Genomic DNA, 55,913 nt, shown 5'->3' with positions numbered 1-55,913 from the left:
GGCGTTGGCTGGCCTCGGCACAACGTGCGATCTGGCGTTGCTGTGCGGCGCTGTCGAGCAGGCAGCTCTGGCCGAGGATGCGGGTCGGTCCGCTGACGGTCCACGGGCCCAGCAGCTCGGCCAGGCGTTGCAACAGCTCGGCTTCGGCCAGGACAAACCCCAGGCGCACGCCGGCCAGGCCAAAGAACTTGCCGAACGAGCGCAGCACGATCAGCCCCGGTTGGCCTGCCTGGGCGCCAATGCTGAACTGCGGGGTGTTGTCCATGAACGCTTCGTCCACCAGCAACCAGGCGCCGCGCCGGGCCAACCGGGCATGCCAGCCCAACAACTGGTCTGCCTTGAGCAGGCTACCCGTAGGGTTGTTGGGGTTGACCACCACGAGTGCATCAAGGCTGTCGAGAAGCCCTTCGACCTGATCAGGGTTCAGTTCCAGCACCCGGTGCCCGGCACGCCGCCAGCCTTCGGCGTGCTCGGCATAACAGGGTGAAAGTACCCCCACCGTGCCGCGCGCGCGCAATTGCGGCAAGGCCTGGATCGCCGCCTGCGAACCGGCCACCGGCAACACCTGCCGTGCCTGGTAATACTGGACGGCGGCCTGCTCCAGGCCGTCGTCGGTTTCGGGCAAGCGCGCCCAGGCCTGCTCCGGAATGGGCGGAATGGCAAACGACCAGGGCGCTATGCCACTGGACAGGTCCAGCCACTGCGCCCTGGGGATAGCGTACTGCTGCACTGCGCGCTGCAGGCGTCCACCGTGCTCAAGCATAAAGTTCAGCCCCCAAACACAACAGCAGCAACCATAGCCACACGCCTTGGCAGACCAGGCGCCAGCCGCGCTCGATGGACTGGGCATCCGCCGCCGGGCCTTTGCCCAGTTGCGGTCGTTCGTGCAGCTCGCCGTGATACACCGCTGCGCCGCCCAGTTCCACACCCAGGGCACCGGCGCCGGCGGCCATGACCGGACCGGCATTGGGGCTGTCCCACAGGGGGGCCTGACGGCGCCAGCAATTCAGCGCCAGGCGGGTTTTGCCAAGCAACGCATAGGTCAACGCCACCAGCCGCGCAGGCAGGTAATTGAGCACATCATCGATACGCGCAGCGGCCCAGCCGAAACGCTCGAAACGTTCGTTGCGATAGCCCCACATGGCATCCAGGGTGTTGCTCAGTCGATAAAGCACCACCCCCGGCGCCCCGGCCACGACAAACCAGAACAGTGCGGCAAACACGGCATCGCTGCCGTTTTCCAGCACCGACTCGGTCGCTGCCCGGGCCACGGCCGTTTCGTCCAGCTCGCGGGTTTCGCGGCTGACCAGAAAGCCCACGCGACGACGGGCTTCGTCCAGATCGCCCTGGCGCAGCGCATCTGCCACTGGCGTCACGTGTTCACCCAGGCTGCGCAGGCCCAACGCGCAGTACAAGGCCAATACTTCGACCAACCAACCAATATAGGGCAGCCACGACAGCAACGTCGCCAGCAAGGTCAGCGGGATCACTGCGAGGAACCAGGCTGTCACGCCGTGGCTGCGCCAGCCGCGACCGCCGGCGTTGAAACGCTGCTCCAGACGCCCGGCCAGACGGCCAAAGGCGACCAGCGGGTGCCGACGCTGGGGCTCGCCCCACAACGCATCGAGCGCTACGCCAGCCACAGTCAGCAACGCCACACTCATCAGGACTCTCCCCACTGGTTTTCAAACAGCATGTCGCTCAACGGACGCTCGCTGGCCCAGCCTTCCAGGGCCAGCATCGGCGCCGGATAAAATGCCTCGACCGGGCCCAGGCAGAGGATCGCCAGCGGCTTGGCACCGGTCGGCATACCCAAAAGGTCCGCCAGTGCCTGGGGATCGAAAAGCGAGACCCAGCCCATGCCCAGGCCTTCGGCGCGGGCCGCCAGCCAGAGGTTCTGAATGGCGCAGGACAACGACGCCAGATCCATCTCCGGCAAGGTGCGGCGGCCGAAAATGTGCTTTTCGCGATCGTCCATCAAGGCCGCCACCAGCACTTCGGCGCAGTCATTGATGCCTTCGACCTTGAGCTTCATGAAATCGTCCGAACGCTCGCCCAAGGCGTGCGCAGTACGCAGCCGCTCGGCCTCAACCAGCGCCTGGATATGGCCGCGCAGCTTGAAGTCGGTAATACGGATAAAGCGCCAGGGCTGCATCAAACCGACGCTGGGCGCCTGATGTGCAGCGCCCAGCAAGCGCGCGAGCAGTTCGGGGGCCACCTCGCCCTTGACGAAATGGCGCATGTCGCGACGTTCGCCAATCGCCCGGTAAACCGCCGCGCGCTCGGCGTCAGTGAAAGCCAGCTCGCTCATGGTGCCAATAGCGCCGCCGCCGCGTGGGGGTTGGAAGCAAAATAGAAATGCACGTAAGACGCCGTCAGTCGGCCACAGCGATAGACTGCTTCGGCGCCCCGCCCGCCATTGGGGCTGTGCCCCCGGGCAATCGGCTCAAGGGCTGTCTGGGTCAAGGAGTGGTGGTAGGTGTGCCCGCGCAAGGTGCCTTCTGGCAGGTCAACCGCTTGCAGGGCCAACGCCGCCAGGCGTTTCTGCATCACTGCCTCGCCTTCAAGCAGGCCCAGCAACTCGGCTCGCTCACCGGCGACATCGGTCAGGGCATCAAGCAGATAAAGCATACCGCCACACTCGGCGAGCAATGGCTTGCCGGCCTGGTGATGGACACGGATCGCACTGAGCATCGGCGCGTTGGCTGCAAGTGCCTGATGGTGCAGCTCCGGATACCCTCCGGGCAGATACAGGCTGTCAGCCTGCGGCAATTCGCGGTCGTGCAGCGGCGAAAAGAACGCAAGCTCCGCGCCCATGCTGCGCAACAGGTCAAGGTTGGCGCCATAGGTAAAGGCAAAGGCTTCATCCCGGGCCACGGCGATTTTCACGCCGTCGAGAATGGGCTCGATGGCCTGCGCCGTCGGCGCCGCAAAGGCCACCGCAGGCGGTAAGGAAGACTCGCAGCTGGCGCCCAGCGCAGCTGCAGCCGCATCCAGGCGAACATCCAGGTCGTTGAGTTCGCTGGCCTGCACCAGGCCCAGGTGCCGGCTGGGCAATTCGATGCCGGTTTCCCGCGACAGGCCGCCATACCAGCGCAGCCCTTCGGTCAGGCTACCTTCAAGCAGCTGGGCGTGGCGCAGGGTGCCAACGCGGTTGGCCAGTACCCCGGCAAAGGGCAGATCGGGCTGATAGCGAGCCAACCCCAGCGCCAGGGCGCCGAAGGTCTGGGCCATGGCCGTGCCGTCGATCACGGCCAGCACCGGTACATTGAAGTGACGGGCCAGGTCGGCACTCGACGGCGTACCGTCGAACAACCCCATCACCCCTTCAATCAGGATAAGGTCGGCCTCACCCGCCGCCTCCCAGAGCAGCCGCCGGCTTTCCTGCTCGCCGACCATCCACAAGTCCAGCTGGTACACCGGCGCACCGCTGGCGCGCTCAAGGATCATCGGATCAAGAAAGTCCGGGCCACACTTGAAGACCCTGACTTTGCGCCCGAGGTTACGGTGCAAACGCGCCAACGCCGCCGTTACCGTGGTCTTGCCCTGCCCTGAAGCCGGGGCGGCAATCAGGACTGCCGGGCAGTGCCGCGTAGCGGTCATAGCTCAACGCCCTTCTGGGCGCGGATGCCGGCCTGGAACGCGTGCTTGATCATGCCCATTTCCGTGACGGTGTCGGCCAGCTCGATCATTTCATCCTTGGCGCCGCGGCCAGTGACAATCACGTGCTGCATTGGCGGGCGGGCCTGCAGGTCGCTGAGCACTTGTTCGAGGTCTAGGTAGCCATGCTTGAGGGCAATGTTCAGCTCATCGAGCACCACGAAGGTGATCGCCGGGTCTTGCAGCAACTGGCGGGACACCGCCCAGGCTGCCTCGGCCGCGGCGATATCGCGTTGGCGGTCCTGGGTTTCCCAGGTAAAGCCTTCGCCCATCACGTGATAGCGCACCTGCTCGGGAAAGCGCCGGAAAAACAGCTCTTCGCCGGTGCTGTTGCGCCCCTTGATGAACTGCACCACGCCGCACTGCATACCGTGGCCCATGGCCCGGGCAAGCATGCCGAACGCGGAGCTGCTCTTGCCTTTGCCGTTACCGCTGAGCACCAGCAGCAAGCCGCACTCGTTGGGCGCGTTGGCAATACGTTCGTCGATTACTGCTTTTTTGCGCAGCATACGTGCCAGGTGACGTTCGTCACGCTCGGTGGATTCAGTCATCGCAGTCTCCGCACAGCACTGTCGGCCACTCCGCAACGAGCGTAGCAGCGCCGGGCTGCACAGGGTTCGCGGCAAAAAGTGGGCAACAGATGAATGGATTAGGCAGACGGAGAAACGCGCAGGGCTGCGGCACAGGCCGAAGTAACCGCGCATCACCCTCCGTGATGCCGTTGGCTGATTCAGGCCGGTCTCCGGGCTTGTGAGCGGGGCCATCAACACCCGGGTCGCGCGCCTTCCCGGGAGTTGCTTCCCAGTGGCCATGCGCGACCTTGACTCACCTACCGTTGCGGGGGCAGCGCCGGATTTACGTACCATTGCACGTTCACCGGCTTCCCTGTTTCACCCTGCCAGACCATCGTCCACAGAGCACCTGAAACAAGTCGCGAAGGTTAGAGGGTTGCACCCGGAGCGTCAATGAAAGGCGCAGTGCTGGCCTGGATCAATGGCGTGTTTGTCATCTTGTGTCACCTTGGCATCGGTGATATCAAATAGCCATAACCCGGCTATTCTCGATTACAACGATAAAGGAGAGAGCGGCATGCAAGGTCTGATCATCAATAACGCACGCCTGGAGTTTCTACGCCCGGCCCTGGAGCGCTGGGTCGAATGCATCGACCGCTTCAACCAGACCCTGGGCGATGGCGAGGCACCTTATTGGCACGGCGCCCAGGCCAATCTGAGCCTGTTATCTGCCGCGGCCTGGCAAGCGGAACTGGTGACCCTGCAACACCATCAAAGCAGCAAGCAGCGTGAAGAAGGCGACCGAGAAGGCCGCTGCGACCTCTACATCGCCAACCGCGAAGAAGCCGCCTACCTGCAAGCCAGCCAGCGCTGGCCACGCATCGCCCGCCTGGACCTGAGCAATGCCCTGCAGGAAACCGCCCTCGCCGCCCGTCAGGTCGCCGCCGCCAGCCAGCTCAAGGTTGCTGCCCTGTTCGCCAGCCCGTGGAAGGCCGGGCAGCACGCCAGCCCCGAGGAGCTCCAGGATCTGGTGGACGACCTGCAGAAGCACACGGCCTGTGCCATTGCCTGGTACTTCCCCTATGCCTACCGCAAGCTGCATAACGAGGCCGGTCAATACCACCCCGGCGTCGCCCTGCTACTCAAACAGGCCTGAACGAGGGAACCTCTCGTGCACCGCGCCTCTCTACGCTAAACAGTGGTCAGGGTTGCAAGGGGTACGATATGGGCAGGAACCGGTTTGCCTTATTGATGGCGCTCGTCGCCGGACTGAGCGGTTGCGGTGAAAATGCCCGGCTGGAGGTCAGCGACGGCTACGGCCCGACGCCACAATTGCCGGAGCCCAACCCGACGCTGATCCCCACCGTAAATATCGCCCAGGCCATCGGCTGGCCTCAGGGCTCCAAGCCGGTGGCTGCATCCGGCACTCAGGTAGCGGCGTTTGCCCAAGGCCTGGACCACCCGCGTTGGCTCTATGTACTGCCCAATGGCGATGTACTGGTTGCTGAAACCAACGCACCACCGAAACCGGAAGATGGCAAAGGCATCCGTGGCTGGGTCATGGGCAAGGCCATGAACCGCGCCGGTGCAGCGGTGCCCAGTGCCAACCGCATCAGCCTGCTGCGCGACAGTGACCATGACGGCGTGGCCGAAACCCGCACCACCTTTATCGAACACCTCAACTCGCCATTCGGCATGGCCCTGGTCGGCAACGACTTTTATGTTGCCGACACCGATCGCCTGCTGCGCTTTCGCTACCAGCCAGGTGCAACCTCAATCCGGGGGCCCGGCACTGTGGTGGCTGAACTGCCCGGCGGCCCGCTGAACCATCATTGGACCAAGAACGTGATTGCCAGCCGTGACGGCAAGAAGCTCTACGTTACCGTGGGCTCAAACAGTAACGTTGGCGAAAACGGCATGGAACAGGAAAAAGGCCGCGCGGCGATCTGGGAAATCGATGCCGCCAGCGGCCAGCAGCGCCTTTTCGCTTCAGGCTTGCGCAACCCCAACGGTATGGCCTGGGAACCGCATACCGGGCAGCTATGGACTGCCGTGAACGAACGTGACGAAATCGGTAGTGATCTGGTGCCCGACTACATTACCTCGGTCAGGGACGGTGGCTTTTATGGCTGGCCCTACAGCTATTTTGGCCAGCATGTCGACCAACGCGTCAGCCCGCAGGACCCGCAACGGGTCGCCAAGGCGATTTCCCCCGACTACGCGGTGGGGCCGCATACCGCGTCTCTGGGCCTGACCTTTGCCGAGCCCGGGGTGTTGCCGCCACCCTTTGAGCAAGGTGCACTCATTGGCCAGCACGGTTCCTGGAACCGCAAGCCACACAGCGGCTACAAAGTGATCTTCGTGCCGTTCAGTACGGCCGGAAAACCCGCTGGCAAGCCCATTGACCTGCTGACCGGTTTTCTCGACGACGAGGGTAAAGCCAGGGGCCGGCCGGTGGGCGTGATCAACGATCAGCGTGGTGGCTTGCTGGTGGCCGATGATGTCGGCAATACGATCTGGCGGGTCACCAAGGCGAAATAGCCCCGGTACATCCCTACAGCTTGCGACAAAGCGTCAAACCATCGCCAATGGGCAACATCGACAGATCCACCCGCGGGTCGTCCTTGAGCTTCAGGTTCAGCGCCTGGATCGCTCGCGTGTCGTCACTGTCAGGCTGCACTTGCAACACCCGCCCGCTCCACAGGGTATTGTCGAACAGCAGCAGCCCGCCCGTGCGCAACAAGCGCAGCGATTCTTCCAGGTACTGTGGATAGTTGGCCTTGTCAGCGTCAATGAAGATCAGGTCGTAGCGCGCTGACGGCAACGTCGCCAAGGTCTGCAAGGCCGGCGCCAGGCGCAGTTCGATGCGCTCTGCCACCCCGGCCTCGCGCCAGTAGCGCCAGGCAACGGCGTTATAGCTTCCTTCCAGGTCACAACACAGCACCTGCCCGCGCTCCATGGCTTGCGCCATGCACAGTGCGCTGTAACCGGTGAACGTGCCGACTTCGATCACCCGTTGCGCACCGATCAGGCGCACCAACAGGGCCAATAGCTGCCCCTGCTCCGGCGCTACCTGCCAGCGCGCCTCGGGCAATGCCTGGGTTTCGGCGCGCAAACGGGCCAGCAACGGTGACTCACGTAGAGACACCGCCTGCAGGTAGTGGTAGAGCGCATCGTCGAGGTAGAGCGTTTGTGCCGTCATCGCCTACCTCGCAAGGTCAGGGGTTACGCGCCAGGTGCGTCGGCGCCAGCACGCGCTTGGCGTTCAGGTAGGTTTTGTTCCAGTAGCTGTTGGACAGGTAGTCCAGACGCACGGTTCCACCTGCAGACGGCGCATGCACAAAGCGCCCCTCGCCCACGTAGATGCCTGCATGGCTGACCTGCGAACCGCCATTGGTCGCGAAGAACACCAGATCACCCGATTGCAGGGCGTTGCGGTCGATGCTCGGGGTACGCAGCGTGATCATTTCACGGGTGGTACGCGGCAGCGAAATACCTGCCGAGTCGCGATAGACATAGCCGATCAAGCCGCTGCAATCAAAGCCCGAGTCCGGCGTGTTGCCGCCCCAGCGATAAGGCGTACCCACCAGGCCCAGGGCGCGAAACAGCACATCTTCAGCAACGGGATTGAAATACACCTGAGGCGCCATGACCACCGGCTCGACCACCTTCGGTGGTGTCGGGGCATGACTTGAGCAGGCACCGAGCAGTGCCAGCAGGGAAAATAGAGCGAAGCGCGCCTTCATCGCCATGGTCAGAACATCCTGTCTGAGGCCGTCCGGCGGTTGGGCCGGAAATAGTTGAGAATTTAGATTAGACGCTTTCTGTAAACACGCACGGCGACGAGCTTTTCAGCTACGTCGCCGTGGTACCGCAAAGGGCAAGATCAGTTACGCGAAATGGTGGTCGCGGTCGGTGCCATGGCCAATGCGCGTTTGGCTTCGATAAAGGTCTTGCTCCAGTAGCGATCACCGAGCTTGTCGATGCGCACGCCACCGCTGCGGCGGCTGCTGGAGTGAATGAACTGATCGTCGCCCAGGTAGATACCGGCGTGACTGACACGACCGCGACCGTTGGTGCTGAAGAACAGCAGGTCGCCCGGTTTGAGGTTGTTTCGTGCAACCAGCGGGGCATCCACGTTGATCATTTCGCGGGTCGAGCGCGGCAGGTTCATGCCCGCCTCTTCACGGAACAGGTAACCGATGAAACCGCTGCAGTCAAAGCCGGACTTCTCGGAGGTACCACCAAAACGGTAACGGGTACCGATCAGCGACATGCCACGTTCGAGAATGTTGTCAGCCAGGGCTGGGAGTTGGTAAGGCTTGCTGCTGGCAAAGGCCTGCAGGTCGTCTTCGGTGGCCATTTCTTCCTCAAACACCAGATGGGTGGAGGACGATGCCGATGCCTGGGAGGCAACCGAATGTGGGTCCTGCTGTTGCGATACAGGGCTATGAGCCGCGCAGCCAAAAAGCAGGGTAACCAGTGCGAGGGGCACGAGGGGTGCGAAGCGCTTTAGCATGGGCACGACCGTGTCTGGAATTTATTGAGTGGGAAACTATGCCTTCTATCGGTTCGATTTGCAAATTCAATCGAAAAAAATGTGACTTTTATGTGCCGAGGCTCTAGTACCTGCGTTACCAGCCCAACGTTTCTTTCAAAAACGGGATGGTGAGCTTGCGTTGAGCCTGCAACGAAGCCTGATCGAGACGCTCGAGCAAATCGAACAGTGCGCTCATGCTGCGCGTGCCGCGAGTGAGGATGAAGTGCCCGACCTCGTCAGTCAGGTGCAAGCCACGGCGCGAGGCGCGCAATTGCAGGGCGCGCAGCTTGTCTTCGTCGGACAGAGCGCGCATCTGGAAAATCAGCGCCAGGGTCAGGCGCGACTTGAGGTCAGCCAGTTTGATCGGCAGCTCGCGGGGTGAACTGGAGGCGGCCAGGAGCAAGCGACGGCCGCTGTCGCGCAGGCGGTTGAACAGATGGAACATCGCCTCTTCCCACTCGGGCTTGCCGGCAATCACATGCAAGTCATCGAGGCAGACCAGTTCGTACTGTTCCAGGTTGTCCAGCAACTCGACGCCGCGGTCGAGCAACTGCGCCAGCGGCAGGTAAACGGCAGGCTCGCCCAATTGCTCGAAACGCAGGCACGCGGCCTGCAGCAGGTGGGTCCGGCCGACGCCCTGCTTGCCCCACAGGTAAATCAGGCTTTCGGTCCAGCCGGCGTCGGCTTCGCAGAGTCGCTCGACGTAGCCCAAAGCGGCGGCGTTGGCACCCGGGTAGTAGTTGATGAAGGTGGCGTCGTCACGCAGACGCACACCCAAGGGCAACTGGATCGGTTTCATGCTGGCTGGGCAGTTCCGAAGAACCGCAAGGGGCCTTTAGTGAAAAGTCTGCAAAGTTTATACCCGTGGCGCCGGTCGCACAATCGGCGCGGACCACAAGTAAAATCAAAGGCTTGCATCGGGGTGTCGGAAACGATGCAAGCCTTTGGCCATTAACCTAGAGATCGGGGTCGATCTCTCCGGCATACATGTCCGACTCTTTATAGAGGTCATGGACATGGCGCAGCAACACCATGATCACCGCTGCCACAGGCAGCGCCAGCAACACGCCGGTAAACCCGAACAGTTCACCACCGGCAAGAATCGCGAAAATCACCGCCACCGGGTGCAGACCGATGCGATCCCCCACCAGCAACGGTGTGAGCACCATGCCCTCCAGAGCCTGGCCAACCATGAACACCGCCGCGATACCCAACAGCGGATACGGATCGCCGCCAAACTGGAACAGCCCGGCAATCATTGCTGCGCCAATACCAATGATGAAGCCCATGTACGGCACGATCGCCGCCAGGCCCGCCAACAGGCCGATCAGCAAGCCGAGCTCAAGGCCCACCAGCATCAGGCCCGAGGCATAGATCACGCCCAGCGCCAGCATCACCAGCAATTGCCCGCGCACGAAGGCACCGAGCACCTCATGGCATTCACCGGCCAGCGCCACCACCCGCTCCTCGCGCTGACGCGGCAACAGGCCACGGATCTTGGCCATCATCAGGTCCCAGTCACGCAGCAGATAGAAGCTCACCACCGGAATCAGCACCAGATTGGCCAACCAGCCCAGCAGGGCCAGGCCGGAAGCCGTGGCCTGCGACAGGATCACGCCAACGATATCGGTGGTCTGGCCCATGTGGGCGCTGATGCCCGCCTTGATCTTGTCGAACTTCCAGAACCCTTCGGCCAGGCCCAAACGCGCCTGCACCCAGGGCAAGGCCTCATGCTGCAGCCAATCGAGCATCTGCGGCGCCAGCTCATAGAGGCGCATCAGTTGCTTGGCAAGCATGGGCACCAGCACCAGCAGCAACAGCGTCAGCACCAGGGTAAACAGGGCAAACACCACCACTACCCCCCAGGTGCGAGACAACCCGGCACGCTCCAGCCGATCGACCAGCGGGTCGGCCAGGTAGGCCAGCAGGATGCCAACCAGAAACGGTGAAAGGATCGGGTGCAGCGCGTACAGCAGCGCGGCGCACAGCAGTGCCACCGCGCCCCACACCCAACGACGCATATCGGTCATGTACAACTCCAGGCCAGCTCAGGGATTACCAACGAAAACGCAGCCCGTTGAAAGGTTTCGGGGCGGCCGCCTGGGTTGCCCCTGGCACGGCGGGATCAACGGCGGGCGCAGGCGCAGCAGGTTCAGCGGGCAGCTCCTGCAGCTTGGCCAGGCCCAGTTGGGCACGCAACTGGTCGCTGTTGCCGGTCACCTGGTAGGTCAGGGTACCGCCATCCACCTGTTTCAGGCGTGCACCATAAGGCTCAAGCACCCGACCCAGTTCGGCATAACGTGCCAGGTTCATGCCCTGGACCTGCAACTGCATCTCGCTGCTGGCGCCGGGACGTGCGACAAATTTAGGCGCCAGGCGACTGCTGACCGCGAGCATCACTGCATCGGCCAACGCGGCCTGATCAGCACCTTCGGCCTTGCCCTGTTCGCGCAGCTCGCCCATCCACAAGTGCCAGATACCCTGCCATTTGCCGTCCGCTTCGCTGGCATGCACCGCCAGCAAGGCATCAGCGCCATAGCGCTCGGACGCACCGCGCAACGGCGCCGGGTCGGTGCCTTCGAGGTTTTTCGCCGTGGCCACCAGCTGCTCATCCAGGTCGGCAAGCGGCAAGCGCAGCGGCAAGCCACGGTGTTGCGCCGCACGGCGCAGCGGCTCGGCGCTGCTCTGGCCATCGCCCACCAGGCTCGAACCCTCGGCGCTGTCATTCAACCACCAGCCAAGGATCGACGGGCGATTGTTGCCCCACAGCGCCAGCCCAGCCTGGCGCAGGGTGCGTTCGGTACTGCCGGGATCAAAATCCACCAGCACGGTCTCAGGCGGGCCTGCCTCGAAGCCGAATTGACTGATGATCTGTTGCGGATCTTTGCGCAGCGCCGCCAGGGCCGGGCTCTGCGCCGCCTTGGGGTCACCGGTCAGGCGCAGCACCAGGGTATCCAGGGCTTTGCCGGTGGCCTGGGCACGGGCCTCGGCGCCCTGGCCGTCGACCGCTTCACGCACCTGATAGAGACCCGAGACGGTTTCGGCCTGCGCCGACAGCGCCAGCATGGCAAGACAGCCAGCGGCCAGGTAATTACGCAATCGCATGGAGGATTCCTGTCCTGGTAATAAAGAAGCAATGCTCATGAGCAAGTGCCGGTAAGACCGCAGCACCCTGCAAAACATTCGGTCAGTGCCGTCAATTTTGTCTTGTCGCCTTTGCTATACCTTATACAGCCTGCGCCAAGGCAACCAGCAAGACGCCGTTAAAGCATATTTTTTAACGGATCTGGGCCCTGCCCGTCGGCCTGAGGATGGCCGCTTAGGGGCAACCCTGATAAAATCGCGCGCCTTCGCAGACCGGCGACGGTCAGGCAGCTGGAATTCCCCCCGCATTGCCTGGCAGGTCACGGTCGATTCCCCCGAATCCCTCCCCCTAAAGGCCTGGATCATGAGCAAGCAACCCTCCCTGAGCTACAAGGACGCCGGTGTAGACATCGACGCCGGTGAAGCATTGGTCGAACGCATCAAAGGCGTCGCCAAGCGCACGGCGCGCCCGGAAGTCATGGGCGGCCTGGGCGGTTTTGGCGCCCTCTGCGAAATCCCGGCCGGCTACAAACAGCCGGTTCTGGTCTCCGGTACCGACGGCGTCGGCACCAAGCTGCGTCTGGCGCTGAACCTGAACAAGCACGACAGCATCGGCCAGGACCTGGTCGCCATGTGCGTTAACGACCTGGTCGTGTGCGGCGCCGAGCCGTTGTTCTTCCTCGACTACTACGCCACCGGCAAGCTCAACGTTGATGTGGCCGCTACCGTGGTCACCGGCATCGGCGCTGGCTGCGAACTGGCTGGCTGCTCCCTGGTTGGCGGTGAAACCGCTGAAATGCCTGGCATGTACGAAGGCGAAGACTACGACCTGGCCGGCTTCTGCGTTGGCGTGGTGGAAAAAGCCGAAATCATCGACGGTTCCAAGGTTGCCACCGGCGACGCGCTGATTGCCCTGCCGTCTTCCGGCCCGCACTCCAACGGCTACTCGCTGATCCGCAAGATCATCGAAGTGTCCGGTGCCGATATCGAGAACACCCAGCTCGACGGCACTCCGCTGACCGAACTGCTGATGGCGCCGACCCGTATCTACGTCAAGCCGCTGCTCAAGCTGATCAAGGACACCGGCGCCGTCAAGGCCATGGCCCACATCACCGGTGGCGGCCTGCTCGACAACATCCCGCGCGTCCTGCCAAAAGGCGCCCAGGCCGTGGTTGACGTTGCCAGCTGGAACCGTCCTGCCGTGTTCGACTGGCTGCAACAGCAAGGCAACGTCGACGAGCACGAAATGCACCGCGTACTGAACTGCGGCGTCGGCATGGTCATCTGCGTGGCCCAGGACCAGGTCGAAACCGCCCTGAACAACCTGCGCGCTTCGGGCGAACAGCCATGGGTCATCGGCCAGATCGGCGTTGCCGCCGAAGGCGCTGCCCAGGTCGAGCTGAAGAACGTCAAGGCGCACTGATGCCGAGCACGTCGTGTGATGTCGTGGTGCTGCTGTCTGGCACCGGCAGCAACCTGCAAGCCTTGATCGACAGTTTCCGCACCGGCGACAGCCCGGTGCGGATCCGCGCGGTCATCTCCAACCGCGCCGACGCCTATGGCCTGCAGCGCGCCCGTGATGCCGGTATCGACACGGCAGTACTCGACCACAAAGCCTTCGAGGGCCGCGAGGCCTTCGATGCCGCACTGGTCGAGCTGATCGACGGCTTCCAGCCACACCTGGTAGTGCTGGCCGGTTTCATGCGCATCCTCAGCGCAGGGTTCGTGCGTCACTATCAAGGCCGCCTGTTGAACATCCATCCTTCGCTGCTGCCCAAATACAAGGGTCTGCACACCCATCAGCGCGCACTCGAGGCGGGTGACACGGAGCACGGTTGCAGCGTGCACTTCGTCACCGAGGAACTCGACGGCGGGCCGCTGGTCGTACAGGCAGTAATACCGGTAGAGTTGGATGACACGCCAGAACGTCTGGCGCAACGGGTTCACAGCCAGGAACACCAGATTTACCCGCTGGCGGTGCGCTGGTTCGCCGAAGGCCGTTTGCGCCTCGGTGAGCACGGTGCTGTACTGGATGGCCAGCCTCTGGCGGCCAGCGGCCACTTGATTCGACCCTAGGAGAAATTATGCGTCGCGCCCTGCTCTTTGCACTTGCCGTGCTCGCACTGCCGCTTCAGGCAGCGGATCTCAAGCCTTTCTCGGCCAGCTACACCGCCGACTGGAAGCAGCTGCCCATGAGCGGCACCGCCGAGCGCAGCCTGGAAAAGAACGCCAACGGTACCTGGAGCCTGAACTTCAAGGCATCGATGATGATTGCCAGCCTGACCGAGCAAAGTACCCTGCGCCTGGACAAGGACACGCTGCTGCCGCAAACCTACCACTTCGAACGTGGCGGGTTGGGCAAGGCCAAGAAGGTTGACCTGGATTTCGACTGGAGCAGCAAGCAGATCACCGGTACCGACCGCGGTGACGCGATCAAGCTGCCGCTCAACCGTGGCGTGCTGGACAAGTCCACCTACCAGCTGGCTCTGCAACACGATGTGGCCGCCGGCAAAAAGAGCGTGAGCTACCAGGTGGTTGATGGCGACGAAATCGATACCTATGACTTCCGCGTCCTGGGTACCGAAAAAGTTACCACCAAGACCGGCCAGGTCGATGCCATCAAGGTCGAGCGCGTACGCGACCCGAGCCAGAGCAAGCGCATCACCGAACTGTGGTTCGCCAAAGACTGGGACTACCTGCTGGTGCAACTGCGCCAGGTCGAAACCGACGGCAAGGAGTATGTGATCGTACTCCAGGACGGTACGGTTGATGGCAAGGCAGTGTCCGGCAAGTAATTGACTGACTGACTGCTGGTTACACCCGAAACCCCGCCTTGTGCGGGGTTTCTTTTTTTGTAGGCGCCGATTTCAAGCCAGCATGAAAGATGTTTCATGGCGCGAACATTTACTTAGCCAGCTATCAAACCCTATAAAAGAGACCTGCGACACGGTGCCGCAGTTAACTGAAAGTGGAGTTTGCAGATGACTGTCAAAGTAACTGAGCGCGACGAAAACAAAATGTCTTACGAAAGCCTTGCCGCTGGTTTGCGCATCTGGGATGTGCACCAGCAGGACGAACTGGTGGGCATGTTCCACAACGAGCATGAAGCCCACAGCTACCGCATCGAATTGGAATTCCTCGAAACCAGACAGCAACAGCAATAGCCCACTGCAGAAAAAACAAACCCCGCCGTGGCGGGGTTTGTCGTGATTACCACATCAGATCGTCAGGGATCACATACGCGGCGTACGGATCATCGGCATCCGGCTCTTCCACCTGGGTATTGAGCAGCACGATACGCTTGGGATCACGCTCCTGGATCTTCAGCGCCGCTTCACGCGGGATCACTTCGTAACCACCACCATGGGCGACGATGGCCAGCGAGCCGCTGCTGAGCTTGCTGCGCATCAGGGCGTTGACTGACAGGCGCTTGACCTTCTTGTCGTCGACGAAGTTGTAGTAGTCCTCGGTGGTCAGCTTGGGCAGGCGCGACACTTCGATCAACTGCTTGACCTGGGCGGCACGGGCCTTTTGCTCGGCCTTCTCCTGCTGCTGACGATTGAGCTCCTGATCGCGCTTGGCCTTTTCGGCCATGGCTTCACGCGCCAGGCGCTGCTGCGAATCGTCAACTTCCACCTGACCTTTGTGTTCCAGGCGCTTTTGCTTCTTCTGTTCTTTACTGACCTGCTTGACCTGTTTCTGGTTGACCAGACCGGCCTTGAGCAATTGGTCGCGAAGGGAAAGGCTCATCGTTCACTCACTTATGTGCTTCTGCTCAGCCGCAACTGGGCAGGTTCTTTTCCTGACGTTTGGCTTCGCCCCAGAGTGCGTCCATGTCTTCAAGGGTGCAATCTTCAATCGGACGACCCATATCGCGCAATGCCTGCTCGATAAAACGGAAACGTCGTTCAAATTTCTGGTTGGCGCCGCGCAATGCATTTTCCGGATCGACTTTCAGATGCCGGGCCAGGTTGACCGTGGCAAACAGCAGGTCGCCGACCTCTTCAGCCAGCGCGGCATTGTCATTATCGGCCATGGCCTGCAGCACTTCGTCGAGCTCTTCACGCACCTTGTCGAGTACCGGCAAGGCATCCGGCCAGTCGAACCCGACCTTGGCCGTGCGCTTTTGCAGCTTGGCGGCCCGGGACAGCGCGGGCAAGGCGGCCGGTACATCATCGAGCAACGAGAGCTGTTCGGGTACGCCCTTCTCGGCCCGCTCCTGGGCTTTGATTTCCTCCCAGCGCTGCTTGACCTGGGCCTCATCGAGCTTTGGCGTGTCCAGCGGTGCATACAGCTCACCGGTAGGAAACACATGCGGATGGCGACGGATCAGCTTGCGGGTAATGCTGTCGACTACCCCGGCAAACTCGAAACGCCCTTCTTCACGGGCCAGCTGGCTGTAGTAGACCACCTGGAACAGCAAGTCGCCCAACTCGCCCTGCAAGTGCTCGAAATCGCTGCGCTCGATGGCGTCGGCCACTTCGTAGGCTTCTTCGAGGGTATAGGGAATGATTGTCGCGTAAGTCTGCTTGAGGTCCCACGGACAGCCGTACTGCGGGTCGCGCAGGCGGGCCATGAGGTGGAGCAGGTCATCCAGGGTATACATCGTGTGATCTCTGTTCAGGCAGGCCCGGCCTCATCGCCGGCAACGCCAGTTCCCACGGAACTGGTGTTACCGGCGATGAGAACATCAAGGCGTACGGTTTCGCCGCGTCTCGATGATGTTCGGCAACTGCGATATCCGTCCCAGCAAGCGACCCAGGGCATCCAGGCCTGGAATCTCGATGGTCAGGGACATCAGCGCGGTGTTGTCTTCCTTGTTCGAGCGGGTGTTGACCGCCAGCACGTTGATCCGCTCGTTGAGCAGCACTTGCGAAACATCACGCAGCAAGCCCGGGCGGTCGTACGCACGAATGATGATATCCACCGGGTAGGTCTGTACCGGCACCGGCCCCCAGCTGACCTGGATGATCCGCTCCGGCTCGCGCCCGGCCAGTTGCAGCACCGAAGCGCAGTCCTGGCGGTGAATGGTCACGCCGCGCCCCACGGTGATGTAACCGACAATCGCATCGCCCGGCAGCGGCTGGCAGCAGCCGGCCATTTGCGTGAGCAGGTTGCCGACACCCTGGATCTGGATATCGCCACGCTTGCCCGGCTTGTAACCGGTAGCTTTGCGCGGGACCAGCTCGACGTGGTCGCTGCGCTCCGGCTCCACCAGTTGCTGGGCTGCATTGACCAGGTGAGCCAAACGCAGATCGCCGGCACCCAGGGAGGCGAACATGTCTTCGGCAGCCTTGAGATTGGCCTTCTCAGCCAGGCGCTCAAAGTCCACCTGCGGCAGGCCCAGGCGGTTGAGCTCGCGCTCGAGCAGCGTCTTGCCGGCGGCAACGTTCTGATCACGCGCCTGCAGCTTGAACCAGTGAACGATCTTGGCGCGTGCCCGCGACGTGGTCACGTAGCCCAGGTTCGAGTTCAGCCAGTCGCGGCTGGGATTGCCGTGCTTGCTGGTGATGATCTCGACTTGTTCGCCGGTCTGCAGGCTGTAGTTGAGCGGCACGATTCGCCCGTTGATCTTCGCGCCCCGGCAGTTGTGGCCGATCTCGGTGTGTACCCGATAGGCAAAGTCCAGCGGCGTGGCGCCTTTGGGCAGGTCGATGGCATGCCCGTCCGGGGTGAACACATACACCCGGTCCGGCTCGATATCCACGCGCAGCTGCTCGGCCAGGCCGCCGATGTCACCCAACTCTTCATGCCACTCCAGCACCTGCCGCAGCCAGGAGATTTTCTCCTCGTAGTGGTTGGAGCCGGATTTGACGTCGGTGCCCTTGTAGCGCCAGTGCGCACACACCCCCAGCTCGGCCTCTTCGTGCATGGCGTGAGTGCGGATCTGCACCTCGAGCACCTTGCCCTCAGGGCCGATCACCGCCGTGTGCAGCGAGCGGTAACCGTTTTCCTTGGGGTTGGCGATGTAGTCGTCGAATTCTTTCGGAATGTGCCGCCACAGCGTGTGCACGATACCCAGCGCGGTGTAGCAGTCGCGCATTTCCGGCACCAGCACACGCACCGCGCGCACATCGTAGATCTGGCTGAATTCCAGGCCTTTGCGCTGCATTTTGCGCCAGATCGAATAAATGTGTTTGGCCCGGCCACTGATGTCGGCCTTGACCCCGGTGGCCAGCAACTCATTCTGCAGCTGGTTCATCACATCGCTGATGAAGCGCTCACGGTCCAGGCGTCGCTCATGCAACAGTTTGGCGATCTGCTTGTACTGGTCCGGCTCCAGGTAGCGGAAAGACAAGTCTTCCAGCTCCCATTTGATGTGACCGATCCCCAGGCGGTGGGCCAGGGGCGCGTAGATGTCGAACACTTCGCGGGCGACGCGGTGGCGCTTCTCGTCATCAGCGCCTTTGACTGCACGGATGGCGCAGGTTCGCTCGGCCAGTTTGATCAGCGCCACACGGACGTCATCAACCATGGCCACGAGCATTTTGCGCAAGTTCTCGACCTGCGCCTGGGAACCCAGTACCAGCGACTGACGCGGGCTGAGGCTGGCGCTGATGGCGGCCATGCGCAGCACGCCGTCGATCAGTTTCGACACTACCGGGCCAAAGCGCTGGCCCACTTCGGCCAGGGTTACCTTGCCTTCGCGTACGGCGCGGTAGATAACCGCGGCAACCAGTGAGTCCTGGTCCAGCTTGAGGTCAGCGAGGATTTCGGCGATTTCCAGGCCGGCCTGAAAACTCGAGGTACCGTCGGCCCAGGAATGCTTGGCCGGGTTACCTTTTTTCTCGATTTCCTGGGCGAACTCGCAAGCCTCCTTGAGCGCCTCACGGTCCAGCGCCAGATCGACGCTCACCACATGATCCAGCCATGCTTCGAGATTGATACTGCCGTCTGTGTTGACCGGCTGGTGCACTCTCACCTGTACCATCTTTGTCTACCTTTCCCTACAGCGCATTCGCGATGCGCTTGAAATCACTGGTGCTGCCCCTGCCGGACCCAAGGTGCAGCGCCCAACGCGCCAGCTTCGCTAGCCCGCTTCGAATAACGCCATGGCTTCGACATGCGCCGTTTGAGGAAACATGTCGAGAATCCCGGCACATTTTAACCGGTAACCCTGCCTGACCAGCTCAACCGTGTCGCGGGCCAGCGTTGCCGGATTGCACGATACATACACCAGACGTTTCGCACCAAGGTCTGCGATTTTTCGCACAACCTCGATAGCGCCGTCGCGTGGTGGATCCAAGAGTACCGCAGAAAAGCCTCCAACGGCCCAGCCGGAGGTGGACAATGGCTGCGATAAATCGGCCTGAAAAAACTGCACATTATGCAAATTGTTGCTTTGCGCATTGGCCGCTGCGCGCTCGACCATGGCCTGCACGCCTTCGACCGCAACCACCTCGCGCGCCTGCCTCGCCAGCGGCAGGGCGAAGTTGCCCAAGCCACAGAACAAATCCAGCACCCGCTCATCGGCTTGCGGCGCCAGCCACGCCAGCGCCTGCTCGATCATCGCCGTATTGACCTCGGCGTTGACCTGGACAAAGTCGCCCGGCCGATAGGCCAGCTCAAGGTTCCAGGGCGCCAGGGTAAATCCGAGAGTCTGACCTGCATCCACGGGCGCAGGTTCACCTTCGCCTTGTAACCAGAGTTGTGCACCTGCCTCGGTGCAAAACGCCTGCAGGCGCGCCAGGTCGTCCTCGGCCAACGGGCCGGTATGACGCACCAGCAACGCCAGCGCCGTGCCGCTGAACAGCTCGACATGGCCAACCACCTGCGGCTTGCTCAGGCTCTGCAAAAGCATCGGCAGGTGACGCATGATTGACTGCAAGGGTTGTACCAGCACGGGGCATTCGTCGATGGCGACAATGTCCTGGCTGGCTTCGGCGCGAAAACCGACTTCCAGCTTTTTCGCCTTGGCATCCCAGCGCACTGCCACCCGCGCACGGCGCCGGTAGCCAAACTCGGGCCCGCTCAACGGGCTGACCCAACGCTCTGGCACCACACCTGCGACCCGCTGCAGTTGCTCGGCCAGCAAGCGTTGCTTGAGGGCCAATTGATCGGCATGAGGCAGATGCTGCAGGTTGCAGCCGCCGCAGCGGTCGAAGTGCTTGCACGGCGCCTGACGACGCTGTTCGCTGGCGCTGAACACACGCTCCAGGCGCGCTTCCACAACCTTGCCGTGGGTGTTGAGCACCCGCGCTTCGACCTCTTCTTCGGCCAGCGCACCGCTGACAAACCAGGTGCGCCCGTCCAGAAAAGCAATGCCACGGCCATCCCCGGCCAGGCGCTCGATACGCAGGCGTTGCTTTTTGCCTGTGGGAATCTGCGGCGTGCGGCTACCGCCGCTGGGCTGGAAGCGCAGGCCGCTGTTACGTTTACTTTTGGACATCAGTTCGCCGCGTCGAAAATACCGGTCGACAGGTAACGGTCGCCACGGTCACAAATGATTGCCACGATCACAGCGTTTTCCAGCTCGCGGGACAAACGCAGCATCGCCGCGACTGCACCACCGGAGGACACACCGCAGAAAATGCCCTCTTCCCGGGCCAGTCGGCGAGTGGTTTCTTCCGCTTCGCTTTGGGCCATGTCGACCACGCGATCAACCCGGTCCGACTGGTAGATTTTTGGCAGGTACTCTTCAGGCCAGCGACGGATGCCCGGAATCGCCGAGCCTTCCATAGGCTGCAGACCGACGATCTGCACCGCCGGGTTCTGCTCCTTGAGATAACGCGAGCAGCCCATGATGGTGCCCGTGGTGCCCATGGAGCTGACGAAATGGGTAATGGTGCCCTGGGTCTGGCGCCAGATCTCGGGGCCGGTGCTGACATAGTGGGCTTCGGGGTTGTCACCGTTGCCGAACTGGTCGAGGACCAGGCCACGGCCTTCGGCCTGCAGACTGTCGGCCAGGTCGCGGGCGCCTTCCATGCCTTCTTCCTTGCTGACCAGGATCAGCTCGGCGCCGTAGGCGGTCATTGCCGCCTTGCGCTCAGCACTGGAATTGTCAGGCATGATCAGGATCATCTTGTAACCCTTGATCGCCGCTGCCATGGCCAAGGCGATCCCGGTGTTGCCCGAGGTCGCTTCGATCAGGGTGTCGCCCGGCTTGATCTGCCCGCGCAACTCCGCCCGGGTGATCATCGACAACGCCGGCCGGTCTTTGACCGAACCCGCCGGGTTGTTGCCTTCAAGTTTGAGCAGGAGCGTATTGCTGGTTTCGCCGCCAATGCGCTGCAGGCGGACCAGAGGCGTGTTGCCGACGCAATCGGCGATGGTTGGGTACTGCAAGGTCATGGCGTAATTCGCAATCCAGACTGCGGGGGCGACTATCATACCGGCAAACGGGATTTGCCCATATCACGCAATGTGTTGGAGTTATAGCTACAGGCTATAAGCAGCAAGCGACACAGCCACATTCAGCTCATCCCTCGCTTGCCACCGGCAACTGCATGTTCAGGCGCAAACCCTGGCCGGTGTTTTGCGCCCAGAGGCGGCCGCCCTGGCGGGCGATGGCATTGCGGGCAATGCTCAGGCCAAGCCCGAAACCGCCGTCACCAGGACGCGAGCCATCCAGGCGGGTAAACGGTGCGAAAATTCGCTCGAGCTCAGCCTCGTCGACCCCACCGCCCTGATCCTCCAGCCACAACAGCCAGTAGTTACCTTGACGGCGACCGTCCAGGCGAATCATGCCGTTGGCCGGCGAGTGACGAATGGCGTTGCGCAGGATGTTTTCCAGCGCCTGGGCCAGGCTGTTGAGGTTGCCCTGGATCCAGCAGGACGCGTCCAGTGCACACTGCAATTGCGTCGACGGCCAGGTGCTTTCGAAGCAGGCATCTTCGGCCAGCATCTCCCACAGCGCCTGAACCTGGATCGGCTCATTGCTCATGGGCGCGCGCTCGGTGTCCAGCCAGGCCAGCTGCAAAGCGTCCTCCACCAGGCGTTGCATGCAGTCGACCTCACGCCCCAGGCGTTCGCGCAACTGTTCAACATCGGTGTGTCCTTCACTGGCGACGCGCAGGCGGCTCAGCGGAGTGCGCAATTCATGCGACAAGTCCCGCAACAGTTGCTGCTGCAAGGCGACGGTGCCTTGCAGCCGCTCAGCCATGTCGTCGAACGCGCGCCCCAACTCCCCCAACTCATCCTGGCGGCTGGTGGTGCTGCTGGCCACACGCGCCGACAGCTGATCCGCGCGCCAGGCATTGGCCTGCTCGCGCAACTGGATCAAGGGCATGATCAACATGCGGTACAGCCCCACGCACAACAACAAGGTGAACAGACCGGGAATGATGCCGTTGGTCATGAACTGCCAGAACAAGCGGTACTGTCCCGGCATCAGGCGCTCCGGCAACTCGATGACCAACAGCCCTTGCTCAGGGTGTTCGACAAACGGCACGCGCATCCACGGCAAGCCAATCACCCGGCGGCTGACAGGCCAGTCAATCCCGCGCAGAAAGGTGATCTTGCGTGCCTGCTCAGGTGTCAGGTGGGTGCTGCTGAGCGACTGCAAATCCGGTCCCAGCACATTGATCCAGACCTGTTCCTTATTGGCCATCTCGGCCAGCCAGGCATCGACCCCGGCCGCCCCGCCCCGCGCCCAGGCCTGCTCGGCTTCGGCGGCATACTCGGTCAAGGTCGTGCGGGCTTCATCCGAGAGAAAGGCGTTCTGGGTTTCCATGTGCCGACCCCAGCTCATGCTGAGGCCGATCATCAACAGGCAGAAGCCCACCAACAAAATGGCCAGCTTCCAGAACAACGAGTGGCGGTTAGGCAATGTCAGTTGACCTCGGCGGCACTGAGCACGTAGCCCTTGCCCCACACCGTGCGCACTTCGCGCTCCTGGTAGCCGATGGCCTTGAGCTTGCGCCGGATCTGGCTGACATGCATGTCCAGGCTGCGGTCATGGCGGGCATAGCCACGCTGCAGGACCTGCTGATAGAGGAAGGCCTTGCTCAGCACTTCTTCATGGCTGCGGTGCAAAATGTCGAGCAGACGGTACTCGCTCAGGGTCAATCCCGCCCAGCGCTGGTCACAGCAGACGTCATTGACCTGCTCATCGAACTGCAACGCCCCGGCCTGCGCCGGCGCGGGCTCCTGACGTCGGCGCTCCAACGCCACCCGGCGCAGGATCGCCTCGATACGCACCTGCAGTTCGGCCATGCTGAAAGGCTTGGGCAGGTAGTCGTCGGCGCCGCGCTTGAAACCGCTGATACGGTCTGCCTCGGCCCCCAAAGCCGACATCATGATCACTGGCGTCGAGCTGCTTTCACGGAATTTGGCCAGCACATCCAGGCCACTCAAACCTGGCAGCAGAATGTCCATCAGCACCACATCAAACTGCGAATCACGGGCAACGTCGAGGCCTTCGCGACCGTTCTTGCACCAGGTCACGTTGAAGCCACCGCGCTGCAGCGCGTCATGCAGGTGAGCCCCCAGAACGGGGTCGTCCTCGATGGCCAGAATGTTGGAGTCGCGAATAGATACAGGATTCATTGGCGGGTGCTAGCAATTCTCAGTTACGCGATTATTGAGTAATTGCCCGGAGCAGGCAACCCGCAACTGCTCGCCGGTCGCAGGCCACGCCGGTTGTCTGCTTCAAAATTAGATACAAATGAGTGCATTGCGCGGGAAGGCGCGGTACTTTTCCGATTTGGTCCGTCAGCTAGCTCCGAGGACGGCCTACAGACTTGCCAGGCACAGGAGATTGGCGTGCTGAATCGTTTGGGAATCCGCAGCCGCGTGTTGCTGCTGGCCTTGCTGCCTGCCGGATTGATGGCAGTGGTCTTGGGCAGCTATTTCACCTGGCTGCAGCAAAACGAGCTGCAGGCTCAACTGGTGCAACGCGGCAAGATGATCGCCGAGAACCTGGCGCCCCTGGCCGCACCGGCCCTGGTCCGACTCGACCCCGCGCAGCTGGAGCGTATCGCAGCACAAGCCCTTGAACAGGCGGATGTGCGTGCCGTGGCCTTTCTCGGCCCAGACCGCAATCGCCTGGCCCATGCCGGGCCGAGCATGCTCAACCAGGCACCGGCCGGTGGTGGCACAGAATTGCTGCAACGCACCGGCAGCGATGCCACCCGCTACCTGTTGCCAGTGTTTGGCCACCACCGCGACCTGGCCGGTGAACGCATCCCGGGCGAAGTCGATCGCCTGCTGGGCTGGGTAGAGATCGAGCTGTCCCACGACGGTACTTTGCTACGCGGTTACCGCAGCCTGTTCACCAGCCTGCTGCTGATTTTTTTCGGGCTGGTGGCCACCGCACTCCTGGCCATGCGCATGAGCCGCACGATCAATGGCCCGATCGGCCAGATCACCCACGCCGTGACTCAGCTCAAGGATGGCAATCTGGAGGAACGCCTGCCGGTCATGGGCAGCCATGAACTGGACGAGCTGGCCGCTGGCATCAACCGCATGGCCGAAACCCTGCACAACGCCCATGAGGAATTGCAGCACAGCATCGATCAGGCGACCGAAGATGTACGCCAGAACCTGGAGACCATCGAGATCCAGAACATCGAGCTGGACATGGCGCGCAAGGAAGCCCTCGAGGCCAGCCGTATCAAGTCCGAGTTCCTTGCCAACATGAGCCACGAGATCCGCACGCCGCTCAATGGCATCCTTGGCTTTACCCACTTGCTGCAAAAAAGCGAACTGACACCGCGCCAGCTCGACTACCTGGGCACCATTGAAAAATCCGCCAGCAGCCTGCTCGGGATCATCAACGAAATCCTCGACTTCTCCAAGATCGAGGCTGGCAAGCTGGTACTCGACAGCATTCCGTTCAATTTGCGCGACCTGATTCAGGACACCCTGACCATTCTCGCCCCCGCCGCCCATGCCAAGCAGCTGGAGCTGGTTAGCCTGGTGTACCGCGACACACCGCTGTCACTGGTCGGCGACCCGCTGCGCATGAAGCAGATCCTCACAAACCTGGTGAGCAATGCCATCAAGTTCACCCGTGAAGGCACCATTGTCACCCGGGCCATGCTTGAGGAAGAACACGAAGACAGCGTGCAACTGCGTATCAGTGTCCAGGACACCGGCATCGGCCTGTCCAGCCAGGATGTCCGCGCGCTGTTCCAGGCCTTCAGCCAGGCCGACAACTCGCTGTCGCGCCAGCCCGGCGGTACCGGACTGGGCCTGGTGATTTCCAAGCGCCTGATCGAGCAGATGGGCGGCGAGATCGGCGTCGACAGTACGCCCGGCGAAGGTTCGCAGTTCTGGGTCAGCCTGCGCCTGCCCAAGGCCCGCGACGACGTCGAGGAGCCGCCGTTGCAAGCCCTGCAGGGACGTCGGGTGGCGATCGTCGACGCTCATGAACTGGCCCGCCAGGCGCTGGAGCATCAGCTGGAAGATTGCGGCCTGCGTATCAGCACGTTCAATTCAATCGACCCGCTGCTGCATGCCGTCGCGGCCGCGCGGATGGCGGGCGAGCCGATTACCCTGGCAGTCATGGGCGTCAACCTCGATAGCGTATCGCCGGAGCGACTGGGCCATTATGTCCAGCAACTGGAACGCCTGGACTGCCAGGCCCTGGTGCTGTGCCCGACCACCGAGCAAGCGCTCTACCACACTTATCTGCCCAATCCACACAGCCAGTTGCAGGCCAAACCGACCTGCACGCGCAAGTTGCGCCGGGCCTTGCTGGAGCTGGTCCAGCCACGGCGCAGTGTCAGCGAAGCCAAAGCCGCCAGTGACCAGCCCCTGCCCAAGGTGCTCTGCGTCGACGACAACCCGGCCAATCTGCTGCTGGTGCAAACCCTGCTCGAAGACCTGGGGGCCGAAGTGCTGGCAGTCGACAGCGGTTTTGCCGCCGTTCAGGCGGTTCAGGATGAACGCTTTGACCTGGTGCTGATGGACGTGCAGATGCCGGGCATGGACGGCCGCGAGTGCACCGAGCAGATACGCCGGTGGGAGAGCAGCCAGAGTGGCGCGCCGCTGCCCATCGTTGCCCTGACCGCCCACGCCATGGCTAACGAAAAACGTGCGCTGCTGCACAGCGGCATGGACGACTACCTGACCAAACCGATCAGCGAGCGTCAGCTGGCCCAGGTGGTACTCAAGTGGACGGGGCTCAACCTGAACGCCCCGCACAGCGAGCGGTTGCACGAACGCATCGCCGACAGCAATGAACTCAAAGTCCTCGACCCGGAAGAAGGCTTGCGACTGGCGGCAGGGAAACCCGACTTGGCGGCGGACATGCTGGCCATGCTACTGGCGTCCCTGGAAGCCGACCGCGAGGCAATTCGCAGCGCCCGCGAGGCAGCGGATCGCAACGGCATGATCGAGCGCGTGCATCGCCTGAACGGCGCTTCACGTTACTGTGGCGTACCGCAGTTGCGGGCCGCCTGCCAACGCAGCGAAACCTTGCTCAAACAGAACGACCCCGAAGCGCCGCGCGCCCTCGACGAACTGGACAAGGCCATCACCCGCCTCACGGCCCAGGCGCGCTTGAGCGCCTGACCCAGGGCAAGATGAAGGACAGGCCGCGCGGTTAGACTCACTCGCAACCGACTCAGGAAGATCCCATGCGCGTACTGTTTTTCAGCAGCCAGACCTACGACCAGGACAGCTTTACCCAGGCACTGTCGCCCCACAGCCTGGAACTGCACTTCCAGCCGGCGCGCTTGACCGAAGACACTGCGGCACTCGCCCGCGGCCACGAAGTGGTCTGTGCCTTCATCAACGATGACCTCAGCGCGCCAGTGCTCGAGCGCCTGGCAGCTGGCGGCACACGCCTGATCGCCTTGCGTTCGGCGGGCTACAACCATGTCGACCTGGCAGCGGCGAAGCAGCTTAACCTTGCCGTGGTGCGGGTGCCGGCCTACTCGCCGCATGCCGTGGCGGAGCACGCTGTGGCGTTGATCCTGGCCCTTAACCGCCGCCTGCACCGGGCGTACAACCGTACCCGCGAAGGTAATTTCAGCCTGCATGGGCTGACCGGCTTTGACCTGCACGGCAAAACCGTCGGCGTGGTCGGTACCGGCCAGATCGGCGCGGCCTTCGCCCGTATTATGGCGGGGTTCGGTTGCCAGCTGCTGGCGTACGACCCCTACCCCAACCCCGAACTGCTCGCTCTGGGTGCCCGTTATCTGGAACTGCCGGAGTTGCTGCGCGAGGCCCAGATCATCAGCCTGCACTGCCCCCTGACCGAACACACACGCCACCTGATCAATCCCCAGAGCCTGGCGCAACTGCAGCCTGGCGCGATGCTGATCAACACCGGCCGCGGCGCCCTGATCGACACGCCTGCGTTGATCGAGGCGCTGAAAGACGGGCAACTGGGCTACCTGGGCCTGGATGTCTACGAAGAGGAAGCCCAGCTGTTTTTCGAGGACCGCTCCGACCTGCCGCTACAGGACGACGTGCTGGCCCGCCTGCTGACTTTTCCCAACGTCATCGTCACCGCCCACCAGGCCTTCCTCACCCGGGAAGCGCTGGCGGCCATTGCTGAAACGACACTCGATAACATTACCCGCTGGGCGGCAGGCAATCCGCAAAACTTGGTGGAGGGTTGATGCTAGGATACGCGGCAGATTTGGAGGACCCATGGTCGAACACGATTTCCGCTACACCCTGTTTAACCCGCAGCACACCCTGATCGAATGCCGCGCCCTGGTGCCGGGCCGCTACCAAGTGACCGGCAATGGTGGCTCGATCCAGAAGAACGACGTTTTGCTCGTCACCCTCAAGGGCAGCAAAGACTTGTCGATGCGCCTCACCGTTGAAACCGTGCGCCACCTGATCAACCCGAGCGGTCAGTGGGTTGCGGTAGCCAGCGGACCGGTGTTCGGCGAGCTGGCGATTCATACCTGGGAGGTCAACTGCGACAGCTGCCAGACCAACCTGAGCTTCGAGTTTGCGGTGGATGCCAAGCTGGGCAAGAAAGCCCTGCAGCCGGCCGCCACGGCGCGCATCGCCGAACTCGGCTGGAGCAGCCGCGGCGACAAGCACCTGTGCCCGAACTGCAAGGAGACGGCCCAGTGAAAACGCTTTTGCTCTCAGCCCTGATCGGCACGGCCCTGCTGGGCTGCGCCGCCGAGCCGATGAAGCTGGAGCAGGAGCGCAGCTACCTGCTGGAGTGGATCGGTGAGCGCCCGTTGATGGACTACAGCCACCTGACCCTGACCCTGGCGGCTGATGGCCGGGCCTACGGCAACGGCGGATGCAACCACTGGTTCGCGCCCTACCAGCTCGACGGTGACAAGCTCACCTTCGGCAAGGTCGGCAGCACCCGCAAGCTGTGTGCACCCGCGTTGATGGAACAGGAAAAGCGCTTCCTCCAGGCCTTGGAGACCGTACAGCGCTGGGATGTTTCGCCCATCGAGCAGGTTCGCTTCTGGCCAGCCGAAGGCAAGCCGCTGCGGTTCTGGCCTGAAGAAGGCTGAAGCAGGCGTGCAGGAGCGGATTTATCCGCGAAGCTTTGAAGGGGCCGCGTAGCGGCCCTTCGCGGATAAATTCGCTCCTACAGAGTGCCTTTGAGCGCTGCCAACTTTTGATTCAAACCCTCAAGCGTCTGCTCGCCCATCAACTGCTCACGCACCTTGCCTTTGTCGTCGATGATGTAGGTCACCGGCAAGGCCTCGCTGCGCGGCAGCTGGTAACGCTCGGCGGGGTCGCTGGCCAGTACGGTGAAGCCGATGCCCAGCGCCTCGCTGGCCTTTTTCAGCTCCTCACCCTGCAAACCGTCGAAGTTCACCCCGACGACCTTGATACCCTGCGCCTGCCATTGTTTGGCAGCGGCATTGAGCTCGGGAATTTCGGTCCGGCAAGGGCCACACCATTCAGCCCAGTAGTTGAGCACCAGCCAGTGCCCGTCGATTTGCTCGGCTTTCACCGCCTGGCCGTTCTGGTCCAGGCCGTAGTCTGCACCGCAGCCGCCGAGCAACAGGCTCGCGGTGATGGCCAGTGCTGCTGCCAAACGCCTTGTCATGGGTCAATCCTTCTCTAAGATTCAAGCAAAATGCAAAGTCGCTACGGTTAGAATAGCCGCCACACCCTGCTGGATGCGACCCGAACATGACTGACCTGACCCTCTATCACAACCCTCGCTGCTCCAAATCCCGTGGCGCCCTGGAATTGCTCGAGGCCCGCGGCCTGGCACCGACCATTGTCCGTTATCTGGAAACCCCGCCAAGCGCGGCCGAACTCACGGCGCTGCTGGGCAAGCTGGGCATCGGTGCGCGCCAGCTGCTGCGCAGCGGTGAAGACGAATACAAGACCCTGAACCTGGCCGACCCGGCCCTGACGGATGCGCAACTGATCGACGCCATGGTCCAGCATCCCAAGCTGATCGAACGACCGATCCTGATTGCCGGTGACAAGGCCGTGATCGGCCGGCCACCGGAGAAGGTCCTGGAGATCCTGCCGTGAGTACACCCTACATCCTGATCCTGTTTTACAGCCGACACGGTTCGACCAGCGAGATGGCCAGGCAAATCGCCCGTGGCGTGGAGATGGCCGGCCTGGAAGCGCGGATCCGTACCGTGCCGGCAATTTCCACCGAATGTGAAGCCGTCGCTCCGGACATTCCGGACACTGGCGCGCTGTACGCCACCCTCGACGACCTGCGCCAGTGCTCGGGCCTGGCCCTGGGCAGTCCAACCCGCTTCGGCAATATGGCCGCGCCGTTGAAGTATTTCATCGATGGCACCAGCAGCCTGTGGCTCAGTGGCGGCCTGGTCGGCAAGCCGGCAGCCGCCTTCACCTCCACCGCCAGCCTGCACGGCGGTCAGGAGTCGACCCTGCTGTCGATGCTGCTGCCGTTGATGCACCACGGCATGCTGATCATGGGCCTGCCCTACAGCGAGTCGGCCCTGCTGGAAACCCGTGGCGGCGGTACGCCGTACGGCGCCAGCCACCACGCCGGGGCGGACGGAAAACGCGACCTGGACGCCGATGAAATCGCCTTGTGCCGCGCCCTTGGGCAACGCCTGGCCACCACCGCCAAACTGCTGGAGAACGGCCGTGGCTAAAAAACCCAAGGTGCTGCCTACGCTTGAATGGTTAACCCCGCGCCTGCGCCTGAGCCGTGCCTTGAGCCTGGCGAGTTTCTTTGGCCTGGTCGCCTTGTTGACGGTCAACAACCTGGTGTTCGCCAACCTGCATGGCGCCCGCACAGGTGTGATTCTCGCCATCGAACTGGTGCCGCTGGCTTTGCTGCTGCCAGGAATGCTGCTGGGCAACGCCCGCGCCCATGCCTGGACCTGCTTCGTGGTCAACCTGTACTTCATCAAAGGTGTACTGGCCGCATTCGACCCGGCACGTGCGTTGTTCGGGTACCTGGAAGTGGCGATCAGCCTGGCGCTGTTCGTCAGCGCCTTGCTGTATGTGCGCTGGCGCTTTCAGTACGACCGGCGCCTGGCCGGAGAAGGTTCGAACTGATCGCAAGGCAAGCCCGTTGCGGGCTTGCCTTCGAACAGCTGCGGTCCTGATTACTGCTGGGTGAGCAAGCGGACAACATAGCCATTGAAACGCTCCGGAATCTGCGTCTGCCCATGGACCAGCATCCGGCCCTGCGTATCCAGCGTGCATCCCGCCAGCATGGTGATCCTTCGCAACGCGAATGTTTGAGTAGCGAACGCGTCGAGCGAGCCATCGCTGTTGAAGCATCCAACCACTCCTGGCAAGTTGCCAACACCCACTCTCAGTTCTCCGGCGGCGATGATCTTGCTGCCCTCGGTACCAGGTGAAACGGCAAGAACATGGTCCCAGCGAATGTTGTGCCCCTCATGTTTCACGCCAGTACGCTCGAAGCATTCGTCGAGCGAGCCGTCAGTCTGGCGCAGCGCAACCAGCAGACCGGCCCCGTCTTCGCGTGCGCCACAGCCAATGATTCGCTGATCGTCAGGTAGCACCAGAATATTCTTCAGGGTATGGAGCCCCGGAAAGTCGGCAATGCCTGCGGCACCAAAAGCCTGGTCATATTCACCTTGTCGGGTGAGTCGAACGACAAAGGCATCGCGGAACCTGAAATCAGGCGTTTGCATGCAGGCCCCCACCCAAATGGATTGGCTGTCCGCATGAAGGGCGAGGCCGTAAACAGTGCCCTCACCTTGACGCTCCAGGTACTTGTATCCGCAACCATTGAAGGCAGCGACAAAATTCGCCTCCCAGTCGAACATCATCACTACCAGGTCATGGCCGTAGTAATTTCCGAAAACGATGAATGAGTCGCCGATGGGTTTTATTTGCCATGATTGCTGCGGTGTCGCCGCTCCTGCATCGGACAATTGCATTGCAGTTCCGTGATCTGCCTGAAAGATTGGCGTGGATTCAAGGCTTGGCTGTTCTATGACGAAGTGCCCTTGGTTGGCAAATGTCGTGTCCAATGTGCCGTCCGGGTTGAAACGCGCGAGCGCTGGCTTTCTCGGGGACAAACCGGTAAAGGTCAGGCCAAGGACCATGAACTTGCCATCGTCAGGCCTCTGAATGATGTGATAACCGATGGACTGATTACCGTCCTGAAAAGTGCCGGTGGTTTTCCCGTCACCGCCGAACCGACGATCCAGCTGACCGTCGGTGGTCAGACGAAAGATGGCATAGTGCGTCTCAAGGGAGCTATCACTGACATAGGCACTGCCGACGCACACCCGCCCCATGCAGTCCAATACCGAGGTTGTGACCCCGGCAAACTCGGGGAACACGTCTTGCCGGTAATCAGGATCAATCAGACCGCTGCCCTGCCTGATGCTGTTTGCTTTTGCCATGAGTGTTGTCCTGTCGCTATCAATCGGGACTTAAAGAATCCGAGTAATCGATAGCGCCCCACAACTGGCAAAGTTGATAGGTCGCGGGGTCAATCTCAATGATTGACCGTGTGTGCCAGCATCACCGACAGCTGGCACAGCGGCCGGCCACTCTCGGCATGCCACTGATTGAAGGCCGCCTGCACAAGGGCCAGGTCGCGCTGGCTGGTCGGAGGCTTGTCGATGATATCCTGGGCAATCAGGGCAGCGCTCATGTCATCGGAAGGGATGAAGGTGTCTTTGCCGATCATGCGCAAAAAGCGTGGCGCCGATAACCCGCCCAGTTGATTGCCATGCTTGGCCAGGTACTTCCACAGGCCGACGATATCGGTCACTGGCCAGTCGGCGATGAGGTTGGCGAAGCTGCCGTGGCTGTGCTCGGCATCGAGGATCATCTGCGCATTGCGCGGCACGCTCTTGAGCTTGCCCAGGTGGCGGATGATCCGCGTGTCCTGCATCAACCGCTCCAGATGCTCGGCGCCCATCAGCACGACCTTGTTCGGGTCAAAGCCAAAGAACACCTGCTCGAACGCCGGCCACTTGGCATCCACGAGACTGTGCTTGAGCCCTGCACGAAACACCCGCAGGGCCAAGGTCGACAGGTAGCGGTCGGCGCTGATGGCGCGCAGCTGCGCGGCGGACTTGGGCTGCGGCAGGTACGCCTCCAGGGCCGCTTCGGAGCCGAAGCGGTTCAGGCAGTACTCATGCAGCCATTGATAATCACGCATGCCGGTCAGATGTTCAGCACATCGAGAAACCGCGGCGTCGCTGTTTCGTCAATCTTGAGGTTGACGAAGTCGAACAGGTTGCGGTCAGCCAACTGCGACGGCACCACGTTCTGCAGGCCACGGAAGATGCTCTCGGTACGACCCGGGGTCTTGCGCTCCCACTCCACCAGCATGTCCTTGACCACCTGGCGCTGCAGGTTTTCCTGGGAGCCACACAGGTTGCACGGAATGATCGGGAATTCCTTCATGTCCGAGTAGGCCTGGATGTCTTTCTCGCTGCAGTAGGCCAGCGGGCGGATCACCACGTTGCGGCCGTCATCGGCGCGCAGCTTCGGCGGCATGGCCTTGAGCGTGCCGTTGAAGAACATGTTGAGGAAGAATGTCTCGACGATGTCGTCGCGGTGATGCCCCAGGGCCATCTTGGTCGCGCCAATCTCGTCGGCAAAGGTGTACAGGGTGCCGCGACGCAGGCGCGAGCACAGCGAGCAGGTGGTTTTGCCTTCCGGCACCAGCTCCTTGACCACCGAGTAGGTGTCTTTTTCGACGATGTGGTACTCGACGCCCAGGGCCTTCAGGTAGGCCGGCAGTACGTGCTCGGGGAAACCGGGCTGCTTCTGGTCCATGTTCACCGCGACGATCTCGAACTTGATCGGCGCCACTTTCTGCAGGTGCAGCAGAACATCGAGCATGGTGTAGCTGTCTTTGCCGCCCGACAGGCAGACCATGACCTTGTCGCCCTCTTCGATCATGTTGAAGTCGGTGATGGCTTCGCCGGCGAGACGACGCAGGCGTTTTTGCAGTTTGTTCTGGTTGACCGAAAGGGTGCCCATAGCGCTTGAAATCCGCGAGGTGTGACAAAAGCGGCATATTTTACGCACAAACCGCGAGCAGGCGTAGGCCAATCCGATAAAGACTGCAAGGTGATTAAGGGGCACGCTGACAGCGCGATTTGCTCTAAAAAGTCGACTTTAAGCGGTTAACTCCTTCCTATACTGCGACATAAGGCCACAGCTGTAAGTGACCTCGATCCTCTTGGCCCCAACACGTGGGGTCGCAAGCGCTCCGCTGGGGGGCGATGGCAACGATGGAAGGAGTGACTGGCATGATCCATCACGTTCTGGGGTTGTTTACCCATCCTGACCAAGAATGGAAAGAAATCCGTGGCGAGGAAGAAAGCATAAGCCACATGTACCTGACGCATACGCTGGTACTGGCGGCGATTCCTGCCGTTTCTGCATTTATCGGTACGACCCAGGTCGGCTGGGTCATTGGCGAACGGGCGCCGGTCATGCTCACCCATGAAAGCGCGCTATGGATGACCATCATGTCGTACCTGGCGATGCTGGCCGGGGTGGCAGTGATGGGCGCGTTCATTCACTGGATGGCGCGCACCTACGACGCCAACCCGAGCATGGCCCGCTGCATCGCGTTTGCCACCTACACCGCAACGCCGCTGTTTGTCGGCGGCCTGGCGGCGCTGTACCCCCACCTCTGGCTGGGAATGATCGTTGGCACGGCAGCCGTGTGCTACACGGTTTATCTGCTCTATGTCGGCCTACCGACCTTCATGAACATTCCTTCGGATGAAGGCTTCCTGTTCTCGAGTTCGGTACTGGCGGTCGGCCTGGTGGTGCTGGTTGCCATCATGGCCTTCACCGTGATTGTCTGGGGACTCGGCGTGGGGCCGGTCTATACCAACTGAAGCTATCACTAGAAAATCTGCAACATAGGCGCAGTAAACCATCGGGCCGTCGCAAGACGGCCTGATGCTGTGTGCTGACGGGTGGCTCGGCAACGCGGCGGTGGTTGCGGCATAATCGTCGGCCAGGAGTGTTCCCCGATATGCCCGAGCTGCTCAAATCCCGCGTCGAGACCTGTTACCAGCAAGCCGAAACCTTTTTCAAACGCCCCTTCCCTCGCCCTGAGGTCAGCTTCAAGCTGCGCGGGCAAAAAGCCGGTGTTGCTCACCTGCATGAAAACCTGCTGCGCTTCAACCTGCAGCTGTACCGCGAAAACAGCGAGGATTTCCTCAAGCAGACCGTGGCCCACGAAGTTGCGCACCTGGTAGCGCACCAGCTGTTTGGCGACACGATTGCCCCGCATGGTGAGGAATGGCAGCTGATAATGCGCGGGGTCTACGAACTGCCGCCGCATCGCTGCCATAACTACGCAATCAAGCGTCGCACCGTGACCCGCTACATCTACCGCTGCCCCTGTGCAGGTAGCGACTTCCCGTTCTCGGCGCAGCGCCACAGCCTGGTGCGCCAGGGCCGCCGCTACCTGTGCCGACGCTGCCGCCACACCCTGGTATACAGCGGCGAAACACGCGTGGAATAACCACCCCTCCAGAAACGAAAAAGCCCATCCGAAGATGGGCTTTTTCAGTGTGCCTGCGCCGTTAGCGGGTAGACACTTCAGCGACACCCAGGTCATCGACCGGGCCGACTTCGACCAGCGGCGAACCACCGGACGCCAGCTCGGCGTGCAGTTTGTCTTCGTCCAGCTCTTTGACCCACTTGGCCACAACCACGGTTGCTACCGCGTTGCCGATCAGGTTGGTCAAGGCACGGGCTTCGGACATGAAGCGGTCAATGCCGAGAATCAGCGCCAGGCCTGCCACCGGCAGGTGGCCGACAGCCGACAGGGTAGCGGCCAGCACGATGAAGCCCGAACCGGTAACGCCCGCAGCACCTTTGGAGGCCACCAGCAGCACCAGCAACAGGGTGATCTGGTGGGTGATGTCCATGGTGGTGTCGGTGGCCTGGGCGATGAACACCGCGGCCATGGTCAGGTAGATCGAGGTACCGTCGAGGTTGAACGAGTAGCCGGTAGGAATCACCAGGCCCACCACGGATTTCTTCGCGCCCAGACGCTCCATTTTGGTCAGCATGCGTGGCAGGGCCGACTCGGACGACGAGGTACCCAGCACGATCATCAGCTCTTCACGGATATAGCGGATCAGCTTGAGGACGCTGAAGCCGTGAGCCCGGGCGATACCGCCCAGCACCACGAGAATGAACAGGACACAGGTGACGTAGAAGCAGGCCATCAGGTAGCCCAGCTGTACCAGCGAACCCACGCCGTACTGGCCGATGGTGAAGGCCATGGCACCGAAGGCACCGAGCGGCGCCAGCTTCATGATCATATTGATGATGTTGAACATGACATGGGCGAAGCGGTCGATCAGGTCGAGCAGCGGCTTGCCGTAGGCACCCAGGCGGTGCAGGGCGAAACCGAAGATCACCGAGAACATCAGCACCTGCAGGATGTCGCCGTTGGCGAAGGCACCGACCACAGTATTGGGGATGATGTTGAGCAAGAAGCCGACAGTCGTCTGCTGCGCGCCGGCGGCGGCATAGGCGGCCACACTGCTGGCGTTCAGGGTGCTGACGTCGATGTGCATGCCGGCGCCCGGCTTGACCACGTTGACCACGACCAGACCGATGATCAGGGCGATAGTGGAGACGATTTCGAAGTAGAGCAGCGCATAGCCACCGGTCTTGCCAACCGACTTCATGCTTTGCATGCCAGCAATACCGCTGACCACGGTGCAGAAGATGATGGGGGCGATAACCATCTTGATCAGTTTGACGAACCCGTCACCCAGCGGTTTCAGGGCAACGCCGGTTTCGGGGTAGTAGTGACCCAGCAGGATACCGATGGTGATCGCTACTAACACCTGGATATACAGCGATTTGTACAGTGGCTGACGCGTCGTCATGGCTATTTCCTCAAGTGTACCGACCCGATCCTTCCCAGGACGCGAGGGGTACCTAAAGCGCGAACCCTCCTGCACTGGAGGGATTTGTTGTGTCGAGCTGCCTGGCAGTACTCTGCTAGGGCAATAGCAAGCCCGATGCCAAAATGCGCTTTATCGGTGCGAGCTCCGTATTTACGGGGGTTAGGTGCACAATGAGGTTGCAAGGTTGCCGGGCATCCTGGCGGATTTCCGCCCGACATCTTTTGCAAAGGGTTCAGGATGGCGGATATCCGCCCGAGCTGACGGCGATTCAGTCCAGGGAGAACCGCACGCGAAATGCCGCGCCGCCCAGGGGGGAGTCATCGAGGGTGAGGTTGGCGTCGTAGCTTTCGATGATGTCCTTGACCACCGCCAGGCCAATCCCCTGCCCCGGGTTCTGCCGGTCCAGGCGCTCGCCACGCTGGAGGATGCGCTCGCGTTGATCGGGCGGCACCCCGGGCCCATCGTCCTCGACGCACAGCTCGACCAGCGAGGGCCCGCTGCGCAGGCTGACGCGCACTTCACTCAGGCACAGGCGGTAGGCGTTTTCCAGCAGGTTGCCGAGCATTTCCAGCAACGCGCCCTGCTCCATGGGCACCGTCGCGCGCTCAGGCACCTCAAGGGTGACCTTGACGCGCTTGTCGCGGTACACCTTGCTCAGGGTACTGCACAGGCTTTCAAGCAACGGCTGCAACACCACCTGGTGACGCACCAGACCGCTTTTGCGCAAGCTGGCGCGCTGCAGCTGATAGTCGATCTGCTGGCTCATGCGCTCGATCTGGCTTTGCAGCACCCGCGCCTGCTCGCGGTCCTCACGGCGCTGCGCCATGCTTTCGCTGACCCCTTGCAACACCGCCAGAGGGGTTTTCAGGCTATGGGCCAGATCGCCCAGCGAATCGCGGTAACGCTGGCGTTGCTCGCGTTCGCTGCGCAACAGCCGGTTGAGGGAGCCGGTCAGGCGCAGCAGCTCCCTGGGGTGTTCCGAACTGAGCCCCTCACGGGCCCCCGATTCGACCTCATCCAGTTCGTGGCGTAACTGGTGCAACGAGCGCAAACCCCAGGTCAGCCCGCCCCAAAGCAATCCCAGCAAGGCCAGCAAGGCGGCGCCAAAACCCAGGTACAGGCGCTCGCGCAGGCCATTGAGGGTTTGCTGGTATTCGCGCAACGGCTGCAAGGCAACAATACTGAAGGCCGCGCTCTGGCCGCCCAGCAACTTGACCTCCGCATCATAGACAAAGTACTCCTCGCCATCGGCCTGATGGAACTGGGCGAACTCATTGCCTCTGCCGTCATAGCGCGGGGTGTAGTTGATCTGTTCGTCGTTGGTTGCCCGCGAACGCCAGACCAGGTTCCCGTCGCGGTCGAAGATGTAACCGAGCAGGCGGCGGTCAGGCAGGTTGTACTGCTCGTCCGGTAGCAAATCCGGCATTTTCAGTTGACCATTTTCAATCCGCGCAGCCGAAATCAGTGTGGTGATATCCGATGCCAGGCGTTTTTCGATGGCTTCCTTCAACGCCAGGCTGAAGGCCTGCTGCAACGCCGGCAGCAGCGCCAGCATGAACAGCAGCGCCAACAATGCCGCGGCCAGCATCAAGCGTACGCGCAACGAGCGGATCATCGGCAGCGCTCGGTAAACAGGTAGCCCAGGCCGCGCACCGTATCGATCGGCTTGAAGCCGTTGCTGCCTTCAAGCTTGCGCCGCAGCCGCCCTACCAGCACTTCGATCACATTCGGATCGTGCTCGTCGTCATCAGGGTAAAGCTGCTCCATCAGGCGGTCCTTGGCCACCACCTGCTGATGATGACGCATCAGGTACTCGAGGATGCGGTACTCGAACGCCGTCAACGCCAGCGGTTCGTCATCCAGGGTCGCCTGTTTGCGGTTCAGGTCCAGCAACAATGGCCCGGCGGCAATGGTCGACTGCACAAAGCCACTGGAGCGACGCAACAGGGCATTGAGCCGCGCTTCCAGCTCCTCGAACTGAAACGGCTTGACCACATAGTCGTCAGCCCCGGCCGCCAGCCCTTCGACCTTGTCTTGCCAGTTGCCGCGGGCGGTCAGGATCAGGATCGGGAAGCTCTTGCCCTGCGAGCGCAGTTGCCGAATCAGGTCCAGCCCGCCCATGCCGGGCAAGCCGAGGTCGATGATGGCCAGGTCATGGTTGAACTGTTCAGCCTGGAACAACGCCTCCTCGGCATTGGGCACCGCCTCAACGACGTGCCCGCTCTCGCTCAACCGGCTGTACAAGTGATGACGCAAGAGCGCTTCATCCTCAACCACCAGCAGTTTCATAGGTTCCTCCCTTTCCCTACCGGCAACAGTGTCCCCGGTACCCTACTAAATCGTTGCCAAAACAGCGAACCGGCCTTCCCGCTGAAGGCCGGTTCGATCGTCCTCATCTGCGGCTCAGAACATGTAGTTGGCCGAAAGGTAGGTTTGGGCGCTGCTGTCCAGGCGCAGGGTGCCAAGTTTCGGGCCGCCGTGCTCGGCAAGCTCGGTTTTGGCATTGCTGCGCAGGTAACGGTAGCCCAACTCGACCGAGGTGTTGTCGGTGACCTTCTGCAACACACCGGCCTGCAGGCCGACAGCGTAGCCGGTATCGGTGTCGCGGCTATAACCGGACGATTCCTGGCTCAGCTTGGTGATGCCGGCGCTGGCGCCGCCGAACAGCTTGGTGCTGTTACCCACGGGGTAGAACATGTCGTAGCTGCCCAAGAGGTTTTCCTGACGCAGTTTCAGCCCGCTGTGGTCGTTGGAGACGTTGTCATAGGTCAGGTAGTAACGACGCTCTTCGTTCATTTGCCCGACCCGCACGCCCCAGGTGTCGTCTTTGCTGATGATGCCGCTGGCGTTCAGGTGGTCGGTGTTGCTGTTGAGCTGGCCGGACTTGCTGATGCGGTCGCTGGTCTGGCCGTAGCTGACACCGGCGAATGTGGTGTCGGCGGCTTGAACAGCGGCGCTGGCGCCAAAGACGGCGGCGGCGATAAACAGTGCATTGAGCGATTTCATAGGGGCTACTCCTGGCGATGTGCCGTTTAGGTGTTGAAGCCAGAGTACGCAGACGGCCCTGAACCGCTGCTGAACCCCAGCTGAACCTCGCCTGAACGAACCGCCGCTACTGGAAAGCCCCCCGCGCCCACGGCACAATACCGGCCATGAACCGACTCCCCTCCTGCTGCGCGCCGCTGTTGCACCACTGGCCCCTGCCCCGCCCGGTCCCTGGCGCGCAACTGGTCAGTTGCGCCTTCGACCCTGCCCTGCTGGCCAGCGATGACTTCGCCCGCGCCGGCATCGAACAGACCGCGAGCCTGCAACGCTCGGTAGCCAAGCGTCAGGCCGAGTACCTGGCCGGCAGGGTGTGTGCCCGCGCCGCCCTGCAGCACCTGAACGGGCTGGAGTACGTACCCGGGACACACGAAGACCGCTCACCGGTCTGGCCGGCCGGCATCAGCGGCTCGATCACCCACGGCAAAGGCTGGGCGGCCGCCGTGGTGGCGCGCGACGCCGATTGCCAGGGGTTGGGGCTGGATCAGGAAAGCCTGCTCAGTGATGCGCGCGCCGAACGCCTGGCGCGCGAGATCCTCACCGCAGCCGAGCTGCAGCGCATGCAAGCCGGGCAAACAGGCCTGACGGTGACCCTGACCTTCTCGCTCAAGGAAAGCCTGTTCAAGGCGCTCTACCCTATCGTGCGGCAACGCTTCTACTTTGAGCACGCCGAAGTGCTGGAGTGGTCAACCGACGGTCACGCCCGCCTGCGCCTACTGACCGACCTGTCGGCGCAGTGGCATAAAGGACGGGAGCTTGAAGGGCAGTTCAGCCTGCAGGATGACCAATTGCTGAGCCTGGTCAGCGTCTGAGCGTCAGGCCAGCAGCGGGCAATGCTCGCAGTGGCCAATCCAGTCGACTTTGTAGCTGAGGCAGCAGGTGCGCCGACGGCGCTTGCCCGCTGCATCCAGGCCAACGGCCGCATGCATAGGGCTGTCGGGCGAGCTGAGCCAGTGGCCTAAATCAAGATGGGCATCACACTCGGCACGCTCAAGCGCCTGATCCAGGCAATCTCCGGCATTACCCCACACTACCCCCGGGGCCAGCGCGCCCACTACCGCCAGCCGTGACACCACGGGATTGAAGTGCTCCCCCAGCAGCGCCTGATTCCCTTCGCAATGCCCGCCTCGGCCATCAATGGCAATGGGTAGACCGCGGGCATCGAGGGTCACTTCAGTGGCATCGAACAGGGGCAATGCAACACCGTCCAGCAAGGTTTGCCAAACCAACCCGAAGTAATATTTCGACCATTGCGACACCAGCACCGGCCGTTGCGCCGGCATCAACCCGGCGCCATACAGCCTGAGCAGCAAGCTGTCGAAGCGCTCAGGTTGCAGCAGGTGCTCGAGGCGTAGCGACTCACTCATGCCTGGCCCTGACTGCGCGGCCAGCTGAGGCTGAAGCGGGCACCGCCCAGGCGTTCGCTGCGCCCGACCGACGCTCGGCCGTTATGCCAATAGATGATTCGCCGCACAATCGACAGGCCCAGGCCATGACCACCCGAGGCCCGGGTGCGGCTGTCGTCGAGTCGGGTGAAGGGGGTAAACAGGCGGTCCCAGGCACTTTCCGGCACGCCTGGGCCATCGTCGTCGACATCGATGCGGCAGCGCTGCAGGCCAATCTGATAACTGAGGCTCACCTGCGACTCCGCATGGCGCATGGCATTGCTCACCAGGTTCTGCAGGGCCCGGTGCAAGTAACGCGGCTCGGCTTCAACCCAGGGCCCCTGCCCCGGCGCAGCACCCTCTGCCACCTCACATGGCCCGCGCACGACCTTGACGTCACCGCGCAACGGCGCCAGCTCTTCAATCACCTGATCGAGCAAGGCATCGAGATCGACCCGCTGGAAATGCAGTGCCGGCGCGCCCTGTTCTAGACGGGCGTAAGTGAGCATCTCGTCCACCAGTTTGTCCAGGTCCTGGATGTCGCCATCCATGCCGCTCAAATACTTTTCCCGCGCCTGGTCGTCGCGCGCACTGGCGATCATCTCCAGACCGAAGCGCAGACGCGCCACTGGCGTGCGCAGCTCATGGGACACGGCGCGCACCAGCTCGCGCTGGATGGTCAGCGAACGCTGCAAATGCTCAGCCATGCCGTTGAACGCCGCCGCCAGACGCCCGACCGAGTCGGCATCATCGGCAACTACGCGGGTTTCCAGGCTGCCCTGGGCGATACGGGTGGCGGCTGTTTCGAGATCAGACAGACGCCGCTCCAGCTGACGCACCAACAGGTAGACAATCAGCCCGATCAGGCACAGCCCGAGCACGGCAATCAGCGCCAGCAGCTCGGGTGGATACGGGTTCATCTGGTACAACGGGCCGATTTCCAGCACCCACGGGGTGCCGACCATACCGGCATAGACCCGGATCGAGTCGCCATCCTTGCCCAGCGCCAACACCGTGTCGCCTTCATCGACACGCCGGCGCTGGTCTTCGTCCATGTCGGTCTGGTCCAGACGACGCAGGCTCAGGTCAAAGCCAAAGCCTTTGTTCTTTTTAATCTCGGCCAGGCGCCGGGGCTGCTCGCCAATCGGATAGCGCACCAGTTCATCGGCCAACAGGAAGATGGTGGCGCGCGCCAGCTGTTCGCTGATCTGCTGCACTTCGCCCACCAGCAGCAGCTCTTCGGTGCCGATCTGGCGCATGACCTTGGCCGCATGGGGCCCGGTCTTCTCCACCAGCACCTGGCCACGCTGCAAGGTGCTGCGCTGCCCACCGTCGAGGCCTACCGCGGCCATGCTGTCGAGTTCCAGCGGAATACCCAGCAGCCGCTCCCAGATCAGCAACGCGCGCTTGCGCTCGACGCTGCCCATCGACACCAGGTTATCGGCCATCAAGGTAAAGGTGCCGTGCGCCAGGCGCTCACGGTACTGCGCGGCGCGCACTTCGTTGAGCAGGTGCATGCTGAGCACGCCGAGCACGGCCACCAGCACCAACGCGGCGAGCATGCCGCCATAGATCCGCAGAAAAATCGAATTCATTGCGCCTGGCCCATGGCCTCGGCTGCCTCGCGCACAAACAGGTAGCCTTTGCTGCGGATGGTCTTGATCATCCGCGGGTGCTCGGGATCGTCACCTATTTTGGGGCGGATCCTGGAAATACGCACATCAATGGACCGGTCCTGGCCGTCGTAACCCACACCGCGCAACGAGGTGAAAATCTCTTCGCGGGACAAGGTGCGCCCGGCATTGCTGACCAACAGCCACAACAGGTCGAACTCGGCACTGGTCAGTTCGATACCGTCGGCATACAGCCAGGCTTCGCGCAGTACGTTGTCCACGCGCAGCGGCCCGAACTGCAGGCACTGCGGAGGCTCGCTCTCGGCGGCCGGTTCACTGCGCCTGAGCAAGGCGTTGATCCGCGCCAGCAGCAGCCGTGGGCGCACCGGCTTGCACACGTAGTCGTCGGCGCCCAGGTCCAGGCCCTGAACCTGGTCCAGGTCGTCGCTGCGGGCCGTGAGCATGAGGATGGGGCCGGCAAATTGCTGGCGCACCTTACGACAGATGCTCAGGCCGTCTTCGCCGGGCAGCATCAGGTCGAGTATCACCAGGTCCGGCTGCTCGGCGATGATCCGCGCCGCCGCCCGGGCACCGTCCCCTTCAACCTGAACATCGAAGCCATTGGCCTGCAGGTATTCACAGGTCAGGTCGGCCAAACGCTGGTCATCCTCGACGATCAACACCCGACTGCGCTGCTGCTCCACGGTTCACCTCGACAGCTTGTTGTTATAAAGAGTGCCCGTTACCGCGCTTCACCAAAAGGCAACATGGGCTCGGGATACTACGTCGGGCACCGACGCCTGCCAACCGCCACCGCTGATTGTCGGGCCGCTCGGACAGTCGCTGATTATGTGGTAGGGTGCGCGCCCGAAAAATTCATCGGCCTTGTGCGTGACGGTGAAAAAAAGGGTGACGAGCGGTCATCCGGCGCTAAGACGCAGCCTACAAGGCGTTGATTGAAATCACACACAAAATACGCACAAGTTATCCACAGCGCACCAACTTGCAATACCCCCAGGACCGCATTATCTTGTATCCCTATCGAAACAAAACACTACATCTTGGGGTTTGAAGCAAATCCCAAGCACAAGTCGAGCAGAGAACTCAAGCCCTTTAAAGGTGCTTTTTTCGCTTGAACTTTAGACGTAATCAGCAGCCAAACCGCTCCTGCGGAGGCGACCGTTGCAAACCCTCGGAGGGTGTTGTTTCGGGTACGGGTGTTGCAAGCCATCGGCACACCTGACAGCAACAGTTTTGGATCAGCGATTCAGAACCTTTGACTTCGGCCAGGGAGCGGCAAGAAATTGCCCCTTATTCCTGATCTGTCCCGAAGTGAGTATGCCCGACCTGTTCGGCATGCCGGAACGTTGCGTTCCCGCGTGTCATCAGGGTCGGTTGTTGGGCTTTCGGACGGAACGGCTGGCGCCCACAAGGCGCCTAAACAAACATAGAGAACGTGGAGACACCCATGCAAACCGACACAACTCGCGAGAACCCGCAGGCCCAGGCGCCGCAGGCCGCCGATTCGAACCTGGATCTGGCCGCTACCGCCCCAGGCCAACTGCGCGTGATCAAGCGCAATGGCACTGTCGTCGCCTACACCGACGACAAGATCACCGTGGCCATCACCAAGGCGTTCCTCGCAGTTGAAGGCGGCACCGCCGCTGCCTCGTCGCGTATCCACGACACCGTTGCCCGCCTGACCGAACAGGTCACCGCGACCTTCAAGCGTCGCATGCCATCGGGCGGCACCATCCACATCGAAGAAATCCAGGACCAGGTCGAACTGGCCCTGATGCGTGCCGGCGAACAGAAAGTGGCCCGCGACTACGTGATCTACCGTGACCAGCGCGCCAAAGAGCGTGCTACCCGCGTTCACGCCGAAGACGCCAACGTACAGCCGCACCCAAGCATCCGCATCACCCTGGCCGACGGCAGCTTCGCGCCACTGGACATGAACCGCCTGAACACCATCATCACCGAGGCCTGCGAAGGCCTGGCCGAAGTCGATGGCGACCTGATCCAGCGCGAAACCCTGAAGAACCTCTACGACGGCGTGGCCATCAAGGACGTCAACACCGCCCTGGTGATGACCGCCCGTACCCTGGTTGAGCGCGAGCCGAACTACTCGTTCGTGACTGCCCGCCTGCTGATGGACACCCTGCGTGCCGAAGGCCTGGGCTTCCTCGGCGTGGCCGACAGCGCCACCCACCACGAAATGGCCGACCTGTACGCCAAGGCATTGCCGGCCTACATCGCCAAAGGTGTCGAGTTCGAACTGCTGAACCCTGCCCTGGCCGCTTTCGACCTGGAAAAACTGGGCAAGGCGATCAACCACGAGCGCGACCAGCAGTTCACCTACCTGGGCCTGCAAACCCTGTACGACCGTTACTTCATCCACAAGGATGGCGTGCGCTTCGAACTGCCTCAGGTGTTCTTCATGCGTGTGGCCATGGGCCTGGCGCTGGAAGAGAAAAACAAAGAAGCCCGTGCGATCGAGTTCTACAACCTGCTGTCGTCCTTCGACTACATGGCCTCGACTCCGACCCTGTTCAACGCCGGTACCCTGCGTCCACAGCTGTCGAGCTGCTACCTGACCACCGTTCCAGACGACCTGTCGGGCATCTACCACGCGATCCACGACAACGCCATGCTGTCGAAATTCGCCGGTGGCCTGGGCAACGACTGGACCCCTGTGCGTGCACTGGGCTCCTACATCAAGGGCACCAACGGTAAATCCCAGGGCGTCGTACCCTTCCTGAAAGTGGTCAACGACACCGCCGTAGCCGTTAACCAGGGTGGCAAGCGCAAAGGCGCTGTGTGTGCCTACCTGGAAACCTGGCACCTGGACATCGAAGAATTCATCGAGCTGCGCAAGAACACCGGTGATGACCGTCGTCGTACCCACGACATGAACACCGCCAACTGGATCCCCGACCTGTTCATGAAGCGTGTCTTCGATGACGGCAAGTGGACCCTGTTCTCGCCATCGGAAGTGCCAGACCTGCACGACCTGACCGGCAAGGCCTTCGAAGAGCGCTACGAGTACTACGAAGCCCTGACCGAGTACAACAAGATCAAGGTGTTCAAGACCATCCAGGCCAAAGACCTGTGGCGCAAAATGCTCTCGATGCTGTTCGAGACCGGCCACCCATGGTTGACCTTCAAGGACCCGTGCAACCTGCGCAGCCCGCAGCAGCACGTGGGCGTGGTCCACAGCTCGAACCTGTGCACCGAGATTACCCTGAACACCAACAAGGACGAGATCGCGGTCTGCAACCTGGGCTCGATCAACCTGCCGAACCACATCACCGACGGCAAGCTGGATACCGCCAAGCTGCAGCGCACCGTGAACACCGCAGTACGCATGCTCGACAACGTGATCGACATCAACTACTACTCGGTGCCGCAAGCGCGCAACTCGAACCTCAAGCACCGTCCGGTCGGCCTGGGCATCATGGGCTTCCAGGATGCGCTGTACCTGCAGCACATTGCTTACGGTTCCGACGCTGCCGTCGAGTTCGCCGACAAGTCGATGGAAGCGGTCAGCTACTTCGCCATCCAGGCTTCCTGTGACCTGGCCGACGAACGCGGCGCCTACGAGACCTTCCAGGGCTCGCTGTGGTCCAAAGGCATCCTGCCGCTGGATTCGCAACAGATCCTGATCGAAGCCCGTGGCCAGAAGTACATCGACGTCGACCTGAACGAGACCCTGGACTGGGCACCGGTCCGTGCTCGCGTACAAAAAGGTATTCGTAACTCGAACATCATGGCCATTGCGCCGACCGCGACCATCGCCAACATCACCGGCGTATCGCAGTCCATCGAGCCGACCTACCAGAACCTGTATGTGAAATCGAACCTCTCGGGCGAATTCACCGTGATCAACCCGTACCTGGTTCGCGACCTCAAGGCCCGTGGCCTGTGGGACCCGGTCATGATCAACGACCTGAAGTACTACGACGGTTCGGTACAGCAGATCGAGCGCATCCCGCAGGAACTCAAAGACCTGTACGCCACCGCGTTCGAAGTGGAAACCAAGTGGATCGTCGACGCCGCCAGCCGCCGTCAGAAGTGGATCGACCAGGCGCAGTCGCTGAACCTGTACATCGCCGGCGCATCGGGCAAGAAACTGGACGTCACCTACCGCATGGCCTGGTACCGTGGTCTGAAAACCACCTACTACCTCCGTGCCCTGGCCGCGACCAGCACCGAGAAGTCGACCATCAACACCGGCAAGCTCAATGCCGTGTCCAGCGGTGGCGACAGCGCCCCGGTCCAGGCAGCAGCGGGCCCGGCGCCAGTGCCGAAGGCCTGCGCGATCGACGAGCCGGATTGCGAAGCTTGCCAATAAGCGCCTGAAGGCCAGCCAGCGCTCACTGTAGGCGCTGGCTTGCCAGCGACAGGGCGGCACCGCTGCCCTGCCCTTCGCAACACGACAAATAGGTCCCGGGCCCTTATGCCCACGACCTGCCGAGGAGCCCCGCTCCCGGAAGCATTCCAAGTTTTTGCGTGCACCGCAGTACCTAACCGCAAGCATCGCAACCAAGATCCACCGGCCATACTGAACATGGCCCTCAAGCAGGAGACCCACCATGCTGAGCTGGGACGAATTCGACAAAGACGAAGGCGAAGAAGCCGCCAAAGGCGCAACCGCCACTCAAGCGGCTGCCGCAGGCATCGACAAGCTTGATAACGCCGGCGGTGTTGCTGCCCTGGAAGCCCGTGCCGTGACCGCCGATGACTCGGACGCCGTCAAGCGCGCCAAGGCTGCCCTGGACAAACTCGACATCGCCGAAGGCCTGGCTGAGCTGGAAGGCTCCGCTGCACGCGTCGCGGTCGACGAAAAGCGCATGATCAACTGCCGCGCCGACCTCAACCAGCTGGTGCCATTCAAGTACGACTGGGCCTGGCAGAAGTACCTGGACGGTTGCGCCAACCACTGGATGCCGCAAGAGGTCAACATGACCGCGGACATCGCCCTGTGGAAAAGCCAGGAAGGCCTGACCGACGACGAGCGTCGTATCGTCATGCGCAACCTGGGCTTCTTCTCCACTGCCGACTCTCTGGTTGCCAACAACCTGGCCCTGGCCGTGTACCGTTTGATCACCAACCCGGAATGCCGCCAGTACATCCTGCGCCAGGCGTTCGAAGAGGCGATCCACACCCACGCCTACCAGTACTGCATCGAATCGCTGGGCATGGATGAAGGCGAGATCTTCAACATGTACCACGAGATCCCGTCGGTTGCGAAGAAAGCCGCCTGGGGCCTGAGCTACACCCGCGCGATCTCCGACCCCGAGTTCAACACCGGCACCGTCGAGACCGACAAAGAGCTGCTGCGCAACCTGATCGCCTACTACTGCGTTCTGGAAGGCATCTTCTTCTACTGTGGCTTCACCCAGATCCTGTCCATGGGTCGCCGCAACAAGATGACTGGCGTTGCCGAGCAGTTCCAGTACATCCTGCGTGACGAGTCCATGCACCTGAACTTCGGTATCGACGTGATCAACCAGATCAAGATCGAAAACCCGCACCTGTGGGATGCCGAAATGAAGGAAGAAGCCTCGCAGATGATCCTGCAGGGCACCCAGCTGGAAATCGAATACGCACGCGACACCATGCCGCGCGGCGTACTGGGCATGAACGCAGCGATGATGGAGGACTACCTCAAGTTCATCGCCAACCGTCGCCTGTCGCAGATTGGTTTGAAAGAAGAGTACCCAGGTACCACTAACCCGTTCCCATGGATGAGCGAGATCATGGACTTGAAGAAGGAGAAAAACTTCTTTGAGACTCGGGTTATTGAATATCAGACGGGTGGGGCGTTGAGCTGGGATTGATTTTCCGCTCGGGTTCCAAGAAAGGCTGCCGTAAGGCGGCCTTTTTTTTGGGCGTTTGAATGTATGGAAGCTCGCAGGTGCTTGTCTTGAGACTTTCGGCGCTCATGAGATCGAGCGCCGCCCGCAAGATCTCAAGAACACCAAGCAACAACATGCCGACGCACATCTTTTCTCACAGCCTTGCCAATTGGCAGTACACTGAATGCCATCTGTCCAGAGTGGAGCACCGATCATGTCTGCTACCGCGCAAACCACCGACGCCGGAAAGTCATCGAAAAAGCCTGTAAAAGCACAACCAGCCGATGCCGGGTCAGCCGCGAGCGCTTGCAGCCTGACGATTGTCGACCTGCTGCTGCCCGACACCAACACCGACGACCGTATGGAGGTGTTCAAAGCTACACAAAGCGGCTTTCCGCTGAGCTCTGTGATCCAGCTGGTGGAATCGGTTGAAACCTTCAAGCGGCATAACGTGCTGGCGAAGATAGTCGGCCTGTCAGAGCGCACCCTCGCCCGCCGCATGAAGAACAAGGATGAAGCCCTGAGCCCCGAGCAAAGTGCGCGGGCGCTGTATTACGCCGAGGTGCTGGAGAAGGCACAGGAGGTGTTCGGTACCCGCGCACTGGCCGAGGAATGGATGACCCGGCCAGCGCTCGGGCTGGATGGCGAGTCGCCCATCGACCTGCTGTCCAATCCGGTCGGCTATGAGCTGGTCACCGACTTTCTGAACCGGCTGGATTACGGGGTCTATTGATGGTGACGGACCCACTGACCCATGACCTGCTTTTCTGGCGCCTCGACCACGCCAGGCACGCCCCTTCGTGGAACAGCGGCATTGGTGCCGAGGCCTGCGGTGGACGCTGGAACCCCAAAGGCGTGCAGGTGGTGTATGCAAGCCTCGATGCGGCTACGGCGATTCTTGAGGTGGCGGTGCACAAAGGCTTCCAGACACTCGACTGCGTGGCGCACACATTGACCGCCGCTCGGGTGATGGACACCTCCAGGGTGTACAGGGTCGAGCGCAAGGAGGTGCCGAACCTGAACTGGCTGCGGCCAGGAACGCCCAGCCGCAGCCAACAGGCTTTTGGGGCGAAGCTCCTGGAGGAGCACCCCTTCGTGCTGATTCCCTCCTGTGTTTCGCCGCATAGCTGGAACCTGCTGATGAACCCACAGCTGGCCACGGGGCTTTACGAGGTTGTACTGCAGGAGCGGTTTGCGCTGGATGGACGGCTGAACCCGCCCCTGCAATAAATACGACTTAGAAATCCACGGTCGCCGACAGTTTCACGGTGCGCGGTTCACCCTGGGTCAGGTAGTTGTTCGCCGTGGAGGCCGAGGCCCAGTAGGCCTTGTTGGCGACGTTCTCGACGTTGGCGCGCAGGGTGATGTACTTGTCATCGGCCTTGAAGCCATAGCGTGCACCCAGGTCCACCCGCGTCCAAGCCGGAATGCTCAGGGTGTTGGCGGCATTGACGTACTCACCGCCAGTACGCAGCAGACGCCCGCTCACGGCAGCCCCTTCGATGCCCGGCACATCCCAGTCGGCGCCGACGTTGAACTGGAAGCGCGGCACGCCGGCGGCACGATTGCCATCGGTGGCACCGCCTGCGGTCTTCTTCAGCTCGGTGTCCATCCAGGTCGCACCGGCCAACAGCCGCAAACCATCAAGCGGTTCACCAAAGACATTGAGCTCGACGCCTTTGTTGATCTGTTCGCCATCGACGTTGAACGTGCCGTTGACTACACCCGGAGTGAAGCTGGTGGAGTTGTTCGGTTGCTCGATGCGGTACACGCCCAGGGTAGCGCCGTAGCTGTCCCAGTCCAGCTTGACGCCGGCTTCGGTCTGCTTGCTGCGCTTGGGCGCGAACACTTCGCCCGGGTTGGTGACGCCGGTGGTCGGCGCAGTCGGACCCTGGGCCAGGCCTTCGATGCGGTTGGCGTAGAACGACACATGCTCCCACGGCTTGATGACCAGACCGTATACGGGCGTGGTGATGGACTCGTCGTAGTTGGCATTGCGCACGCCACTGGTGGTGTTCCAGGCGTCTACTTCGATGGTCTGCCGCCGCACCCCCAGGGTCAGCAAGACGCGATCATCGAGAAAACCCAGGGTGTCGGAGACCGCAGCGCTCTTGATGCGGTTTTTGCCGACGATGCGCGGGTCGTGAATGTCGCTGCCGAAATAGGTGACACTCGGCCGCGGGACCTGGGTGGGATTGTAGAGGTTACCGGGTACGCGGTTGGCCACCAGGATCGCTTCGAAGGCGGAGCGCTGCTCGCCCCAGATACCCGAGAGGCCGAAGTTCATCTGGTGGGTGACAGGGCCTGTGTTGAAGTGACCGTTGAGACCGGCCATCGCGCTCTTGTTGTCTTCATCATGCGGCGAGTACAGAAAGCCCACACGGCCGCTGCCGTCGTTACCGACATACAACGAGGAGTACTGCCCGTTCTCACGTGTGTGCTTCGCCCCGGCGCCGGCATACAGGGTCCAGTTGTCGCTGAGGTCGTATTCACCGTTGACCATGCCATAGGTGTCTTCCAGCTGCGACCAGGTCCAGTCCTGGGCATAGTTGTCCTTGGCAGACGGGGCGTCGGGCACTTTGGTGCCGGTGGGGTAAACCACCGAGCGGCCATTGTCGATACGCTGCTTCTGGTAGCCGAGGTCCGTGGACAAGCGCAGGCGCTCACCACGGTAGTCGAGCGCGATGGCAATCAACGAAGAGCGCTTGGTCTCATCATCAATCGCGGTATCCCCGCCGTGCTGGGCCAGGTTGATCCGCGCGCCAAAGCGGTTGTCTACGCCGAAGCGCTGGCCCAGGTCGAGGTGGCCACCGACCTGGGTATCACTGGCGTAATCGAGGGTCACGCTGCGGGTCGGCGCATCTTCGGCGCGCTTGGGTACCAGGTTGACGCTGCCGCCGATGCCACTGCCCTGGGGCGCGACACCGTTGAGAAAGGCGTTGGGGCCTTTGAACAACTCCACCCGCTCCAGCGCCTCAGTGGTAATGATCTGGCGTGGCAGCACGCCGTACAGGCCATTGAAGGCGATGTCGTCGCTTTGCAGCGGCAAGCCGCGAATGGTGAAGACCTGAGAGAAGTTACCAAAACCCGCCGACTGCCGAACCGAGGCATCGTTGAGCAGCACGTCGCCGACGGTACGGGCCTGCTGATCGGCGATGGTCTTGGCGGTGTAGCTGACCACACTGAACGGCACATCGTTGATCGAGCGGTTACCCAACAACCCCAGGCGCGCGGTACGGGCCACCTGGCCACCACCGTAGGTATCCAGCGCCACACCGTCTGCAGCGCTGTTGATCGTGGTTGCACCAAGCTCCAGCGCCCCGTCGGCACTCACGTGGGGTGCGAGAGTGAAGCCGCTACCGGTGCGCTGCAGGTCATAACCACTGCCCTCGAGCAAGCGCGCAAAACCCGCCTCTACCGTGTAGCGCCCCTGCAGCCCCGGACTCTGCCGAGCGTTGAGCAGGTTGGCATCGAACGACAACGGCACCCCCGACAGAGCGGCGAATTGCGCCAGGGTGTCACCCAGCGGACCGGAGGCGATGCTGTAGTCACGGGTAGCGCTGCTGGTCACGGCATCGGCGGCAAACACGAAGTGCACCGGCATCAGCGCGGCCAGCGCAACAGCAAAGCTCAAGGCCCTCATGGCGACACAGGGAGGGCTCATTCGGGAGGTGGACTGCAGCAGCCTTGAAGTCATTCGGTGTTCCTGTCGGCGCTAGGAAAAGTGAGGGTTCACTTACACACCGGATGACCAGGAAAAAGGTATCACGCGAACCGGAAAATAATCTGGAGGGCTTCAGCGCGGCTCGATGGCAACCCAATAGCGCGTCAGACTGCTGACGTTGATTGGCAGCGTGTCCTGGAGCAGACGCAGGCTCGCGTCGGTGTCGCGCAGCGGGAACGCACCGGAGACCACCAGCTTGGCCACCTCGTCGTGACAGCGCATCACCCCCGGACGATAGCGGCCGAGCTCAGCAATCAAATCGTCCAGGCGCATGCTTTTGGCGACGATCATGCCCTGCTCCCACGTCAGCGCGGCAGTGTCCAGCGGCTCGATGGCCTGGATTGCGGTGGTGCCAAAAGCACTTTGCTCGCCGGCCTTGAGGACCAGACTGCGATCGCCGTTGAGGGGCTGCATCTGCACCCCGCCTTCGCTCACCGCCACACGGCTTTGCTCGGCATCGACACGGACACTGAAACGGGTGCCCAACGCACGTGCGGTGCCGTGCCGGGTTTGCACAATGAAAGGCCGATAGCTGGGCGATGGGTCCTGGGCGGTGCTGATCAGCACTTCGCCCTCCAGCAACTTGATGCGTCGCTCTTGCGCTGTGAAGGCGATATTGAGTGCGCTGCCGGTGTTGATCAGCAACTGGGTGCCGTCAGGCAGGGTAAGGCGTTTCTGCTCACCGATGGCGGTACGCTGATCGGCGCTCCACTGCTGCCACGGCAACTCGCGACAGGCCAACCACACCGCAGGGCCAGCCAGCAGAAACACGCCGAGGCGATGCAGCGCCTGGCGACGGCCGATGCGGGCATTGCGGCTCAGGCGCTGGAAGGTATCGCTGGCAACGGCACCCGGAACCGCACGCAGATCACCCAGTAAGGCTTCAGCACGCTCCCAGGCCATTGCATGCTGTGCGCTGCGGGCGCGCCAATGCTGCACGGCACGATGGTCTTCCGCCGTGGCCATGCCGGATTGCAACTGCACCAGCCAGTCGGCCGCCTCGCCGAGGATCTGCGGATCAATCGACGGGGTCATCAGGCCACACTCAAGCAGGCAAGGAAGGCGTCACGCATGTAGCGCTTGACCGTTACCAGAGAAACGCCCAGTTGCTCGGCAACCTGCGCGTAGGTCAGGCCGTCGATCTGCGACAACAGGAAGGCCTGACGTGTACGTGCCGGCATTTCGCGCAGCATGGCATCGATGCGATACAGCGTTTCGAGGATCAGCCAGCGTGTCTCCGGCGACGGGACCTCAGGCTCAGGCAGATGGGCTATCGATTCGAGGTAGGCACGTTCGACATCCTGGCGACGCCACCGATCAATCACCAACCCTTTGGCAATGTGTGTCAACAACGCACGTGGCTCGGCGCCCATGCTGGTCGACTGGCGCGTCATCAGGCGTACGAAGGTGTCGTGGGCCAGATCGGCGGCATCACTGGTGTTGCCCAGCTTACGATTGAGCCAGCCATGCAGCCAGCCGTGATGCTCGCTGTACAGGGTGTGGATATGCAGATTGAGCGCGCGATCGGTAGAAGACATAAACGCCACTGAACACACCGGCCGTCAGTGGCAGGATGTAATTAAGAATTGATCGCATTTTATAGATAAGGAGGCAGTGATAGCAATTGCTACAGAATGAGTACAGACGGGCGGAAAATTGCCTGAGCGCCAAGCGAGGCAGGTGATTCGACTGCAATTGATCCAAAGCAGCCAAGTTTTTCGGCGCAGACACGATAGTGAGCCATGCTTTAAAAGCTTCAGCCCAGGATCCCTGTCAGCGCCATTGGATAGCACTGCATGAATGAAAGGCCATCCCCACGCACCACCACACCTCAGCACGGCTGGCGGCGTTGGTTGCCCGGGTTGCAGGTGCTGCGCACCTACCCGCTGGGCAATCTGCCGAAAGATCTGCTCGCCGGGCTGGTGCTCACCACCATGCTGGTGCCGGTGGGCATCGCTTACGCCGAGGCCTCAGGCGTGCCCGGCATCTATGGGCTGTACGCGAGCATCGTGCCGCTGCTGGTCTATGCCCTGTTCGGCCCCAGTCGCATTCTGGTGCTCGGACCCGATTCGGCGTTGGCTGCCATCATTCTGGCCGTGGTGCTGCCCCTGTCTGCCGGCGACCCGCTGCGCGCCATTACCCTGGCCAGCGCCATGGCGCTGGTGTGCGGCCTGGTGTGTGTCGGTGCAGGCCTGCTACGCCTGGGCTTCATCACCGAGCTGCTGTCCAAGCCCATTCGCTACGGCTACATGAACGGTATCGCCTTTACCGTATTGATCAGCCAGACACCCAAGTTGTTCGACATCTCGGTGGAAAGCAGTGGCCCCCTTCGCGAGGTACTCAACCTCGCCCAGGCCCTGCTGGCCGGCCATGCGAACTGGGCCGCATTACTCATTGGCGCCGGAACCCTGGCCCTGATCCTGGTGCTCGAGCGCTTCAAGCGCGTGCCGGGCATCCTCATCGGCGTGGTCGCTGCCACCCTGGTGGTGGGCAGACTTGGCCTCGATGCCAGTCACGGTATAAAAGTGTTGGGCGCGATGCCACAAGGGCTACCCGGTTTTGTGGTGCCCTGGCTGCGGGCCGAAGATCTGATCCCGGTGCTGATGGGGGGCTTCGCTGCCGCCCTGGTGTCGTTTGCCGATACCAGCGTGCTGTCGCGCACCTATGCAGCCAAGCTCCGCAGCCCTGTCGACCCGAACCAGGAAATGGTCGGGCTGGGAGCCGCCAACCTTGCCGCAGGACTGTTCCAGGGCTTTCCCATCAGCAGCAGCTCCTCGCGTACCCCGGTCGCCGAGGCGGCAGGGTCGCGCACTCAGCTCACCGGCGTGTTCGCTGCAATCGGGGTTGCGTTGTTGCTGCTGTTTGCGCCCACGCTGTTGCAGCACCTGCCCAACAGCGCGCTGGCCGCCGTGGTGATTGCTGCCGCCATTGGCTTGTTCGAGATCAAGGACCTTAAGCGGATCTATCGTATTCAGCGCTGGGAATGCTGGCTGTCGATCACCTGCTTTGTCGGGGTTGTACTGCTTGGCGCCGTGCCGGGCATCGGCCTGGCGGTGGTGCTGGCAGTGATCGAGTTTCTCTGGGATGGCTGGCGTCCTCATTACACGGTACTCGGCCGCGTTGACGGTGTACGGGGCTATCACGATATCTCCCGCTATCCTCATGCTCGCCTGGTGCCTGGCCTGGTGTTGTTTCGCTGGGATGCACCGCTGTTCTTCGCCAATGCCGAGTTCTTCCAGAAGTGCGTGATGGAGGCGATCGCCAATGCCCCGACCGAAGTGCGCCGGGTGGTGGTCGCCGCCGAGCCGGTCACCAGTGTCGACGTGACCTCGGCCGACATGCTGGTGGAGCTGGAACAGTCACTGCAGGCGGCCAACATCGAGCTGCGCTTTGCCGAGATGAAAGACCCGGTCAAGGACAAACTCCTGCGCCTGGAAGTGCTTGAGCATATTGGCCATGATGTGTTCCAGCCAACCGTTGGCGCGGCGGTGGATGCCTACCTGGAAGAGCGCGGCGTCGACTGGACACCCTAACGGCGATCACGCGTGAAGGTTAGCGCCGCACGCAGTGCCAACCTATGCGAAAATACCCGCGCTTTGTTCATATGTGTGGAGATGTACAGTTTTGGTAATGCACTACTCAATCAGCGACGACACTGTCGCCTGCGGTCGCAACGGCAATAATCTCAGCGCCACGTCTGAAGCCGAGAAGGTCGATTGCAAGTCGTGCCAGCGCTCGCTGGTCAAAACCGAAGCCGCCCCCGTCAAGAAAGCCACCCCGTCGTTGGCAGAGCTGCGCAAGCAGCGCCTGGAAAGCCAGGCAAGCCAGGCGAAGGCCGCCGCGTTCTGCTTCAAGGCCAACTGGCGTGTACGCCTGGCCGCCCTGCCGGAACGCTGTCGCTTGCCTCGTGGTGTAGCGCCTCAGGCTTTTGTTTAAGCGTATACGCGTCTGAAACCACCCTGCGGGGTGGTTTTTTTTGGGTCTGGGTTTTGGTGGTTGAGACAGAAGCTAGCCGGGGACCGCGCAACGGCTTTTCGCGGCGGTCCGGCGCCCCGGTAAACCCGCTCCCACAGGATCGAGGGAGAGTTGCACTGGCGGCAGCCGGAAAAGACAAAACCCCTACCTGCATGTGCAGATAGGGGTTTCGGAATTTAATCTTGACGATGACCTACTCTCACATGGGGAAACCCCACACTACCATCGGCGATGCATCGTTTCACTGCTGAGTTCGGGATGGGATCAGGTGGTTCCAATGCTCTATGGTCGTCAAGAAATTCTGT

The 55,913-nt window shown here is 61.9% G+C and carries 54 protein-coding genes, 1 rRNA gene and 1 riboswitch (1 of these 56 running past the window's edge); of the genes, 22 read left to right on the top strand and 33 right to left on the bottom strand.

The features are described from left to right. The 5 genes in view from cobD to cobO are tightly spaced (each overlapping or abutting the next) and all read right to left on the bottom strand, a layout consistent with a single transcriptional unit that may run on beyond the window. Positions 1–763: the 5' portion of a threonine-phosphate decarboxylase CobD gene (cobD, locus tag DM813_RS15225; RefSeq protein ID WP_128324224.1), read on the bottom strand. 230 nt of this gene lie to the left of the window's left edge; 763 of the gene's 993 nt are visible here — the first part of the coding sequence; the start codon lies at positions 761–763; its stop codon lies off the left edge, out of view. Further along, positions 756–1,664, bottom strand: a complete 909-nt coding sequence (gene cbiB, locus DM813_RS15220; RefSeq protein WP_128324223.1) for an adenosylcobinamide-phosphate synthase CbiB — start codon at positions 1,662–1,664, stop codon at positions 756–758. Before cbiB ends, cobD begins: the two co-directional genes overlap by 8 nt. Beyond that, positions 1,664–2,311, bottom strand: coding sequence for a 5,6-dimethylbenzimidazole synthase (gene bluB, locus DM813_RS15215; protein WP_128324222.1), 648 nt, complete (start codon positions 2,309–2,311; stop codon positions 1,664–1,666). The genes cbiB and bluB overlap by 1 nt, the downstream gene beginning before the upstream one ends. After that, a complete protein-coding gene (locus DM813_RS15210; RefSeq protein ID WP_128324221.1) occupies positions 2,308–3,603 on the bottom strand; it encodes a cobyrinate a,c-diamide synthase in 1,296 nt (431 codons plus the stop codon). Before DM813_RS15210 ends, bluB begins: the two co-directional genes overlap by 4 nt. Beyond that, positions 3,600–4,211, bottom strand: a complete 612-nt coding sequence (gene cobO / locus DM813_RS15205; protein WP_128324220.1) for a cob(I)yrinic acid a,c-diamide adenosyltransferase — start codon at positions 4,209–4,211, stop codon at positions 3,600–3,602. Before cobO ends, DM813_RS15210 begins: the two co-directional genes overlap by 4 nt. A gap of 165 nt (positions 4,212–4,376) precedes the next feature. Further along, positions 4,377–4,600: riboswitch (cobalamin riboswitch) on the bottom strand. 149 nt (positions 4,601–4,749) lie between these two features. Between cobO and DM813_RS15200 the strand changes: the two genes are divergently transcribed. Both DM813_RS15200 and DM813_RS15195 read left to right on the top strand, forming a co-directional pair. Next, positions 4,750–5,328 (top strand): hypothetical protein, encoded by a 579-nt coding sequence (locus tag DM813_RS15200; protein WP_128324219.1) that lies wholly within the window; start codon positions 4,750–4,752, stop codon positions 5,326–5,328. Positions 5,329–5,396: 68 nt separating this feature from the next. Continuing rightward, positions 5,397–6,713: a PQQ-dependent sugar dehydrogenase gene (locus DM813_RS15195; RefSeq protein ID WP_128324218.1), complete on the top strand. Its 1,317-nt coding sequence runs from the start codon at positions 5,397–5,399 to the stop codon at positions 6,711–6,713. A 13-nt stretch (positions 6,714–6,726) separates the two neighbouring features. On the opposite strand, the gene DM813_RS15190 is transcribed toward DM813_RS15195, so the two are convergent. From DM813_RS15190 to DM813_RS15165, 6 genes are all read right to left on the bottom strand, one after another. Further along, entirely contained in the window at positions 6,727–7,374 is a 648-nt protein-coding gene (locus tag DM813_RS15190) for an O-methyltransferase (protein WP_128324217.1), read from the bottom strand. A 16-nt stretch (positions 7,375–7,390) separates the two neighbouring features. Continuing rightward, on the bottom strand, positions 7,391–7,924 hold the full coding sequence (locus tag DM813_RS15185; protein WP_128324216.1) for a C40 family peptidase: 534 nt from the start codon (positions 7,922–7,924) through the stop codon (positions 7,391–7,393). Positions 7,925–8,058: 134 nt separating this feature from the next. Next, positions 8,059–8,691 carry a C40 family peptidase gene (locus DM813_RS15180; RefSeq protein ID WP_128324215.1) on the bottom strand — a complete coding sequence of 211 codons (633 nt, stop codon included), beginning with the start codon at positions 8,689–8,691 and terminating at the stop codon, positions 8,059–8,061. 115 nt (positions 8,692–8,806) lie between these two features. Continuing rightward, positions 8,807–9,511: a DnaA regulatory inactivator Hda gene (gene hda, locus DM813_RS15175; RefSeq protein ID WP_010220358.1), complete on the bottom strand. Its 705-nt coding sequence runs from the start codon at positions 9,509–9,511 to the stop codon at positions 8,807–8,809. A 157-nt stretch (positions 9,512–9,668) separates the two neighbouring features. Continuing rightward, positions 9,669–10,742 carry an AI-2E family transporter gene (locus tag DM813_RS15170; protein WP_128324214.1) on the bottom strand — a complete coding sequence of 358 codons (1,074 nt, stop codon included), beginning with the start codon at positions 10,740–10,742 and terminating at the stop codon, positions 9,669–9,671. A 25-nt stretch (positions 10,743–10,767) separates the two neighbouring features. Further along, entirely contained in the window at positions 10,768–11,817 is a 1,050-nt protein-coding gene (locus DM813_RS15165; protein WP_128324213.1) for a DUF2066 domain-containing protein, read from the bottom strand. Between the two features lie 343 nt (positions 11,818–12,160). Here DM813_RS15165 and purM point away from each other — a divergent pair, with 343 nt between their 5' ends. The 4 genes from purM (at position 12,161) to DM813_RS15145 (ending at position 14,960) form a co-directional block, all read left to right on the top strand. Continuing rightward, the gene (purM, locus tag DM813_RS15160) at positions 12,161–13,219 is read left to right on the top strand and encodes a phosphoribosylformylglycinamidine cyclo-ligase (protein WP_128324212.1); all 1,059 of its coding nucleotides are present in this window, start codon (positions 12,161–12,163) and stop codon (positions 13,217–13,219) included. Further along, on the top strand, positions 13,219–13,872 hold the full coding sequence (gene purN / locus DM813_RS15155; protein ID WP_128324211.1) for a phosphoribosylglycinamide formyltransferase: 654 nt from the start codon (positions 13,219–13,221) through the stop codon (positions 13,870–13,872). The genes purM and purN overlap by 1 nt, the downstream gene beginning before the upstream one ends. An 8-nt stretch (positions 13,873–13,880) precedes the next feature. Then, positions 13,881–14,591 carry a DUF3108 domain-containing protein gene (locus DM813_RS15150; RefSeq protein ID WP_128324210.1) on the top strand — a complete coding sequence of 237 codons (711 nt, stop codon included), beginning with the start codon at positions 13,881–13,883 and terminating at the stop codon, positions 14,589–14,591. A 186-nt stretch (positions 14,592–14,777) separates the two neighbouring features. Then, on the top strand, positions 14,778–14,960 hold the full coding sequence (locus DM813_RS15145) for a hypothetical protein (protein WP_128324209.1): 183 nt from the start codon (positions 14,778–14,780) through the stop codon (positions 14,958–14,960). Between the two features lie 46 nt (positions 14,961–15,006). Here the strand turns inward: DM813_RS15145 and DM813_RS15140 are convergent, their stop codons facing one another. From DM813_RS15140 to DM813_RS15110, 7 genes are all read right to left on the bottom strand, one after another. Then, positions 15,007–15,546, bottom strand: a complete 540-nt coding sequence (locus tag DM813_RS15140; protein ID WP_128324208.1) for a DUF2058 domain-containing protein — start codon at positions 15,544–15,546, stop codon at positions 15,007–15,009. A 25-nt stretch (positions 15,547–15,571) separates the two neighbouring features. After that, a complete protein-coding gene (gene mazG, locus DM813_RS15135; RefSeq protein WP_128324207.1) occupies positions 15,572–16,402 on the bottom strand; it encodes a nucleoside triphosphate pyrophosphohydrolase in 831 nt (276 codons plus the stop codon). Positions 16,403–16,486: 84 nt separating this feature from the next. Beyond that, positions 16,487–18,727 carry a GTP diphosphokinase gene (gene relA, locus DM813_RS15130; protein ID WP_128324206.1) on the bottom strand — a complete coding sequence of 747 codons (2,241 nt, stop codon included), beginning with the start codon at positions 18,725–18,727 and terminating at the stop codon, positions 16,487–16,489. Between the two features lie 99 nt (positions 18,728–18,826). Continuing rightward, entirely contained in the window at positions 18,827–20,185 is a 1,359-nt protein-coding gene (gene rlmD, locus DM813_RS15125) for a 23S rRNA (uracil(1939)-C(5))-methyltransferase RlmD (RefSeq protein ID WP_128324205.1), read from the bottom strand. Further along, the gene (gene cysM, locus DM813_RS15120) at positions 20,185–21,087 is read right to left on the bottom strand and encodes a cysteine synthase CysM (protein ID WP_128324204.1); all 903 of its coding nucleotides are present in this window, start codon (positions 21,085–21,087) and stop codon (positions 20,185–20,187) included. The genes rlmD and cysM overlap by 1 nt, the downstream gene beginning before the upstream one ends. 127 nt (positions 21,088–21,214) lie before the next feature. Continuing rightward, a complete protein-coding gene (locus tag DM813_RS15115; protein WP_128324203.1) occupies positions 21,215–22,564 on the bottom strand; it encodes a sensor histidine kinase in 1,350 nt (449 codons plus the stop codon). Between the two features lie 2 nt (positions 22,565–22,566). Next, positions 22,567–23,283, bottom strand: coding sequence for a response regulator transcription factor (locus DM813_RS15110; protein WP_128324202.1), 717 nt, complete (start codon positions 23,281–23,283; stop codon positions 22,567–22,569). Positions 23,284–23,499: 216 nt separating this feature from the next. Between DM813_RS15110 and DM813_RS15105 the strand changes: the two genes are divergently transcribed. The 4 genes from DM813_RS15105 to DM813_RS15090 all read left to right on the top strand — a co-directional run bounded on the left by DM813_RS15105 (position 23,500) and on the right by DM813_RS15090 (position 28,178). Further along, on the top strand, positions 23,500–26,253 hold the full coding sequence (locus tag DM813_RS15105; RefSeq protein WP_128324201.1) for a response regulator: 2,754 nt from the start codon (positions 23,500–23,502) through the stop codon (positions 26,251–26,253). Between the two features lie 65 nt (positions 26,254–26,318). Next, positions 26,319–27,308, top strand: coding sequence for a 2-hydroxyacid dehydrogenase (locus DM813_RS15100; protein WP_128324200.1), 990 nt, complete (start codon positions 26,319–26,321; stop codon positions 27,306–27,308). A 31-nt stretch (positions 27,309–27,339) separates the two neighbouring features. Continuing rightward, positions 27,340–27,777 (top strand): hypothetical protein, encoded by a 438-nt coding sequence (locus DM813_RS15095; protein ID WP_128324199.1) that lies wholly within the window; start codon positions 27,340–27,342, stop codon positions 27,775–27,777. Then, the gene (locus DM813_RS15090) at positions 27,774–28,178 is read left to right on the top strand and encodes an META domain-containing protein (protein ID WP_128324198.1); all 405 of its coding nucleotides are present in this window, start codon (positions 27,774–27,776) and stop codon (positions 28,176–28,178) included. The genes DM813_RS15095 and DM813_RS15090 overlap by 4 nt, the downstream gene beginning before the upstream one ends. Before the next feature lie 77 nt (positions 28,179–28,255). Here the strand turns inward: DM813_RS15090 and DM813_RS15085 are convergent, their stop codons facing one another. Further along, positions 28,256–28,723 carry a TlpA disulfide reductase family protein gene (locus tag DM813_RS15085; RefSeq protein ID WP_128324197.1) on the bottom strand — a complete coding sequence of 156 codons (468 nt, stop codon included), beginning with the start codon at positions 28,721–28,723 and terminating at the stop codon, positions 28,256–28,258. An 86-nt stretch (positions 28,724–28,809) separates the two neighbouring features. Between DM813_RS15085 and arsC the strand changes: the two genes are divergently transcribed. Genes arsC through DM813_RS15070 form a run of 3 tightly spaced genes read left to right on the top strand, consistent with a single transcriptional unit; the run spans position 28,810 to position 30,174 of the window. After that, positions 28,810–29,163: an arsenate reductase (glutaredoxin) gene (gene arsC, locus DM813_RS15080; RefSeq protein WP_128324196.1), complete on the top strand. Its 354-nt coding sequence runs from the start codon at positions 28,810–28,812 to the stop codon at positions 29,161–29,163. After that, on the top strand, positions 29,160–29,765 hold the full coding sequence (gene wrbA, locus DM813_RS15075) for an NAD(P)H:quinone oxidoreductase (RefSeq protein ID WP_128324195.1): 606 nt from the start codon (positions 29,160–29,162) through the stop codon (positions 29,763–29,765). Before arsC ends, wrbA begins: the two co-directional genes overlap by 4 nt. After that, positions 29,758–30,174 (top strand): DUF2069 domain-containing protein, encoded by a 417-nt coding sequence (locus DM813_RS15070; RefSeq protein ID WP_128324194.1) that lies wholly within the window; start codon positions 29,758–29,760, stop codon positions 30,172–30,174. Before wrbA ends, DM813_RS15070 begins: the two co-directional genes overlap by 8 nt. Before the next feature lie 50 nt (positions 30,175–30,224). On the opposite strand, the gene DM813_RS15065 is transcribed toward DM813_RS15070, so the two are convergent. From DM813_RS15065 to ttcA, 3 genes are all read right to left on the bottom strand, one after another. Continuing rightward, the gene (locus tag DM813_RS15065; protein ID WP_128324193.1) at positions 30,225–31,499 is read right to left on the bottom strand and encodes a hypothetical protein; all 1,275 of its coding nucleotides are present in this window, start codon (positions 31,497–31,499) and stop codon (positions 30,225–30,227) included. Between the two features lie 95 nt (positions 31,500–31,594). Continuing rightward, positions 31,595–32,266 (bottom strand): DNA-3-methyladenine glycosylase I, encoded by a 672-nt coding sequence (locus tag DM813_RS15060; RefSeq protein WP_128324192.1) that lies wholly within the window; start codon positions 32,264–32,266, stop codon positions 31,595–31,597. Positions 32,267–32,271: 5 nt separating this feature from the next. After that, a complete protein-coding gene (gene ttcA / locus DM813_RS15055; RefSeq protein ID WP_128324191.1) occupies positions 32,272–33,096 on the bottom strand; it encodes a tRNA 2-thiocytidine(32) synthetase TtcA in 825 nt (274 codons plus the stop codon). A gap of 272 nt (positions 33,097–33,368) precedes the next feature. Between ttcA and DM813_RS15050 the strand changes: the two genes are divergently transcribed. Beyond that, entirely contained in the window at positions 33,369–33,968 is a 600-nt protein-coding gene (locus DM813_RS15050; RefSeq protein WP_128324190.1) for a Yip1 family protein, read from the top strand. A gap of 140 nt (positions 33,969–34,108) precedes the next feature. Next, complete coding sequence (locus tag DM813_RS15045; RefSeq protein ID WP_128324189.1) at positions 34,109–34,603, top strand: SprT family zinc-dependent metalloprotease; 495 nt, start codon at positions 34,109–34,111, stop codon at positions 34,601–34,603. A gap of 61 nt (positions 34,604–34,664) precedes the next feature. On the opposite strand, the gene DM813_RS15040 is transcribed toward DM813_RS15045, so the two are convergent. From DM813_RS15040 to DM813_RS15025, 4 genes are all read right to left on the bottom strand, one after another. Continuing rightward, on the bottom strand, positions 34,665–35,987 hold the full coding sequence (locus DM813_RS15040; protein WP_128324188.1) for a dicarboxylate/amino acid:cation symporter: 1,323 nt from the start codon (positions 35,985–35,987) through the stop codon (positions 34,665–34,667). Positions 35,988–36,276: 289 nt separating this feature from the next. Then, positions 36,277–37,623 (bottom strand): ATP-binding protein, encoded by a 1,347-nt coding sequence (locus DM813_RS15035; RefSeq protein ID WP_128324187.1) that lies wholly within the window; start codon positions 37,621–37,623, stop codon positions 36,277–36,279. Continuing rightward, entirely contained in the window at positions 37,620–38,297 is a 678-nt protein-coding gene (locus DM813_RS15030) for a response regulator (protein WP_128324186.1), read from the bottom strand. Before DM813_RS15030 ends, DM813_RS15035 begins: the two co-directional genes overlap by 4 nt. 114 nt (positions 38,298–38,411) lie before the next feature. Next, positions 38,412–39,014: an outer membrane protein gene (locus DM813_RS15025; RefSeq protein WP_128324185.1), complete on the bottom strand. Its 603-nt coding sequence runs from the start codon at positions 39,012–39,014 to the stop codon at positions 38,412–38,414. 146 nt (positions 39,015–39,160) lie between these two features. On the opposite strand from DM813_RS15025, the gene DM813_RS15020 reads away from it, so the two are divergent. Continuing rightward, positions 39,161–39,862: a 4'-phosphopantetheinyl transferase family protein gene (locus DM813_RS15020; RefSeq protein ID WP_128324184.1), complete on the top strand. Its 702-nt coding sequence runs from the start codon at positions 39,161–39,163 to the stop codon at positions 39,860–39,862. Between the two features lie 3 nt (positions 39,863–39,865). On the opposite strand, the gene fhuF is transcribed toward DM813_RS15020, so the two are convergent. From fhuF to DM813_RS15005, 3 genes are read right to left on the bottom strand one after another with little or no spacing between them, the layout of a single operon-like run. After that, positions 39,866–40,417, bottom strand: a complete 552-nt coding sequence (fhuF, locus tag DM813_RS15015; RefSeq protein WP_128324183.1) for a siderophore-iron reductase FhuF — start codon at positions 40,415–40,417, stop codon at positions 39,866–39,868. Next, complete coding sequence (locus tag DM813_RS15010) at positions 40,414–42,030, bottom strand: ATP-binding protein (protein WP_128324182.1); 1,617 nt, start codon at positions 42,028–42,030, stop codon at positions 40,414–40,416. The genes fhuF and DM813_RS15010 overlap by 4 nt, the downstream gene beginning before the upstream one ends. Beyond that, on the bottom strand, positions 42,027–42,752 hold the full coding sequence (locus tag DM813_RS15005) for a response regulator transcription factor (protein ID WP_128324181.1): 726 nt from the start codon (positions 42,750–42,752) through the stop codon (positions 42,027–42,029). Before DM813_RS15005 ends, DM813_RS15010 begins: the two co-directional genes overlap by 4 nt. Positions 42,753–43,516: 764 nt before the next feature. Between DM813_RS15005 and DM813_RS15000 the strand changes: the two genes are divergently transcribed. The 4 genes from DM813_RS15000 (at position 43,517) to DM813_RS14985 (ending at position 49,139) form a co-directional block, all read left to right on the top strand. Continuing rightward, on the top strand, positions 43,517–46,402 hold the full coding sequence (locus DM813_RS15000; protein WP_128324180.1) for a ribonucleoside-diphosphate reductase subunit alpha: 2,886 nt from the start codon (positions 43,517–43,519) through the stop codon (positions 46,400–46,402). 241 nt (positions 46,403–46,643) lie between these two features. Then, positions 46,644–47,891: a ribonucleotide-diphosphate reductase subunit beta gene (locus DM813_RS14995; RefSeq protein WP_128324179.1), complete on the top strand. Its 1,248-nt coding sequence runs from the start codon at positions 46,644–46,646 to the stop codon at positions 47,889–47,891. Positions 47,892–48,123: 232 nt separating this feature from the next. Continuing rightward, the gene (gene parS, locus DM813_RS14990) at positions 48,124–48,642 is read left to right on the top strand and encodes a type II RES/Xre toxin-antitoxin system antitoxin (protein WP_241653182.1); all 519 of its coding nucleotides are present in this window, start codon (positions 48,124–48,126) and stop codon (positions 48,640–48,642) included. Beyond that, the gene (locus DM813_RS14985) at positions 48,642–49,139 is read left to right on the top strand and encodes an RES family NAD+ phosphorylase (RefSeq protein ID WP_128324177.1); all 498 of its coding nucleotides are present in this window, start codon (positions 48,642–48,644) and stop codon (positions 49,137–49,139) included. The genes parS and DM813_RS14985 overlap by 1 nt, the downstream gene beginning before the upstream one ends. 7 nt (positions 49,140–49,146) lie before the next feature. On the opposite strand, the gene DM813_RS14980 is transcribed toward DM813_RS14985, so the two are convergent. The 3 genes from DM813_RS14980 to DM813_RS14970 all read right to left on the bottom strand — a co-directional run bounded on the left by DM813_RS14980 (position 49,147) and on the right by DM813_RS14970 (position 53,171). Further along, positions 49,147–51,552 carry a TonB-dependent receptor gene (locus tag DM813_RS14980; RefSeq protein ID WP_241653184.1) on the bottom strand — a complete coding sequence of 802 codons (2,406 nt, stop codon included), beginning with the start codon at positions 51,550–51,552 and terminating at the stop codon, positions 49,147–49,149. Positions 51,553–51,705: 153 nt separating this feature from the next. Continuing rightward, positions 51,706–52,668, bottom strand: coding sequence for a FecR domain-containing protein (locus DM813_RS14975; protein WP_128324176.1), 963 nt, complete (start codon positions 52,666–52,668; stop codon positions 51,706–51,708). Beyond that, a complete protein-coding gene (locus tag DM813_RS14970) occupies positions 52,668–53,171 on the bottom strand; it encodes a sigma-70 family RNA polymerase sigma factor (protein ID WP_128324175.1) in 504 nt (167 codons plus the stop codon). The genes DM813_RS14975 and DM813_RS14970 overlap by 1 nt, the downstream gene beginning before the upstream one ends. 258 nt (positions 53,172–53,429) lie before the next feature. On the opposite strand from DM813_RS14970, the gene DM813_RS14965 reads away from it, so the two are divergent. Beyond that, complete coding sequence (locus DM813_RS14965) at positions 53,430–55,166, top strand: SulP family inorganic anion transporter (RefSeq protein ID WP_128324174.1); 1,737 nt, start codon at positions 53,430–53,432, stop codon at positions 55,164–55,166. 97 nt (positions 55,167–55,263) lie between these two features. Beyond that, positions 55,264–55,569, top strand: a complete 306-nt coding sequence (locus tag DM813_RS14960) for a hypothetical protein (protein ID WP_128324173.1) — start codon at positions 55,264–55,266, stop codon at positions 55,567–55,569. A 219-nt stretch (positions 55,570–55,788) separates the two neighbouring features. On the opposite strand, the gene rrf is transcribed toward DM813_RS14960, so the two are convergent. Continuing rightward, positions 55,789–55,904: ribosomal RNA gene (rrf, locus tag DM813_RS14955) — 5S ribosomal RNA — on the bottom strand. Positions 55,905–55,913 lie beyond the last annotated feature (9 nt).

The organism is Pseudomonas alkylphenolica (assembly GCF_004025535.1).
GTDB lineage: Bacteria > Pseudomonadota > Gammaproteobacteria > Pseudomonadales > Pseudomonadaceae > Aquipseudomonas > Aquipseudomonas alkylphenolica_A.
The sequence above is the reverse complement of the archived record's forward strand: the minus strand, read 5'-3'. Positions and strand labels throughout refer to the sequence as shown.

What these genes read in the sequence shown, in the direction of transcription:
- cbiB (WP_128324223.1), bottom strand. Translation starts at nt 1,664, where the DNA reads ATGAGTGTGGCGTTGCTGACTGTGGCTGGCGTAGCGCTCGATGCGTTG.
- arsC (WP_128324196.1), top strand. Translation starts at nt 28,810, where the DNA reads ATGACTGACCTGACCCTCTATCACAACCCTCGCTGCTCCAAATCCCGT.
- parS (WP_241653182.1), top strand. Translation starts at nt 48,124, where the DNA reads ATGTCTGCTACCGCGCAAACCACCGACGCCGGAAAGTCATCGAAAAAG.
- cobO (WP_128324220.1), bottom strand. Translation starts at nt 4,211, where the DNA reads ATGACTGAATCCACCGAGCGTGACGAACGTCACCTGGCACGTATGCTG.
- DM813_RS15100 (WP_128324200.1), top strand. Translation starts at nt 26,319, where the DNA reads ATGCGCGTACTGTTTTTCAGCAGCCAGACCTACGACCAGGACAGCTTT.
- DM813_RS15025 (WP_128324185.1), bottom strand. Translation starts at nt 39,014, where the DNA reads ATGAAATCGCTCAATGCACTGTTTATCGCCGCCGCCGTCTTTGGCGCC.
- DM813_RS14985 (WP_128324177.1), top strand. Translation starts at nt 48,642, where the DNA reads ATGGTGACGGACCCACTGACCCATGACCTGCTTTTCTGGCGCCTCGAC.
- cysM (WP_128324204.1), bottom strand. Translation starts at nt 21,087, where the DNA reads ATGACCTTGCAGTACCCAACCATCGCCGATTGCGTCGGCAACACGCCT.
- DM813_RS15150 (WP_128324210.1), top strand. Translation starts at nt 13,881, where the DNA reads ATGCGTCGCGCCCTGCTCTTTGCACTTGCCGTGCTCGCACTGCCGCTT.
- purM (WP_128324212.1), top strand. Translation starts at nt 12,161, where the DNA reads ATGAGCAAGCAACCCTCCCTGAGCTACAAGGACGCCGGTGTAGACATC.
- DM813_RS15000 (WP_128324180.1), top strand. Translation starts at nt 43,517, where the DNA reads ATGCAAACCGACACAACTCGCGAGAACCCGCAGGCCCAGGCGCCGCAG.
- DM813_RS15145 (WP_128324209.1), top strand. Translation starts at nt 14,778, where the DNA reads ATGACTGTCAAAGTAACTGAGCGCGACGAAAACAAAATGTCTTACGAA.
- DM813_RS15030 (WP_128324186.1), bottom strand. Translation starts at nt 38,297, where the DNA reads ATGAAACTGCTGGTGGTTGAGGATGAAGCGCTCTTGCGTCATCACTTG.
- DM813_RS15065 (WP_128324193.1), bottom strand. Translation starts at nt 31,499, where the DNA reads ATGGCAAAAGCAAACAGCATCAGGCAGGGCAGCGGTCTGATTGATCCT.
- DM813_RS15085 (WP_128324197.1), bottom strand. Translation starts at nt 28,723, where the DNA reads ATGACAAGGCGTTTGGCAGCAGCACTGGCCATCACCGCGAGCCTGTTG.
- bluB (WP_128324222.1), bottom strand. Translation starts at nt 2,311, where the DNA reads ATGAGCGAGCTGGCTTTCACTGACGCCGAGCGCGCGGCGGTTTACCGG.
- ttcA (WP_128324191.1), bottom strand. Translation starts at nt 33,096, where the DNA reads ATGGGCACCCTTTCGGTCAACCAGAACAAACTGCAAAAACGCCTGCGT.
- hda (WP_010220358.1), bottom strand. Translation starts at nt 9,511, where the DNA reads ATGAAACCGATCCAGTTGCCCTTGGGTGTGCGTCTGCGTGACGACGCC.
- purN (WP_128324211.1), top strand. Translation starts at nt 13,219, where the DNA reads ATGCCGAGCACGTCGTGTGATGTCGTGGTGCTGCTGTCTGGCACCGGC.
- DM813_RS15195 (WP_128324218.1), top strand. Translation starts at nt 5,397, where the DNA reads ATGGGCAGGAACCGGTTTGCCTTATTGATGGCGCTCGTCGCCGGACTG.
- DM813_RS15020 (WP_128324184.1), top strand. Translation starts at nt 39,161, where the DNA reads ATGAACCGACTCCCCTCCTGCTGCGCGCCGCTGTTGCACCACTGGCCC.
- DM813_RS15140 (WP_128324208.1), bottom strand. Translation starts at nt 15,546, where the DNA reads ATGAGCCTTTCCCTTCGCGACCAATTGCTCAAGGCCGGTCTGGTCAAC.
- DM813_RS14980 (WP_241653184.1), bottom strand. Translation starts at nt 51,552, where the DNA reads ATGAGGGCCTTGAGCTTTGCTGTTGCGCTGGCCGCGCTGATGCCGGTG.
- DM813_RS15185 (WP_128324216.1), bottom strand. Translation starts at nt 7,924, where the DNA reads ATGGCGATGAAGGCGCGCTTCGCTCTATTTTCCCTGCTGGCACTGCTC.
- DM813_RS15060 (WP_128324192.1), bottom strand. Translation starts at nt 32,266, where the DNA reads ATGCGTGATTATCAATGGCTGCATGAGTACTGCCTGAACCGCTTCGGC.
- DM813_RS15110 (WP_128324202.1), bottom strand. Translation starts at nt 23,283, where the DNA reads ATGAATCCTGTATCTATTCGCGACTCCAACATTCTGGCCATCGAGGAC.
- DM813_RS14970 (WP_128324175.1), bottom strand. Translation starts at nt 53,171, where the DNA reads ATGTCTTCTACCGATCGCGCGCTCAATCTGCATATCCACACCCTGTAC.
- DM813_RS15095 (WP_128324199.1), top strand. Translation starts at nt 27,340, where the DNA reads ATGGTCGAACACGATTTCCGCTACACCCTGTTTAACCCGCAGCACACC.
- DM813_RS15010 (WP_128324182.1), bottom strand. Translation starts at nt 42,030, where the DNA reads ATGAATTCGATTTTTCTGCGGATCTATGGCGGCATGCTCGCCGCGTTG.
- DM813_RS15165 (WP_128324213.1), bottom strand. Translation starts at nt 11,817, where the DNA reads ATGCGATTGCGTAATTACCTGGCCGCTGGCTGTCTTGCCATGCTGGCG.
- relA (WP_128324206.1), bottom strand. Translation starts at nt 18,727, where the DNA reads ATGGTACAGGTGAGAGTGCACCAGCCGGTCAACACAGACGGCAGTATC.
- DM813_RS15190 (WP_128324217.1), bottom strand. Translation starts at nt 7,374, where the DNA reads ATGACGGCACAAACGCTCTACCTCGACGATGCGCTCTACCACTACCTG.
- DM813_RS15050 (WP_128324190.1), top strand. Translation starts at nt 33,369, where the DNA reads ATGATCCATCACGTTCTGGGGTTGTTTACCCATCCTGACCAAGAATGG.
- DM813_RS14975 (WP_128324176.1), bottom strand. Translation starts at nt 52,668, where the DNA reads ATGACCCCGTCGATTGATCCGCAGATCCTCGGCGAGGCGGCCGACTGG.
- DM813_RS15180 (WP_128324215.1), bottom strand. Translation starts at nt 8,691, where the DNA reads ATGCTAAAGCGCTTCGCACCCCTCGTGCCCCTCGCACTGGTTACCCTG.
- DM813_RS15045 (WP_128324189.1), top strand. Translation starts at nt 34,109, where the DNA reads ATGCCCGAGCTGCTCAAATCCCGCGTCGAGACCTGTTACCAGCAAGCC.
- fhuF (WP_128324183.1), bottom strand. Translation starts at nt 40,417, where the DNA reads ATGAGTGAGTCGCTACGCCTCGAGCACCTGCTGCAACCTGAGCGCTTC.
- DM813_RS15035 (WP_128324187.1), bottom strand. Translation starts at nt 37,623, where the DNA reads ATGATCCGCTCGTTGCGCGTACGCTTGATGCTGGCCGCGGCATTGTTG.
- rlmD (WP_128324205.1), bottom strand. Translation starts at nt 20,185, where the DNA reads ATGTCCAAAAGTAAACGTAACAGCGGCCTGCGCTTCCAGCCCAGCGGC.
- DM813_RS14965 (WP_128324174.1), top strand. Translation starts at nt 53,430, where the DNA reads ATGAATGAAAGGCCATCCCCACGCACCACCACACCTCAGCACGGCTGG.
- DM813_RS15210 (WP_128324221.1), bottom strand. Translation starts at nt 3,603, where the DNA reads ATGACCGCTACGCGGCACTGCCCGGCAGTCCTGATTGCCGCCCCGGCT.
- DM813_RS14995 (WP_128324179.1), top strand. Translation starts at nt 46,644, where the DNA reads ATGCTGAGCTGGGACGAATTCGACAAAGACGAAGGCGAAGAAGCCGCC.
- mazG (WP_128324207.1), bottom strand. Translation starts at nt 16,402, where the DNA reads ATGTATACCCTGGATGACCTGCTCCACCTCATGGCCCGCCTGCGCGAC.
- DM813_RS14960 (WP_128324173.1), top strand. Translation starts at nt 55,264, where the DNA reads ATGCACTACTCAATCAGCGACGACACTGTCGCCTGCGGTCGCAACGGC.
- DM813_RS15200 (WP_128324219.1), top strand. Translation starts at nt 4,750, where the DNA reads ATGCAAGGTCTGATCATCAATAACGCACGCCTGGAGTTTCTACGCCCG.
- DM813_RS15170 (WP_128324214.1), bottom strand. Translation starts at nt 10,742, where the DNA reads ATGACCGATATGCGTCGTTGGGTGTGGGGCGCGGTGGCACTGCTGTGC.
- DM813_RS15040 (WP_128324188.1), bottom strand. Translation starts at nt 35,987, where the DNA reads ATGACGACGCGTCAGCCACTGTACAAATCGCTGTATATCCAGGTGTTA.